A 56,475-nucleotide genomic window follows, 5' to 3' on the forward strand; every position below is an offset into this window, starting at 1 on the left:
TTGTCCACCGTCCGCAAGTTACATCCGGCGTGTGAAGGGTGCAGTTTCCTCGCGAGATCCGGGAGACGGCGTCACGATGCGACACCGTCGCTTTTCGACGGATCGGAGCGGACGCGGTCGATATCGTCGATCGTGCGGATGACGGTCACACGCGCGGTGATGGTGGTGAGCAGCGCGATGATGATCATCGTCGTGGCGATGCCGATATAACCACTGAGGCCAACGGAAAAGGAGCCGAAAAGCGCACTTGCCTGATCGCTTTGCGGCGTTGCAACCGTGCTCGATTGCCAGAAACCGGCGACAAGGAAAACTGCCGCGGCAAGGGCGCTGCCCGCTGCCGCACCTTTCAGGCTGATCTTCAGGAAGTGCTTCTGGAATTCCCGCGCGACGAAGCTGCTTTCGGCGCCGACGAAATGCAGCACCTCGACGATGTGCCGGTTGCCGGAAAGCGCGCCGCGCGTTGCAAACACCACCGTCAGCACCATGGCGGTGAAGACGAGGATCAGAACGCCGACGCCGATCATGACAGTGGTCCTGGCCATGGAGACGAGCCTGTCGACCCATGTACGGTGGTCATCCAGAAACGCCTGTGGAATTTCAGCCTTCAGCATATCGCGCATGGCCTGAAAATCGGGCGGGTGGTTTTCGTCGATGGTAATCACGACGAGGCGCGGCACCGGCAGTTCGGAAAGATCGAGGCCACTGCCGAGCCACGGCTCCAGAAGACGCGCGGTGGCGGCGTCATCGAGGATCGTGCCATCCCGCGTGCCGACGAAGGTGAGCGCCAGAGTACGTGCCTTGGTCAGCGCTGCATTCATGTCCAGCCCGTCCTCGGGTTTGATCTGAATGGTGATTTCGCGAGAAATCTGGCTCTGCCAGGTGGCGGCGGTGGCACGCACCATGGAAACGGCACCAAGCGTCAGGCAGGCGAGAAAGGCCATGATGGCGATCACCACCATCAGCGCATTGCCCTGAATGTTGGAAGGCGGCAGAATGGGTGCCATCGGGCGGATACGCATCGGCGGCCGCTTCGGTGCGGTCGCCTCTGGTCTTAACTGTTTGCGGTTGATCTCATTCATAGATGTCGAGCCGCCCTTCGGTGAGGATCATCCGGCGTGCGTCGATCTGGTCCATCAGGCCGAAATCATGGGTGGCGATGACCACAGCGGTACCCAGCCGGTTGAGCTCCAGAAAGAGGTTGAGAAGGCGCTTGGCCATCGGCGGGTCGACGTTGCCGGTCGGCTCGTCGGCCAGCAAAATTTCCGGCTGGTCCATCAATGCACGGGCAATGGCGGCGCGTTGCTTTTCCCCACCGGAGAGGATGGCCGGAAGCACATTGATGCGTTCGCCAAGCCCGACCCATTTCAGAAGCTCGATGACGTCGTTGCGGTAGGCGCTTTCTTCCTTGCCGCGCACACGCAGCGGCAGGGCGACATTCTCATAGGTCGTCAGATGATCGAGCAGCCGGAAATCCTGAAAGACGATGCCGACGCGGCGGCGCAGCATGGGTAACTCGCTGCGCGGAATGCGCGACACATCGCGGTTGAACATCCGGATATTGCCGCGTGTGGGCTGCAGCGACATCAGTAGCAGGCGCAGGAACGTGGTTTTGCCGGCACCGGAAGGGCCGGTCAGAAACTGGAACGAACCCTTGGGAATGTCGAAGGTCATGTCCCTCAGGATTTCGGGGCCCATGCCGTAACGCAACCCGACATTTTCGAAATGGATCAACGGACTTCCAGTCTCTTCGTTTCGTGGTGGTTCGCAAACCGCTGGCGCGTGAGGCCCGGATGCGCCGTTTAACCCGGTTCCGGTGGCCTATGCGAGCCGTTTTTGCGAAGCATTAACCAATTAAATTTAAAACTTGGCAGGATTCGTTGCAATGCCCAGTTTTGCGGGCCGGAAAACCTCACCCAAGGAATTCTATGGCTATGTTCCGTTCATCTCGCCGGCAAGCGGCATTCGATTTCGACCTCCTGATGCCGGAAGCGCCAGTGCGCCGTACGGCGCGGGCAACCCACACCGGCCCCGATGTGGTAGACGCGGAATTTGTCACCATCAAGGAAAACCGTGTCCGTCAGCCCGGAAACGATAATCGCGGCGCGATGCGCCGGCAGATGGAAAAACCGCCCGTCACCGCCAGTGCTCTTGGTTACGCGTTCATCGGCTGGGTGGACCGCAAATTGTCGCGCCTGTCTGTGGATGCCTATTCGGCGCTGGTTGCGGCGCTCGTCATTTTTGTTTTCATCTGCTCAGGCGGCCTGTCGGTGGTCGTGCCGGAAAAGCCGGTCGTTGCGGCCGCAAACCCGCTTGCCATTTCCCATGTCACCATCACGCCGCAGGAGGCTGGCGGCATGGATGTCCTGCTCATCAACGGTATTGTGGAGAACAACGGTGCCGCTCTGGAAGAGGTGCCGGCACTTCGCGCCGACCTCTTCGTTGCCAAGGGGCAACTGGTCGCCAGCATGGTCATCGAACCGCCGGTCAGGCAGATGCAGCCCGGTTTCAGCCACGGATTTTCGGCAAAGTTGCGCCATCCCGGTGGAAAAACGCCTGAGATCAAGCTTTCCTTCGTCGAAGCGGGTGCTTCCGAACGTTGACTGTGCTAACGCGTGGTCTTCGTATTTTTACTGAAAGGTAAAATCGGCAAGGCGCAGCACAGGAGAAAGAATGCCCGTCGTCCGTGGAAAAAACATTGAGCCGCTTTACACCGCCGAGCAGATTGCCGAGCGCAATCGCGACATGGCCAAGCATATAGCGAGCGGCCCGACCAAGGATTTGCTGGTCATCGCCGTGCTCAAGGGATCGTTCATTTTCGCGGCCGATCTCATCCGCGCGCTGCATGACAGCGGCCTTGCCCCCGAAGTCGAATTCATCACGCTTTCGAGCTACGGTGCCGGCACCGTTTCGCAAGGGGTGAAGATCGTCAAGGATATCGACAGCGACGTAAAGGACCGCGATGTTCTTCTGATCGACGATATTCTCGAATCCGGCCGCACGCTGCGTTTCGCCAAGGAACTGCTTTACGAACGCGGCGCCCGTCACGTCACCATCGCCGTGCTGCTCGACAAGAAGGTCAAGCGCAAGGAAGATCTGGAGGCCGACTATGTCGGTTTCGAATGTCCCGATTATTTCGTTGTCGGTTACGGCATGGATGTGGCTTACGCCTTCCGCGAACTGCCCTTCGTAGGCGTCGTCACGGGCGACGCCTGACGATTTCTGCCGTGCCGGGATGGGACATGCCGGAGACGCCTCATTAACCATTCACCCAGCGAAACTCTGGGTGTTTACCTCTTGAAAAGAGGAGCCTGCGATGTTGCTCACGGCTGGAAATGATGCCCAGGAGCAATGATTAATGGCGAAGATTCTGATTACCGAAGATGAGGATGCATTGCGGGCTTTCGTTGCCCGTGCGCTGCGTCTCGACGGTCACGAGACCCACGAGGCGGCAGACGGCGAGCAGGGGCTGGAGAAGCTTCAGGAAACCAATTTCGATCTCCTTCTTTCGGATATCCGCATGCCGGTCATGGATGGCATCGAGCTGGCGCACCGCGCCGCCGAACGCTTCCCGGCCATGCGCATCCTGTTGATGACGGGCTATGCCGAACAGCGCGAACGCGCTGATGATCTGGCAGAAAAGATCGTGGACGTGGTTTCAAAACCTTTTGCGCTTCCTGATATCCGCAAAGCTGTTGCGCGGGCGCTTGCGGCCTGAGCGATAAAGGCTACAGAGATTTGAGAAAGGGCGGCCTTTTGGGCCGCCTTTTTTGTTGTGGAGTTGTCAACTCTCTCCGCCGTCATGTTCGGGACAAGGCCGAGGATGACGTTGAGTGTTTGATAAGCTGGCCTTTCCTCAAAAATGCGCGAGGTTAAATAGGCCCGATCGCTAGGAATGGCGGCCTCCATCCTCACCGTATATCCAGCAACCGCTCCAGATAACGCCGCTCGATTTCACCCGGCGGGTTGTTGCCGAGCTTTTCGCGGATAGCCTCGAGAATTTCGCGGGCGCGCTGCACGTCGATCTCATCAGGCACCTTCACCTGGTCGCCGAAATCGGGGCCGGTTGTGCTGCGCGGACGGCCGAGTGGATCGCGGCCGTTCTGTCCGCCTTGGCCTGCCATGCCTTCCTGCCCCTGTCCGGGCTGCTGTCCCTGCTGGCGCATGGCCTGCATGATCTGGCCCATCATATCCTGCGCGCCCTGTCGCAGCGCGTTCAGCGCATTGCCCTGACCTTCGACCGCCTGTTCGCCCTGGCTTTTGCCGAGTGCTTCGCCGGCGCCTTCCATTTCCTGCTGCGCCTTGCCGAAGTTTTCGCCCGGCTCCATGCCGAGATCACGAAGGCCCTGCTGCAATTCGCCCAGCTGCTTGCCCAGCGCGTCCTGCTGCGCCCTCAGATTTTTCAGCGCCTCGCGCAATTGTTCGGCGGTCATCTGCTCGCTCGGCTGCCCGCCTTGCTGGCCGTTTTCGCCCTGCTGGCCCTGTTGCGGTGATTCACCGTTTTCACCCGTCTGCGGGTCCTGACCTTCGCCGCCATCCTGCGGGTCGCCGCGCTGCATGCGGTCACGCAGCGCCTGATCGAGCTTGAAGGTCTCGTCCATCAGCTTCTGCTGCTGTTGCAGAATTTCACCCAGCTTGTCGATCTGCTGGCGCATCTTGCTGCTTTGCTGCTGCCCCTGCTGGCCCTGACGTTGCGGCCGTCCCGCCTGCAGGTTGTTCATCATGCGTTGCAGCTGCGAGAGCATTTCCTGTGCTGCGTCACGGTTGCCGGAGCGCGCTAGGTTTTCGATCTGGTTCATCATGTTTTCCAGATCGCGCTGCCGCAAGACGTTTTGTGCCTGCTGGTTCATGTTGGCTTGCGGCGCATTCTGCATGCGCTGTGCAAGCTCGCTCATGAACTGCTGCATCGCCTCACGCAGTTCCTGCATCAGCTTGGCGACTTCCTCATCGGAGGCATTGCGCTGAAGCGCCTCGGAAAGCGCTGTCTGCGCATCACGCAGGCGTTTTTCCGCCTGCGAAAGATCACCATCCTCGATGCCGAGCGCAATCTCCCAGAGATAATCGGCGGTGTTCTTCAGCATCTCCTCATTATAGGCGAGCCGCATGCGGGTCTGCGCCGATTGCAGCAGGAGATAGTGCGTGGTGTTGGGAATGGTTTCTTCCGGACGCAGACCAACCGCCTCGTTATAGGCGATCGCCTTTGGCATCTGGCGCGTGTCGAGTGAGAATATCTGCCGCTGTTCGGCAACCGAAGCCGCCAGCGGTTCAGAGAAATTGCGGCCCGGCAGCACCATTTCATGCGCGGGGCTGCGGCCGGTCTGGCCGGCACCGTCTGTTGCCACCAGCGTGATGCGCACGCGCTTACCTGCCATGGGATGTTCGGTCAGGTTGCGGCTGGTCAGCCCCTTGATCTCGCGGTTGTTCTGCCGCGGCAGGTCGAGCTTGAATTCCGGCGGCGGGTAAAGTGCTGTTGCACCCTCCGCAACGCCAAGCGGCTCTATGATGGCGTGGGCTTCCTTGATGCCATAGTCGTCCTTGGCGGTGAAACCCACCTCCAGCGCACCATTGACGGCGCGGCGCGGCATGTTGTCGAAGCCGATACTCGGTGGCTGGTCAGGAATGACGTTGAACACCCATTGTTCGCCATTGGCGGTGATCATGCCGCTTTCGGTCACATCCATTGCAAAGGTGCGCGGCGTGACAGGTTGATCCGGCGCGCGTTTTTCTGTCTGTGCCGCCACATCGCCACTTGCGCTGTCGGCGCGCGCCGCTTCGGGGGCAAGCTTCTGCAGGGCGCCGGCGGTCTCAGGCTCGAAGGTCACTTCCTCGCCGCCATCGCCACCGGTCATGCGGATCGTCAGTTTGGAGGATTGCGGCACGGACACCGCGTCGTGGCCCGTCGCATCGCGCCCTGTCAGAAAAATCGGAGCGCGGCCGGTATAGGCGGGCGGCGTGACCCAGGCGTCGAGACGGATATCGGGATTGAGCGGACCGGCTGCCGGTCGGCTACGGAAGGCATCTGCAATCGTGCCTGCACCATTGGAATAGGAAAAACCGAAGGCGACAACCAGAAAAAGGGCGGGAATGGCGCGTAGTGCCGAGCGGTCGTAACGGGCGATATCGGGTTTCGGCAGGCCGGCATTCAGCGCGGCGATGCGTTCCGCCATACGGATCTGGTGTTCTTTCCACAAGGCGCGGGAAATGGGGGTGTCCAACGCCGGTTCGTCTTCCTGCACACCGACTGGCTGGTGAGCGAGACCATTGCGTTCTTCCAGAAGGCGGGACGCGTCGTTGTCTGTCGGCCATTTCAGCCGGACGATTGGCAGGATGGTGCTGATGAAACCAAAAACCAGCAGGAAAACGATGCCCAGCCGTACGAAGTCAGGCATTTGCCGGTAGAGGCCGAACCATGCGAGCGCCAGAAACGCGGCGGCGATGGAAAGCGGCCACAGCGTCTTCGGTGCTACTCTTTCCGAAAACAACACGATTTTTGCGAAGAAGCGTTTAGCCGCAACCCGGCGGGCAAGATCCGGCCGCTGCGCGAATGCGCCGGTTGGGCGCTTCCTGCCTGTCCTGTCCTCTCCGGCTGTGGTCATCAATCCGTTCTCCCGGTTCTGGCCACGTCAAACGCCATTCCCGGAACGGCGAGCTGCTTGTATTATGAGAAGCAAGGATAACATTCTTTGTGGCGAAGACGAGGGCAAGCGGATGCTCACCCCCATTTTTTAGGCAGCTTCGCTCAATTGTGATCGACCAAGCCGGATGTATGGCGGATCAATCGAGCCAGGCGGGTACTGAATCGAGAGCGATCAGCTCTTCATAGGTTCCGCGCGGGCGGATGACGTGGAACTTGTCACCCTTTACCAGCACTTCCGGCACCAGCAGGCGCGAATTATAGGTGCCTGCCTGCACGGCGCCGTAAGCACCGGCGGAGCTGACGGCAATCAGATCACCCGGCTGCGGTGCGGCCATCTCGCGGTCCAGCGCCAGATAGTCACCCGTTTCGCAGACGGGGCCAACGATATCGGCCTTGATGCGAGGGGCGTCCACCGCGGGCTGCACGACCGGGCGGATGCCGTGATAGGCCTCGTAAAGCGTCGGGCGGATGAGGTCGTTCATCGCGCCATCGACAATCACGAAGTTCTTTTCGCCGCCATCCTTCACATAGATCACTTCCGTCACCAGAATGCCGGCATTGCCGACGATCAGGCGTCCCGGTTCGGTGATGATCTTGCAGTTGAGGCTCTTCAGCTCGTTCTTGACGATTTGCGCATAGGCATCCGGCAGCGGCGGCGGATTATTGTCCTCGCGGTAGGGAATGCCGAGACCGCCGCCGATATCGACGTGACTGATCGTGTGCCCGTCCGCGCGCAGGGATTCCACCAGTTCGCGCAGCAAGCGGAACGCATCCTCGAAGGGCTGCAATTCTGTGATCTGGCTGCCGATATGCATGTCGATGCCGGTAACTTCGATGCCGGGCAGGGTGGCGGCGTGGGCATAGACCGCACGCGCCCGCTCATAGGAAATGCCGAACTTGTTTTCTTTTTTGCCGGTGGAAATCTTGGCATGAGTGCGCGCATCCACATCCGGATTGATGCGGAAGGACACATGCGCCCTTTTTCCGGCCTTGACGGCGCGCAGGTTGAGGACCTCAAGCTCCGGCTCGGATTCGATGTTGAAGCAGTAGATGCCGACTTCCAGCGCGTAATCCATTTCCGCCACCGTCTTGCCGACGCCGGAGAACATGATGCGGTTTGCCGGTACACCGGCGCCAAGCGCGCGGCGCAATTCGCCGCCGGATACCACGTCGATACCCGCGCCGAGCTTTGCCAGCGTCTTCAGAACGGCCTGGTTGGAATTGGCCTTCATGGCGTAACAGACCATGGCGTCCACATCGGCGAAAGCGCCTGAGAACACCTTGTAGTGGCGCTCCAGCGTCGCGGTCGAATAGACATAGAACGGCGTGCCGACCGCCTTGGCGATCTCAGGCACGGGCACGTTTTCGGCGTGAAGCACGCCGTCGATATAGCCAAAATGGTTCACAGGCTTTTTCCCGTCAGAGAAGCTTGTCGAGGATGAACGGCCGCTCCGCCGTTGCCGGCTTCGTCTCGGTTCCGTCGGCATTGCGCTTGTTGCGCATTTCGACCGGCGTGCTCGGCGGATCGATATCGCCTTTTCGCCCGCAGGCACTGAGAGCAAGACTGACGGCGAGCGTCATGCTGATGGGAACGATGAGATTGCGCGCGGTTTTTGAAAGCATGAGCCTGTCCAAAGGAAATATGTGCTTCTCTGATAACGAAAAACAGGGCGCTTGTGCACCCTGTTTCTTGTGATCGCAGCGTAACGCAGATTTATGAGGGCGGCGGAGAAAAATGGAATCGTTTCCGCCGCCCATTTTAATTTGTCTGCGCATCGGATTTTCCGAAAACCGCTTCACACTTATCGGTCCGATGCGTTAGTTGCGTCCACGCCACCAGGCGATCTGCTTCTTGACCTCGGAAGGAGCCGTTCCGCCGAAGCTGGTGCGGCTGGCAACCGATGCCTCGACTGAAAGAACGTCGAAAACGCCGCTTGTAATGGCCGGATGGATCGCCTGCAGGTCTTCCAGCGAAAGATCGGCCAGATCGCAGCCTTTCTTTTCCGCCAGTGCCACCGCATTTCCGGTCACATGGTGGGCGTCGCGGAAGGGCAGGCCTGCCTCGCGCACCAGCCAGTCAGCAAGATCGGTGGCGGTGGAATAGCCCGAACCGGCGGCCGCACGCATGCGGTCCTTGCGCACCTCAAGGTCGCGGATCATGCCGGTCATGGCGGCGATGGCCAGTTCCAGGCTTTCGGCGGCATCGAAAACCTGTTCCTTGTCTTCCTGCATGTCCTTGGAATAGGCGAGTGGCAGGCCCTTCATCACAGTCAAAAGCGCCACCAGCGAGCCGTTGATGCGGCCGGTCTTGGCTCGCACCAGTTCGGCGGCGTCGGGGTTCTTCTTCTGCGGCATGATCGACGAGCCGGTGGAAAAGGCATCGGACAGGCGGATAAAGCCGAATTGCGGCGTCGACCAGATGACGATTTCTTCGGCGAGGCGCGACAGATGCGTGGCGCAGATCGAGGCGATCGACAGGAACTCCAGCGCGAAATCGCGGTCGGAAACGGTGTCGATGGAGTTGCGGGTCGGCTCGCGGAAGCCGAGCGCCTTTGCCGTCATGTGGCGGTCGATAGGATAACCGGTGCCGGCCAGCGCTGCTGCACCGATCGGGCTTTCATCCAGATGTTCGATTGCGTGACGCACGCGGGCGCGGTCACGGCCGAACATTTCCACATAGGCCATGCAATGATGGCCGAAGGTGACGGGCTGGGCCGTCTGCAGATGGGTGAAGCCGGGCATGACCGTATCGGCATTTTCCTCGGCGCGGTCGAGGAAGGCGGCGATGAGCGCGGTCAGCATGCCTTCCGTCTTCTGCAGCTCTTCCTTGACCCAGAGGCGGAAATCGAGCGCCACCTGGTCGTTGCGCGAGCGGGCGGTGTGTAGACGCCCTGCCGCCGTGCCGATGAGGGTGGCAAGTCGCGCCTCGATGTTCATGTGAATGTCTTCGAGCTTGCGCGAGAATTCGAAGCTGCCAGCCTCGATTTCTGACAGGATCGTGTTCAGGCCGTGAACGATCTTGTCTTTATCTTCCTGCGAAATAATGCCTTTTTCCGCCAGCATGGTGGCATGCGCTATAGAGCCGCGGATGTCCTGGGCATAAAGCTTCTTGTCGAAGCCGATGGAGGCATTTATCTCTTCCATGATGGCTGATGGCCCGGAAGCGAAACGTCCGCCCCACATCTGGTTGGAGGATTTCTGATCTGTGCCGTCAGCCATGTTCTGCGTGCCCTGGAGTATTCGATGACAGAAAAAAGGCCGTTCAGGCTTCCTTCCGCCAGATTGGTTGCAATTGCTGCCGTTGCCGGTGTCGTGTTCGGCGCGGGTGCGGTCTGGTTCAGGCATATTGGGTCTGAGAGCCCGGTTCAAGGGGCAGCGGTTGCCGAGGCCGGTTTATGTGAAGGTGCGGCAAACCGCATCGCCTCGCTGAAACCCCTCCTGAAGGGCCAGGTGGCGGCCATGTCGGCCACGGATACGCCGCGCGTCATCCCGCTGTCCTTCAAGGGTCCGCAAGGGTCGGACATGTCGCTTGCCGATCTCAAGGGCAAGGCGGTTCTCCTCAATCTGTGGGCCACCTGGTGCGTGCCATGCCGGGAGGAAATGCCTGCGCTGAACGCACTCGAGAAGGAAAAGGGCAGCGATGGCTTTGAGGTTGTTGCGGTCAATATCGACACCGGCGCGGACGAAAAACCGAAAGCCTTCATTGACGAATACAAGATCGACGCGCTGAAACTTTATCGCGACAGCTCCATGGGCGTCTTCAATGTTCTGAAAAAGGAAGGGCTGGCTTTCGGCCTTCCCGCAACTCTTCTGCTGGACGAAAAAGGCTGCCTGATTGCCGCCATGAACGGTCCGGCAGCCTGGGACAGCGAAGATGCCAAGGCGTTGGTATCGGCAGTGAAGGCTAAATAATTGTCCAGTGCGGGAGGGACTTACCTCCCGTCATCTCGAATGATTTCAGAGGAATATCTCTTGCGCCTTAGCGCGTCGGAACAGGTGTCTCGCCACGGTAATCGTAAAAACCGCGACCAGATTTGCGGCCGAGCCAGCCGGCCTCGACATATTTCACCAGCAGCGGGCAGGGGCGGTATTTGCTGTCGGCCAGCCCGTCATGCAGCACCTGCATGATCGACAAACAGGTGTCGAGACCGATGAAGTCGGCAAGCTGCAACGGTCCCATCGGATGGTTGGCGCCGAGCCGCATGGCGGTGTCGATTGCTTCCACCGAACCGACGCCCTCATAGAGCGTGTAGATCGCCTCGTTGATCATCGGCAGCAGGATGCGGTTGACGATGAAGGCCGGGAAATCCTCGGCGACGGTGATCGCCTTTTCCAGCGTCCGCACATAGTCCTTCGCCGCATCGAAGGTCTTTTCGTTGGTGGCGATACCGCGCACCAGCTCCACCAGCTTCATCACAGGCACCGGGTTCATGAAGTGGATGCCCATGAACTGTTCGGGACGATCGGTCGCGGACGCAAGGCGGGTGATGGAGAGGGAAGACGTGTTGGTGGCCAAAAGCGCTTCGGGCTTCAGTACCGGGCAGATCTGCGCATAGATCTTGCGTTTGATTTCCTCGTTTTCGGTAGCAGCCTCAATGACCAGATCCATGGGCGCCAGATCGTTGACGTCAGTCGAACCGCTGATGAGCGCGAGTGCATCTTGGCGGGCGTCGTCGGAGAGCTTGCCGTTGGTGACCTGACGGGCAAGATTGCCGTTGATCGTGGCAAGGCCGGCTTCGATTCCGTCCTTGGAAAGATCGTAAATGTGCACCTTGTAACCGGCCAAGGCGGAAACATGCGCGATGCCGCAACCCATTTGACCGGCTCCGATGATACCGATGTTTTTAAAGGGGGCGGTCATATGCTGGTCTCCTCATGGGATTTCATCTGCGTCATTTGCGGCGATGTTACGCATATCGCCGAAAAAGAGAAGGCGGCGCGTTCAAAAAACGCGCCGCCTTTGGCTAAAGGCTTAAAATCACAGAGCCTTCTGGAGTTCCGGCAGAGCCTCGAACAGGTCTGCGACGAGGCCGTAATCGGCAACCTGGAAGATCGGCGCTTCCTCGTCCTTGTTGATGGCTACGATGACCTTCGAGTCCTTCATGCCGGCCAGATGCTGGATGGCGCCCGAAATGCCGGCAGCGATGTAAAGCTGCGGTGCCACGACCTTGCCGGTCTGACCGACCTGCCAGTCGTTCGGTGCATAACCCGCATCGACGGCTGCGCGCGATGCGCCGACGGCTGCACCGAGCTTGTCGGCAACCGGCAGGATCACTTCGCGGAACTTTTCCGAGGAGCCGAGTGCGCGACCGCCCGAGATGATGATCTTCGCAGAGGTCAGTTCCGGACGATCGGAAGAGGCGAGCGCGTCGGACACAAAGACAGAAACGCCGGGGTTCTCGGCAGCGCCGATGGTTTCCACCGGTGCCGAACCGCCTTCAGCGGCTGCCGCAAACGCGGTGGGGCGCACGGTGATGACCTTCTTGGCGTCGCTTGCCTGCACCGTCTGGATGGCGTTGCCGGCATAGATTGGACGTTTGAAAGTATCCGGGCTGACGACCTCAATGATTTCCGAGACCTGGGCCACATCGAGAAGGGCTGCGACGCGTGGGGCGACATTCTTGGCCGAAGCGGTCGCCGGTGCGATGATGACATCATAGGAAGGGCTCAGCGAGACGATCAGCGCCGCCAGCGGCTCGGCAAGCGCGTTGGCATAGGATGCGTCGTCGGCAAGCAGTACCTTGGCAACGCCGGACAGTTTCGCCGCCGCGTCGGCGGCACCCTTCGCACCGGAGCCGGCAACGAGCACGTGGACGTCGCCGCCAATCTGCGTTGCCGCCGTCAGCGTCTTCGCCGTCAGGTCGGAAAGGGTTGCGTTGTCGTGTTCTGCCAGAAGAAGAATGGCCATGTTGTAATCTCCCTTTTCCGAAACCTTAGAGGACGCCGTCGGCTTTGAGCTTTTCGACCAGCTCAGCCACCGAGCCGACCCTGATGCCGGCCTTGCGGCCTGCGGGCTCCTCGGTCTTCAACACCTTCAGACGCGGCGTGACATCGACGCCGAAATCGGCCGGGGTCTTCTTGTCGAGTGGCTTCTTCTTTGCCTTCATGATGTTCGGCAGCGAGGCGTAACGCGGCTCGTTCAGACGAAGATCGGTGGTCACGACAGCGGGAAGTTTCAGTTCGACCGTCTGCAGGCCGCCATCGACTTCACGCGTCACAGCGACCTTGCCATCAGACGGTACGACCTTGGAGGCGAAGGTGCCCTGGCCCCAGCCGAGAAGGGCGGCCAGCATCTGACCGGTCTGGTTACTGTCGTCGTCAATCGCCTGCTTGCCGACGATGACGAGGCCGGGCTGCTCGGCTTCCGCCACGCCCTTCAAAAGCTTGGCGACGGCTAGCGGTTCGACCGTCTCGTCGGTCTCGATAAGGATGGCGCGGTCGGCACCCATGGCGAGCGCCGTGCGCAGCGTCTCTTCCGCCTTGGCAGGGCCGATCGACACGACCACGACTTCTTCGGCCTTGCCGGCTTCTTTCAGCCGCAGAGCCTCTTCCACCGAGATTTCGTCGAACGGGTTCATCGACATCTTCACATTCGCGAGTTCAACGCCCGAACCATCCGACTTCACGCGGATCTTGACGTTGTAATCAACAACTCGTTTGACAGGGACAAGGATCTTCATCGGCGGTTTTCCTCAAACTCCTGTCCGCGAGGCGACAAGACCGCGCGGACCTCCAAAAACAGGTTGGCGACATGGATAAGCATTTTTCCCGCAAATACAACGGAGCAATGTTCATTATCACATGCACGCAAGGCATACCTTACGTTGACGTTAACGTAAATAATTTATCTCTTCGTCAACGGCTCATCTGCTCCCGTCATAGCCCCGTTCGATTTGCGACAACCCCGCCGTTTGCGACGGATTCTTGAACTGCGCCGCCCTTGGCGGAACAATCGTGCGGTCGAACAGGGGAACGTCCGGCCGGCGCATGAAAATTACCATCACAGCCCCGGCCAATATGCCGCCCACATGTGCCCCCCAGGAAACATTTTCCTCAAGGCCAAGTGCCAGCATCAGAAATTGCTGTCCGATCCATAGCGCCAGCGGAATGAAGGCAGGCAAGGGCAACGGAATGCGCATGAACACCAGAACCCAGACGCGCACCTTGGGATGCAGGAGAAAATAGGCCGCGACGACGCCGGAAACAGCGCCTGATGCACCGATAAGCGGCCCTTCCGACATGGGTGCGACAAAGCCGTGCAACAGCGCGCCGGCTATGGCGCAGGCGATGTAAAAGATAAGGAAACGGAAGTGGCCGAGTGCGTCCTCGACGTTGTCGCCGAAGACCCACAGAAACAGCATATTGCCTGCCATGTGCCAGAAATCCAGATGCAGGAACGCATAGGTGACGACGGTCAGGTCATCCGGCACCACCTGCAAGGCGGGCTCCAGGTAGGCGTAGTCGAACACCACAGCCGGGATGAAACCGAGGCCGAGCGCTGCGGCATTGGCCTGGACGTCACTGGCAAGCACGCCGGTAAATAGCCATACCAGCACGTTGACCACGATCAGGCCGATCGTGACATATTGCAGCCGGATATGTTTGAGGGAATTCGCATCGTGCAGCGGTATGAACATCGAATGCACTTCGTTTGTGCGAGAGATAGGCTTTAGCGGTTCTTGCCGGGAACCCACAATATGTCAGCCTTGCCCATGTCATTGGCAAACCGGGCGGCAACGAACAGGAAGTCGGACAGGCGGTTGACATATTTCAGCGCTTCCGGGCTGACGATCTCGTTTTCAGCAACCGAGAGTTCCACCATGAGCCGTTCCGCGCGTCGGCAGATCGTGCGCGCCAGATGCAGATTGGCCGCCGCCGCATTGCCGCCCGGCAGCACGAAGGAGGTCAGCGGCTCAATTGCGGAGTTGAGGTCGTCGATTTCGTTTTCCAGCCGCGTGACCTGGCTCTCGATAATGCGCAGCGGTTCGTAGGCTGGCGGCTCGTCGGTTTCCGGGGTCGCGAGATCCGCGCCGAGGTCGAACATGTCGTTCTGGATGCGGAACAGCATGGAATCCAGCTTTTCCATGCTGGCAATATCAGTGTTGGCGGTATGCAGCCGCGCCACGCCGATCGCCGAATTCGTTTCGTCCACCGTGCCATAGGCCTCGACGCGAAGATCGTGCTTCAGGCGGCGGGGACCGGACACCAGCGCCGTCGTGCCCTTGTCGCCGGTGCGGGTGTAGATCTTGTTCAGCTTCACCATGTCAGCGTCCACCGCCGGTGAGCCAAAGGGTCAGCATGATGAGCACGATGGCGATGGCCTGCAACAGAAGGCGAAGCTGCATCAACTTGTTGGAGCGGTTGGCGTCTTGGCCCTTCAGCATGTTGAAAAGGCCTCGTATCAGCACGATGACAACGAGGCCCATAACGATAAGGGCCAGAACAGTGGTGAAGCCGGACATTTAGGGGGTACTCCTCCTCAATCGAATCTGCGCAGCAGACGATAGAACAGTCCGGCAGGCAAGAGCCGTTTCAGCAACAGCCCCTGTTTGGCGGGAACGGTGACGGGATAATGCGGTTTTGGCTTTGCGGCGGTCAGGGCGTGTTTCAGCACGGCATAAACGGCATCGGGGCCAAGCTTGTGGCGGTTGACCGGGCCGGACCCATCCATCCGCGCCAGCTGACGCTTGTATTCCACAGCATGGGCCGAGTTTTCCAGATCGATCTTGTCCCTGACGTGGGCAAGCGCCGTCGTGGTGAATTTCGACGTGATCGGCCCCGGTTCGATCAGGCTCACATGGATGCCGCTGCCCTGAAGTTCCATGCGCAGCGTGACGCCAAGGCCCTCGATCGCGAATTTCGATGCGGTATAGGCACCACGATAACGATAGGGAACGAGGCCGAGAATGGAGGAGCAATGCACGATGCGCCCTGAACCGCGCTGGCGCATGAAGGGAATGACCCGCCGCGTCAGGTCGTGCCAGCCGAAGACGTTGGTTTCGAATTGCTGCCGCAGTGCTTCCACCGGCAGATCCTCCACAGCACCCGGCTGGCCATAGGCGCCATTGTTGAACAGCGCATCGATGCGGCCTCCGGTTCTGGCCGCAACCGTATCCACGAGAGCCGCGATGGTTTCGGGCTTGGTATAGTCCATGATCAGGGTTTCTATGCCCTGATTTTCGAGCGCGGCCATATCGACGATGCGACGCACGGTGGCAAACACCCTCCAGCCGTCGCGGTGAAGCGCGCCGGCACAATGGGCTCCGATGCCCGAGGAACATCCGGTAATTATGATGACGGGTTTTTCAGGCATCTATGCCGCTCCGGAAAGCCGAATGTTGCGCTGGCCCGATGGTCCGGCCTGTGAAAATTGTATTGCGCAAAATCTGTATGCCTGCGGGAACCGAAAGGCGGGCTTGTGCGCTGTACAAAGTAGAGCTGACTTCCCATATTCGGGGCGAAGTTACAAATGAAATGCCGATGAATGGAGGCGACATGGTTGCCGCAGTGCGCCTGGCAGGCAAGGTTGCCTTCGATGCCTATTCTCATTTTGCCGAGGATGACGGCTGGGCGATGGCGAGCCACATGGCGCTTTCCATCCTGCTGGCGCTGTTCCCGTTCCTGATTTTCGGCACGGCTTTGGCCGGTTTTCTGGGGGCTGACCAGTTTTCCGAGACGGCGGTGCATCTGATTTTTGACACCTGGCCGGAAGCGATCGCAGGTCCGCTTGCTGCGCAGGTGCAGCAGGTCCTGACCATTCCGCGCGGCGGACTGCTGACGATTTCGGTGCTGGCGGCCGCATATTTTGCCTCCAACGGCGTCGAGGCGCTCCGAATCTCGCTCAACCGCGCCTATCGCGTCACGGAAACGCGCTGGTGGTACATCACCCGTCTTCTCAGTCTGCTGTATGTGTTGATCGCAGTGGTGGTCTTTACCGGCATCAGCATCGTGCTTGTTGCCGTGCCGGTCGCAACGTCCTTTGCCGAGCAGCGGTTTCCCTGGCTGACGGATGCGCTGAACACGGTTTCCAGCCTCGGACTTTACGGCACCATCGTCGTGCTGACGGTCGGGCTGGTGGCGGCGCATCTGTGGCTTCCGGCCGGCAAACGCCGCATCTGGGATGTCTGGCCCGGCATTCTGCTGACAATGATCTTCTGGGTCATCGGCGCGGCGATCTTTGCCTATTACCTCTCCACCTTCGCCAATTATGCCGCCACCTATGCCGGTCTGGCCTCGGTGATGGTGGTTCTGGTGTTTCTTTACATGGTGGGTGTCATCTTCATGCTGGGCGCGGAAGTGAATGCCGCTCTGATGAAATACAAGGTCCGGCAGATCATCCGCCGCAATATCTCCGGCAACAGTGCGCGCCGCGAGCAGGTGCTAGAGGAGCCCGACAAGCCGGCGGATATCTGACGGCGTTTTTCCTTCCGCCCGAAGCGCTGAAAGGCCGGTGCTGCCTTCGCTTTTCGAGAGCTTGCGCCCATCAGCACCCAAAATCAGTCGGTGGTGGTGATAGGCGGGTGGGGGCAGGTCCAGCAATTGTTGCAGCAGCCGGTGAATGGCGGTTGCGTTAAACAGATCCATGCCGCGCACCACATGGGTGATGCCTTGCAGCGCGTCATCCACCACAACGGAAAGATGATAGCTGGAGGGGGCGTCGGAGCGCGACAGCACCACATCGCCCCACAGCGCCGGCAAAGCTTCGATTTCCCCGGTCTGCCCGTCGCCGCTCTCGCGCCAGAACAGCTTGCTGTGCAAGGTGCGGACCGCCTTTTCCATGTCGAGCCGCCAGGCGTGTTGCATGCCTGATGCCAGAAGTTTGGCCCGTTCCGCCTGCGGCCTTTGCCGATCTATTGCGGGGTAAAGCGGCGCGCCGTCGGGATCGCGCGGCCAGAGCCTTCCCTCTGCCTCAAAGGCCCTGACGACGGCTTTCGTCTCGCCGCGGCTCAAGAAGGCCGGATAGGCGAGGCCCGCTTCGACCAGCCTGTCCAGTGCTGCGCGATATTCATCGAAATGTTCCGATTGCCGCCGCACCGGCTTTTCCCAGTCCAGCCCCAGCCAGCCAAGATCATCAAAGATCGCCTGCTCCAGCTCCGGAGTGCAGCGCATCTGGTCGATATCTTCGATGCGCAGCAGAAAATGGCCCCCGTTTTCCCGCGCCATGTCGTGGTTCAGAAAAGCGGAAAGCGCATGGCCCAGATGCAGGGCGCCATTGGGGCTTGGCGCAAAACGATAAACCGGTTTTTGACGGACGGGCGAAGGCATGGTTTCTTCTGACATGTTTTGAAGCGCCTCGCCACCCGGTGCCGGGCCAACGTGAATATGGGCTGTGCAGACATGAAAATCATCAGGGACCTCGACGATATCAGCGAAGGTCTGGCGCATCTTGCCCGCCTCGATCCGGCTCTTAGCCTTATTATCGAAAAAGCCGGTCCGCTGGAGTTGCGTATTCACGAGCCCGGCTTTGCGGGCCTTGCCCATATCGTCGTGTCGCAGATGGTGTCGCGCGCCAGCGCGAACGCCATATGGGTGCGTATCCTTGCCGGCACGGGCGGGGCCGTGACGGCGGAAAACTATCTGGCGGTGCCGGAAGAATTGCACGCCACTTTCGGCCTTTCCCGGGCCAAGGCAACAACGCTGGAAGGGTTGGCGCACGCGGTTGCGGATGGCCGCATCGATCTTGATGCCGTCAGTCGCAAGGAAGCAGATGTGGCCCTTTCGGAGCTGGTGGCGCTTCGTGGCATTGGTCCGTGGACGGCGGAAGTCTATCTGATGTTCTGCGGCGGCCACCCCGATATTTTTCCGGTTGGTGATGTGGCGCTGCGGGCTGCGGTGGGCCACGCGCTTTCGCTCGAGGCACGGCCGGATGCGAAATGGCTGGCGGCGCGGGCGGAACTCTGGACGCCCTGGCGCTCCGTCGCCGCCCGGCTGTTCTGGGGCTACTATGCAAATATCATGCGGCGCGCGATGGTGCCGCTACCCTGATATGGCCGCGCGGCGCTAGAAGTCCGCGATCCGGTAGGGCAGGGCTCCGCGTGAGAGATGATCGACATGTAGTTTGCGTTTTAGCGGCGGTACGGCGCGCTGCACGCAATCGACCCTTTCGCATACCCGGCAGGAAACGCCGATGGGCTTGAAGGAGGCGGTATTGGCGAGATCGAGTGTATCGGCATAGACGAAATTCTGCGCATGGGAAATTTCGCAGCCGAGCGCGATGGCATAGCGTGGCCTGTCCGTGTTGAAACCGGCGCCGGCTTTTTCGATCTGTGTGGCGATGGAAAGATAGCGCACGCCGTCAGGTGTTTCCGCCAGCTGGCGTACTATCCTGTCGGAGCTTTCGAAGGCCTGATGAATGTTCCAGAGCGGACAGGCCGCGCCGAAACGGGCAAATTGCAGCCTTGTGGCGCTGTGGCGTTTGGTGATGTTGCCAGCCCGGTCGATCTTGGCGAAAAAGATCGGCACGCCTTTCTGACCAGGGCGTTGCAAAGTGCTGAGCCTGTGGGCCACCTGTTCAAGGCTCGCGCCGAAGCGCACGGCCAGAAGTTCCAGATCGTGGCGCAATTCCTGCGCAGCCCGGTGAAATCGTCCATATGGCAGGATCAGCGCGGCGGCGAAATAGTTGTGAAGGCCGATGCGACAGATTTCCGCGGCTTCGGCGCTACGGAAACCGGCGCCGGCCAGCACTCTGTCCACGGTTGCTCCCGCATGAAGCTGGGCGATCTGAAGCGCAAGCTGAAAACAGCGGGTCGGTGCTGCCATGTAGGAACTGAGCGCCAGCGTTTTGCCGGCCGGATCGAAATGCCGGATCAATCCGCCCGCCGCCTCCGTTCTGGTGATATGGACACCGAAGCGGCTGCGTAGATGGGCCGCGAGAATGCCGTAGGTCTCGCCGCCCTCTATCTCCAGTTCGTATGCAAGTTCTTCCGCCAGAAGATCGATCTCGGCAACGTAATTGTCGACGAAGTGGAAGAAATCGCGGACCTCTTCGTAAGGTGTTCTTTCCACCTGCGCGGTTCCCCGCCCCAGCCTGTCATCCAGCTGCACCAGCTGCTCGCTATTTTGCCGGTAGGCCTGGTGGGCGCGCAAAAGCGCATGGGCAAAACCCGGTGCGTTCTGCGCAATCAGCTTCAGCTCCTGCAGCCCGGGCTCGTAATTCAGGAACAGCGGGTCTTTCAGGGCCTCGCGCACAGCGGAAACCAGCCGGTCGTTTTCGCCGGTTGCCAGCTCCGTTACGTCGAGCTGGAATTTTTCCACCAGCGTCACCAGAACGCTGGCGGAAACGGGTCGCTGATTGTTTTCGATCTGGTTCAGATAACTCGCCGAAATGCCGAGCCGTTCGGCAAACTGCGCCTGCGTGGCGCGGGCGTTTTCGCGAAGGCCGCGGACCTTGCGGCCGATGAAGAGCTTTTCCATAGCCATGTTGCAACTTTGCAAAATTAAATATTGCAAATATTTATGCCACGCATACGCGCACGATCAAGGCTTCTAGGCGAATGTTTTCTAAGCTATTGATTTTGAGGAAACGCATGGAGGAAACATGCCCAGCATTCTGGAGCAATTGAAGACGCGCCGCGACGAAGCGCGGCTCGGCGGCGGCGTCAAGCGCATTGAGGCGCAGCATGCCAAGGGCAAGCTGACGGCGCGAGAGCGCATCGATGTGTTGCTGGATGAAGGTTCCTTCGAAGAGTACGACATGTACGTTACCCACCGGGCGGTGGATTTCGGCATGGCCGAACAGAAGGTGGCGGGCGATGGCGTTGTTACCGGCTGGGGCACCATCAACGGCCGGCAGGTCTATGTTTTCAGCCAGGATTTTACCGTGCTCGGCGGTTCGCTGTCGGAAACCCATGCCCAGAAAATCTGCAAGATCATGGATATGGCCGTGCGCAACGGCGCGCCCGTGATTGGCCTCAACGACAGTGGCGGCGCGCGCATTCAGGAAGGTGTTGCTTCGCTCGGCGGTTATGCCGACGTTTTCAAGCGCAACGTCATCGCCTCCGGTGTTGTGCCTCAAATCTCTGTCATCATGGGGCCGTGTGCCGGTGGTGCCGTTTATTCGCCTGCCATGACCGACTTCATCTTCATGGTGCGCGATACCTCCTACATGTTCGTAACCGGGCCGGATGTGGTGAAGACCGTGACCAACGAGATCGTCACGGCGGAAGAGCTGGGCGGCGCCTCCACACACACCAAAAAATCCTCCGTTGCCGATGGCGCCTATGAAAACGACATCGAGACACTTGAGCATGTGCGCCTGCTTTTCGATTTCCTGCCGCTGAATAATCGGGAAAAACCGCCAGTCCGGCCTTTTCATGACGATCCCGCACGGTTGGAAGCGCGCCTCGATACGCTGATCCCCGACAGTTCCAACAAGCCATACGATATGAAGGAACTGATCCATGCGCTCGCCGACGAGGGCGATTTCTTCGAGTTGCAGGAGGCGTTTGCCAGAAACATCATCACCGGTTTCATGCGTCTGGAAGGCCAGACGGTAGGCGTCGTCGCAAACCAGCCGATGGTGCTGGCCGGGTGTCTGGATATTGACAGCTCACGCAAGGCCGCCCGCTTCGTGCGCTTCTGCGATGCCTTCAACATTCCCCTGCTGACGCTGGTGGATGTGCCCGGTTTCCTGCCCGGAACGGCGCAGGAATATGGCGGCGTCATCAAGCACGGCGCGAAACTGCTGTTTGCCTATTCCGAGGCGACGGTTCCGATGGTGACGCTGATTACCCGCAAGGCCTATGGCGGCGCTTATGACGTGATGGCTTCCAAACATATCGGCGCTGATGTGAACTATGCCTGGCCGACTGCGGAAATCGCTGTCATGGGCGCAAAAGGGGCAGCGGAAATCCTCTATCGCTCGGAGCTTTCCGATCCGGACAAGATCGCCGCGCGCACAAGGGAATATGAGGAGCGTTTCGCCAATCCCTTCGTGGCGGCAGAGCGTGGTTTCATCGATGAGGTCATCATGCCGCATTCCTCGCGCCGCCGCATCGCCCGTGCCTTTGCCTCGCTGCGGGGCAAGAACGTCGAAACCCGCTGGAAAAAGCACGATACCATTCCGCTCTGACCTGCTCTGGGGCTGGAAAAATACTTTGGCCACCTTACTATAATGATGTTCAGGCGCCCGACCTTCGGTGCCCTCCCGAAACGCACAAGGACTGATTTTTATGGCCGAGAACTCCTCCGCAGATAATTTTCCCGCCGGATATGAAGTGCCCAAGGTCTGGACCTGGGACAAGGGTAATGGCGGCCAGTTCGCCAATATCAATCGCCCGATCGCCGGTCCCACCCACGACAAGGAATTGCCGGTCGGCAAACATCCGTTGCAGCTTTATTCGCTGGCAACGCCGAATGGCCAGAAGGTCTCGATCATGCTGGAAGAATTGCTGGCCGCTGGCCACAAGGGCGCCGAATATGATGCCTGGCTGATCAAGATCGGCGAAGGCGACCAGTTCGGCTCCGGTTTTGTCGGCGTCAATCCGAACTCCAAGATCCCGGCGCTGATGGATCATTCGACGCCCGAGCCGACCCGGGTTTTCGAGAGCGGCTCGATCCTCGTCTATCTCGCGGAAAAATTCGGCGCTTTCCTGCCGAAAGAGGGCAATGCCCGCACGCAGGCGCTGAACTGGCTGTTCTGGCAGATGGGTTCCGCCCCCTTCCTCGGCGGCGGTTTCGGCCATTTCTACGCCTACGCCCCGATCAAGATCAAATATGCTATCGACCGTTACGCCATGGAAGTTAAACGCCAGCTTGACGTGCTTGACCGTCATCTGGCCGACAACCGTTATCTGGCGGGCTCGGAATATACGATTGCCGACATGGCCGTCTGGCCCTGGTATGGCAAGATCGCGCTCGGCCAGGCTTATGGCGATGCCGGTGCTTTCCTTGAAGCGGCCGGTTATAAGAACCTTATGCGCTGGACGCTTGAAATCGGCGAACGACCTGCGGTCAAGCGCGGCGTGATCGTCAACAAAACTTCGGGCGATCCGTCCGAACAATTGCATGAACGCCACGATGCCTCCGACTTCGAGCAGAAGACGCAGGACAAAATCGGCAAGGCATAACGAAAAGACTGGAGCGCTTCTGGTTTTAATAGGACCATGAAAGCGCTCTAATTATTTGAATTTACGCATATCCGGACGTAAAAGCGGACCCGCTTTTAATGGAAATGCTTCTGGAAGGACAAAAGATGGCGAACCTGCCCGAAATGACCAAACACAAGGGATTTCCCTCCGGCATGCCGAGCACGGGCATCCAGTTCACCATCCGCCGCGCCAATCCAAAAGGGGTAACGCCCATCAAGATGATACCCCGAAGGGCGCGGGACGATTCCAAGGAACACCGCATCGATGCGGCCTTCCTGCACTCGCTCTGGCACCATTTTGGTCCCGAGCCGTTCGAGCGCGGTAATCTCGACGCGGCCCGCCTCAGCCTGCTGTTCGGCCGCGAGGTCTTGCCGGCGGAAAAGAATTTCGATCCGCTTTCCTACCAGGCGATGCTTGTCATCGACGAGCGCGTCGCCCGGCAGAATTTCCCGGAATCCTTCGAGAACTTTTTCGAGATTTGAGGACGGCATACGGCATTTGTCGTGAGGGGAAGAGGGGAGAATAATCGCGTGATCAAGAAAATCCTCATCGCCAATCGCGGCGAGATCGCCTGCCGGGTCATCAAGACGGCGAAGAAGATGGGCATTGCGACGGTTGCCGTCTATTCGGATGCTGATGCCAATGCTTTGCATGTGAAGATGGCGGATGAGGCCGTTCATATCGGTCCGGCGCCCTCGTCGCAGTCCTATATCGTCATCGATAAAATCCTTGCTGCGATCGAGAACACCGGGGCTGATGCGGTGCATCCCGGCTATGGCTTCCTGTCGGAGAACGCTGCCTTTGCCGAGGCGCTGGAGAAGGCGGGTGTCATCTTCATCGGCCCGCCGGTCGGCGCTATCCAAGCCATGGGCGACAAGATCACCTCCAAGAAGCTCGCGGCGGAAGCCGGTGTTTCCACCGTGCCCGGCCATATGGGGCTGATTGGGGATGCAGATGAGGCGGTGAGGATCGCCTCCGAGATCGGTTATCCCGTGATGATCAAGGCTTCGGCCGGCGGCGGCGGAAAGGGCATGCGCATCGCCTTCAACGATGCGGAGGCGCGCGAGGGTTTCCAGTCTTCAAAAAACGAGGCGAAATCTTCCTTTGGGGACGACCGCATCTTCATCGAGAAATTCGTCACCCAGCCGCGCCATATCGAAATTCAGGTGCTGGGCGATCAACACGGCAATATTCTTTACCTTGGCGAGCGAGAGTGCTCGATCCAGCGCCGCAACCAGAAGGTCATCGAGGAAGCGCCATCGCCCTTTCTTGATGAGGCAACGCGCAAGGCCATGGGCGAGCAGGCCGTGGCTCTGTCGAGAGCAGTCGGTTACCATTCGGCCGGAACGGTGGAATTCATCGTCGATGGTGAGCGCAATTTCTACTTTCTGGAAATGAATACGCGCCTGCAGGTGGAACATCCGGTAACGGAACTCGTCACAGGCATTGATCTTGTCGAGCAGATGATCCGCGTGGCATCAGGCGAAAAGCTGTCCTTCGGGCAGACCGATATAAGGTTGAACGGCTGGGCAATCGAAAGCCGGCTTTATGCCGAAGACCCCTATCGTAATTTCTTGCCCTCCATCGGCCGGTTGACGCGGTATCGCCCGCCGCAAGAGGGCGAGCAGGAAAACGGCACCGTGATCCGCAACGATACCGGCGTCTTCGAAGGCGGTGAAATCTCGATGTATTACGATCCGATGATCGCCAAGCTTTGTAGCTGGGCAAAGGATCGTGAAACCGCCATCGATGCCATGGGGCAGGCGCTGGATCGTTTCGAAGTAGAGGGCATCGGCCACAATCTACCGTTCCTCTCGGCTGTCATGCAGCACGAGCGTTTTCGGGCCGGCCGTCTGACGACGGGTTTTATCGCCGAGGAATTTCCGGACGGCTTTTCCGGGGTGGAGCCCGATGAGGCTTCCGCGCGCAAGCTCGCAGCCATCGCCACCGTTATCCACCAGCGGCTTCAAAACCGTGCGGTCGAAATTTCCGGTACCATTGGCAATCATCGTCGCATTGTCGGTCAGGACTGGGTGGTTTCGCTTGGTCAATCCCGTCGAAGCGTGAGCGTGGAAACCGGTGCTGAAGGCATGGCAATCCGTTTTGAGGATGGTGCTGCGCTGACGGTCGCTACCGGCTGGCTTCCCGGCCGCAGCCTTGGCCTGTTCACGGTGGCGGGCGAGGTGATCGCCGCCAAGGTCGATCTTGCCGGTGCGGCGGTGCGTCTGCGCTGGCGAGGCATGGATGTTCTCGCCCATGTGCGCAGCCCGCGCGTGGCGGAACTGGCGCTGCTGATGCCGGAAAAGCTGCCGCCCGATACGTCGAAACTGTTGCTCTGCCCGATGCCGGGCGTCATCACCGGGATCTCGGTTGGCGAGGGGGACGAGGTGGAAGCCGGTCAGGCGCTGGCGACGGTGGAGGCAATGAAGATGGAAAACATCCTGCGTGCGGAAAAACGCGGCCGGGTTGCCAAAGTGTCGGCAAAGCCGGGCGATAGCCTCGCCGTGGATGAGGTCATCCTCGAATTTGAATAGGGCTTGATACCGTTTTTGAGGAACGGATGAGGGGCGGAGCGGGTTACGGGGTAGGCTGGATTTCGGTCACGATCACCAGTCACAGTACTGAAAATGAAATGCAGAAGGGGAGATATGCATGTCGGGTGAAAAAACGGTGCGGGATTGGCTGCAGCTTGCCGAAAAGGAGCTGAAGCGTTCACCGGATGCACTCGTCTGGCATACGCCCGAAGGCATTGACGTCAAACCGCTTTACACGGCCGATGACCTGAAAAAGGCTTCACATCTCGATGGTCTGCCGGGCTTTGCGCCCTTCACGCGCGGCCCGCGCGCCACCATGTATGCCGGGCGGCCATGGACGATCCGCCAATATGCCGGGTTTTCGACTGCCGAAGCTTCCAACGCCTTTTATCGAAAGGCGCTTGCCGCCGGCCAACAGGGTGTTTCGGTCGCCTTCGATCTTGCCACTCATCGCGGATATGACAGCGACCACCCGCGCGTTGAAGGCGATGTCGGTAAGGCGGGCGTAGCGATCGACAGCGTCGAGGACATGAAAATCCTGTTCGATGGTATACCGCTCGAAAAGGTCTCCGTCTCCATGACCATGAACGGGGCCGTCATTCCGGTGCTCGCCAATTTCATCGTTGCGGGGGAAGAGCAGGGTGTCTCGCGTGCCGCACTTTCCGGCACCATCCAGAACGACATTCTCAAGGAGTTCATGGTCCGCAACACCTATATCTACCCGCCCGAGCCTTCGATGCGTATCATTGCTGATATCATTGAATATACGGCGAAGGAGATGCCGAAATTCAACTCCATTTCGATATCCGGCTATCACATGCAGGAGGCAGGTGCCACGCTGGTGCAGGAGCTTGCCTTCACGCTGGCGGATGGGCGGGAATATGTGCGGGCCGCCCTTGCCAAGGGACTGAATGTCGATGATTTCGCCGGCCGCCTGTCGTTCTTTTTTGCCATAGGTATGAATTTCTTCATGGAGGCCGCAAAGCTGCGTGCCGCCCGCTTCCTCTGGTCGCGCATCATGGAAGAGTTCAAGCCGCAAAAGGCGTCGTCGCTCATGCTGCGCACCCATTGCCAGACATCCGGTGTGTCTCTTCAGGAACAGGACCCTTACAATAACATTGTCCGCACCGCTTTCGAGGCCATGTCCGCCGTGCTGGGCGGCACACAATCGCTGCACACCAATTCCTTTGATGAAGCCATTGCCCTGCCGACAGAATTTTCCGCCCGTATCGCCCGCAACACCCAGCTTATTCTCCAGCATGAAACCGGCGTCACCAAGGTCGTCGATCCGCTGGCCGGTTCCTACTACGTCGAAAGCCTGACGGATGAACTGGCGCAAAAAGCCTGGGCGCTGATTGAGGAGGTGGAGGCGCTTGGTGGCATGACCAAAGCGGTGGCCGAAGGCCTGCCCAAGCGATTGATCGAGGAGGCGGCCACGCGTCGGCAGGCGGCCGTGGACAAGGGCGAGGAAGTCATCGTCGGCGTCAACCGCTACCGTCTGGAAACCGAAGAGGATATCGACGTTCTCGATATCGACAACGCCGCCGTACGCGCTGCGCAAATCCGCCGCCTTGAGGACACCAAACGTCGCCGCGACGGCGGGGACGTCTCGAAGGCGCTGGCGGCATTGTCTGAAATTGCCCGTAGCGGCAAGGGTAATATTCTCGAGGCGGCAGTCGTCGCCGCCCGCGCCCGCGCCACCGTCGGCGAGATTTCCGATGCGCTGCGTGCTGTCTTCGGCGATTACGTTGCCGTGCCGGAAGTGGTGGAGGATATTTACGGCGAGGCCTACAAGGACGAGCCGGAGCTTGCCACGCTCGCTACGCGGCTTTCCGGCGTGGCAGAACGGCTCGGCGTCAAACCGCGCATCATGGTCGCAAAGCTCGGGCAGGACGGGCATGATCGCGGCGCGAAGGTGATCGCATCGGCCTTTGGCGATATCGGTTTCGATGTGCTGGCCGGGCCGCTGTTCCAGACGCCTGCCGAGGCAGCCGATCTTGCGGTTCAGAACAAGGTGCATGTGGTCGGCATGTCGTCGCTTGCCGCAGGCCACAAGACGCTCGCACCGCAGCTTGTGGAGGCGCTCAAACAGAAGGGTGCCCAGGACATCATCGTCGTCGTCGGCGGCGTCATCCCACGCCAGGATTACCAGTTCCTGCTGGACCACGGCGTTTCGGCGATTTTCGGACCCGGCACCAATGTCATGGATGCGGCCAACAAGGTTCTCGATCTGCTGGAAGGCATCCGGCGCAACGCGTGAGAGGAATACGGCCATGTTCGGAAGATTGAACCACGTCGCCCTTGCCGTGCCCGATCTTAATGCCGCGGTTTCGCGATACAGGGCGCTTGGCGCTCAAGTTTCCGAGCCGCAATCCCTGCCCGAACACGGCGTGACAGTGGTTTTCGTTCAGGCTGACAATACCAAGATCGAACTTCTTCATCCGCTTGGAGAGAACTCCCCGATTACCGCCTTCCTCGAAAGAAATCCGGGTGGCGGCACGCATCATCTGTGCTTTGAGGTGCCGGATATTCTGGCCGTGCGAGACGATCTCGTCCAAAAAGGCATCCGCATTTTAGGTGATGGCGAGCCGAAGATCGGCGCGCATGGCAATCCCGTTCTCTTCCTGCATCCAAAGGATATGGGCGGCGTGCTTTACGAGCTTGAGCAGGTCACTCCGACACACGTCTGAAACACAGACCCCGTACCGACATCCCAAAACACGCTGGCGAAGTGATTCACCGGCGGCAGTTGCCGTTCGCTTGTGCTGAAAACATGGGTTTCGTTTGTTTTCTTTTGACATTCGTTTTGTTTTCGTTTTTATGACGATAATCTTTCAACGTAGGGGGAAATGGTCCCCGGCGCTGTCTTGGGAGGCCCTATGTCCGGCGAAAACATATTCGATCTTTTTGTCATCGGCGGTGGCGTGAATGGTTGCGGCATTGCCCGCGATGCCGTGGGTAGGGGCTATTCCGTGGCGCTTGCGGAAAAGGGCGATTTTGCCTCCGGTACGTCTTCGGCAGCCACCAAGCTCATCCATGGCGGCCTGCGTTATCTCGAACATTATGAGTTTCGTCTGGTGCGCGAAGCCTTGATGGAGCGTGAAATTCTGTGGGCCATGGCCCCGCACGTCATCTGGCCCATGCGCTTCGTCCTGCCGCTCCAGAAAGGCGGCGTGCGTCCGGCATGGATGCTCCGGCTTGGCCTCTTTCTTTATGACAACCTCGGCGGCCGCAAGCTTTTGCCGCCGACGCGCACGGTCGATCTACGGCAAGACCCGGCAGGCAAACCTCTGAAGCCGGTCTTTGCCAAGGCTTTCGAATATTCCGACGGCTGGGTTGACGATGCCCGTTTCGTGGTTCTGAATGCGCGTGACGCGGCGGATCGCGGTGCGACGGTCATGAACCGCACGCGGGTCGTATCCGCACGGCGCGAAGGCGGCTTGTGGCTTATCGTGACGCTGGACGAAAAGACCGGTCGTTCAGCCACGCACAGAGCGCGCATGCTGGTGAATGCCGCTGGCCCATGGGTGGATAACGTGCTGTCCGGCGTGTTCGGCCGCAACGATGTGCACAATGTTCGTCTCGTGCAGGGCAGCCACATCATCGTGCGCAGGAAGTTTTCCGATTCGCGCGCCTATTTCTTCCAGAACCCGGACAACCGCATCATCTTCGCCATTCCCTATGAGCAAGATTTTACGCTGATCGGCACCACGGACCGCGACTACAAGGGCGATCCGGCCAAGGTGCGCATCTCTGAGGAAGAGATTTCCTATCTCTGTAATGCCGCCAGCGAATATTTCAGCGAACCGGTGAAGCCAGATGATATCGTCTGGACCTATTCCGGCGTGCGCCCGCTTTTCGATGATGGCGCTTCAAAGGCGCAGGAAGCCACACGCGACTATGTGCTGAAGGTTGAAGAGGCAGAGGGCGAAGCGCCGCTGCTCAATATCTTCGGCGGCAAGCTGACCACCTACCGGCGGCTGGCGGAACATGCTCTGGAAAAGATCGGCGCAGCCATCGGCGAAAAGGGCAAGCCCTGGACGGCGGGCTCGTATCTGCCGGGCGGTGACTTCGGTGTCGAGAAATATGATGCCCAGGTACTGTCGCTTCAGCGCAGCCATCCATTCCTCGACCGTCACCATGCCGAGCGGCTCATCAGAAACTACGGCACGAAGGCTGCGGAACTGCTCGGTGTCGCCACCGATGTTTCCGGCCTCGGCCGGCATTTCGGCGGCACACTTTACGAATGCGAAGTGCGCTGGCTGGTGGAACACGAATGGGCCTTTGCAGCCGAGGATATTCTCTGGCGGCGCACTAAACAGGGCCTGCGGTTGAGCAGGGACGAGGCTGCCGCTCTGGATGAATTCGTTTTCACGCTGACTGGTGTCAAGGAAAAGGGCGAAGCGGTGACGGAGCAGGCCTGAGCATCTACGAGTTGTCCCGTCAGTTCCCCGAGTTCCTTGCAGCTCTTTCAGGGCCATCAGCACTCAATATATAGTCGTCGGCGGCGGACAGAGCGTGTTCCATATGCCCTTCGAACACCAGTTCCGGTTCGTTGGGCGCGATGCCGATTTTTGGCATTCCGCCGAAGCGTACCGACTGCGATTGCGCAAGGCCATCGTGAAGGCCGATTTCCAGAAGATCGAAATAGCGTGTGCCGGGGCCAGTGATGAAGACCGGCATATGGCCGTGCAGGCTGAACAGACGTGAAAGGCCGTTGCCGAGTGCAAGCCCGGCTGTGCGGAAGGCAAGCCGCGCCATGCGCCCGCCGGCGCGGGCGGAAGCGGCGATCTTGTCCACTTCGGCAATCGGCACGAATTTTGCCGGTTCCGCCTGCGGCGGGGCCTCGAATGCCGAACGCAGGATTGCATAAAACCCTGAATAGGCCTCGATACAGCCTCTGGTGCCGCAGCGGCAAAGGGCGCCATCGGCCAGATGCAGCATATGTCCGAAATTGGGGGCGCTAACCTCTATCCCGCCACCCGCGGCGCGGGCAATGCCGAGGCCAATGCTGTGGCCGAGCGACAGGGTGACAAGTGCCTCCGGTTTCGGGCCGTCCTTTGCTTGCTCCTGCATCCAGATGGCTTTTGCGGCCAGCAGCGTTTCGTTGTTCAGCGTCACGCGGATGCGGCCGTCCTGAGAAATGAGCTGCTGGAAATCTATCTTTTCGGTGCCGAGCACCGGCGACCAGACGAGCACCGCCGATGCCGCGTCCACAAGCCCCTTGCTGCTGATCGACACCTGAAGAATGTCGTGCCGGTCGATGCGCGAACGGTCCGCAAGCCGTGCAAGGCCGGAGAGGATCGAGCCGCCGAATGACCCTTTTTCAGCCGTGATCCTCTGCTCGGTGAAGCGGTCCACCAGCTTGCCGGCATAGTCGACCAACGAATATTGCACGCTGTCGGACGAAATGATGACGATGGCGACGTGGCAGAAAGCACCATCAGGCCCAAAGAGGATGCGCGGCCGCCCGCGCCCGGCGGCGGCTAGCTGCTCTTTGCGCAGGATGAGGCCGGCCCGCTCGAGTTCCATGGTGATTGCGGAAACGGTGGCGGAGGCAAGCCCGGTGAAGGAGGACATGTCCGTATGGGAGAGGCTGCCATGAAGGCGCAGCGCTGCCATCACCGACAGGCTGTTTTTCTGGCGCACCAGTTCCGTGCTTGCAATGGCGGACATGGGCTGGGGTATGCTCCCTGAACGGCTTTTTTCCTGTCGTGCTTATCCCCTCTGATGGCGCACGCCACGAGCAAGATCAAGGCACCCGGATGCTGCCCGCAGCCGTTGTTGACAGCATGGGGAATCTCTGACATTAATTTTCTCGACTGTCGAGAAAATTGTGAAATCACAGAGCCCGACAGCTTTTTCCGGGCGTTTTCCCTGCATGGAGGTGCAGGCTTCGCCCTTACCGGGAGGACATCATGAATTCGTTTGCCAAGCTTTTGGCGGGTACAGCTGTACTCGTTTCCCTGCACACCGCAGCCATTGCTGCTGATCTCGTCGTTGGCGTTTCCTGGTCCAATTTCCAGGAAGAGCGCTGGAAGACGGATGAGGCGGCAATCAAGGCAGCTCTCGACAAGGCCGGTGCGAAGTATATTTCCGCCGATGCGCAGTCGTCCGCCGCAAAACAGCTGACTGACGTGGAATCGCTGATTTCCCAGGGCGCCAATGCGTTGATCATTCTTGCGCAGGACAGCGACGCAATTGGCCCGGCCGTTGAAAAGGCCGTCGCTGAAGGTATTCCGGTGGTGGGTTACGACCGCCTGATCGAAAACAAGAACGCCTTCTACATCACTTTCGACAACAAGGAAGTCGGTCGCCTTCAGGCCGCCGAAGTCTTCAAGGTCAAGCCGGAAGGCAACTACGTCTTCATCAAGGGTTCGTCTTCCGATCCGAATGCGGACTTTCTTTTTGCCGGACAGCAGGAAGTTCTGAAGGCCGCTGTCGACGCGGGCAAGATCAAGAATGTCGGCGAAGCCTATACCGATGGCTGGAAGCCGGAAAATGCCCAGAAGAACATGGAGCAGTTCCTGACCAAGAATAACAACAAGGTCGATGCGGTCGTCGCCTCGAACGACGGAACGGCCGGTGGCGCAATTGCCGCTCTTGCCGCGCAGGGCCTCGCAGGTTCTGTTCCTGTATCCGGTCAGGATGCGGACTTCGCCGCGCTCAACCGCGTAGCGCTCGGCACGCAGACGGTATCTGTCTGGAAGGATAGCCGCGAACTCGGCAAGGAAGCTGCCGGCATCGCGCTGGAACTTGCGGGCGGCAAGAAGATGACGGAAATCAAGGGCGTTGCCGCTTTTGATGGCGGTCCGAAAAAAGTGACGATGCAGTCAGTCTTCCTCAAGCCCATCGCCATTACCAAGGACAATCTGAACGTCGTCATCGACGCCGGCTGGATCAAGAAGGAAACGGCCTGCCAGGGTGTAAAGGCCGGATCCGTCAAGGCCTGCAACTGAGACCGCTAGGTTGATGTTTGGGCGCCGCGCCACTGATACGTGGCGCGGCGCCTTTCAGATGTAAGGAGGACCGGCAGTCCATGGCCGACATGACACAATCCAATTCCACAGCGTCCCCCAAGACGGAAAAGACGGGCTCGATTTCGCGTTTCATCAGTGCCACGGAGCTTGATACCCGGCTGCTCGGCATGGTCGGCGCGCTTCTTCTGATCTGGATCGGTTTCCATATTCTTTCGGGCGGGCTGTTCCTGACGCCGAGAAACCTCTGGAACCTCTCCGTCCAGACCGCTTCTGTCGCGGTGATGGCGACAGGCATGGTGCTTGTCATCGTTACCCGCAACATCGATCTGTCGGTCGGGTCGATCCTCGGTTTTTCCGGCATGATCATGGGTGTCATGCAGGCGGAAATCCTGCCGCAGCTCCTCGGCTTTGAACATTGGGCGACATGGATCGTCACGCTTCTGGTCGGCATTTTCGTCGGCGGAGCGATCGGCATGCTGCAGGGCTCGATCATCGCCTTCCTGAACGTGCCGTCCTTCATCGTCACGCTTGGCGGTCTGCTGGTCTGGCGCGGTGGCACATGGTTCGTCACCAGCGGCCGCACCGTGGCGCCGATGGATTCCACCTTCCGCCTGATGGGTGGCGGCACCAGCGGCTCGATCGGCGCGACATGGAGCTGGATCGCAGCCATTGCCGCCTGCGTCGCCATTGTCGCGGCAATCCTGAATTCCCGCCACCAGCGTCGCCGTTTCGGTTTTCCGCTGCGGCCCGTCTGGGCGGAATATTTCCTGGTGGCACTTGGCTGCGTCGTCGTCGTCGGTTTCGTAGCTGTCGTCAACAGCTATCCCTGGCCGGTCAACATTGCCCGCAACTATGCCGATGCCAATGGCATTACCTGGCCGGATGGTGGTCTGTTCATTCCGCACGGCATTGCCATTCCGGTGCTGATGGCGCTTGCCGTCGGTGCTGTCATGACCTTCATCGCGACGCGGCTGCGCTTCGGACGCTATGTGTTCGCAATCGGCGGCAACCCGGAGGCGGCGGAACTCGCCGGCATCAAGACCCGCTGGGTCACGGTCAAGATATTCACGCTGATGGGCGTTCTATGCGCCATCGCTGCGGCAATCTCGACTGCCCGCCTCAACGCGGCCACCAATGCCCAGGGTGAACTGGATGAACTTTATACGATCGCGGCGGCGGTCATCGGCGGCACGTCGCTCGCCGGCGGCGTCGGCACCATAGCGGGCGCGATGCTCGGCGCGCTCGTCATGCAATCGCTGCAATCCGGCATGGTGCTTGTGGGCATCGATACGCCCTTTCAGCGCATCGTCGTCGGTGTGGTTCTGGTCGTCGCCGTCTGGCTCGACACCATCTACCGCGCCCGCGCCAAGTAAGAACCGAGGAGAACCCCAATGACGGAACAAGTCACGCCCCTCGTGGAAATGCGCAATATTTCCATTTCCTTCGGTGGTATCCATGCGGTGGAAAACGCCTCTGTCGATCTTTTCCCAGGTGAGGTTGTGGCCCTTCTTGGCCACAACGGCGCCGGCAAATCGACGCTCATCAAGATATTGTCCGGTGCATACCGGCGGGATGGGGGCGACATCCTCATCAACGGCGAGGATGCGGATATCCGCAATCCCCGCGACGCCAAGAAATACGGCATCGAAACCATCTACCAGACGCTGGCGGTGGCGGATAATGTCGATGCGGCGGCCAATCTTTATCTCGGCCGCGAGCTGAAGACGAAATGGGGAACATTGGATGATGTCGCCATGGAAGCTTCGGCCCGCGAGGTCATGGGGCGTCTCAACCCCAATTTCCGGCGGTTCAAGGAGCCGGTGAAGGCGCTTTCCGGTGGCCAGCGGCAGTCCGTGGCAATCGCCCGCGCCATTCTGTTCGATGCCCGCATCCTCATCATGGACGAACCGACGGCAGCACTCGGGCCGCAGGAAACGGCACAGGTCGGCGATCTCGTCAAGGAACTGAAACGGCAGGGGATCGGCATCTTCCTCATCAGCCACGATATCCATGACGTCTTCGATCTCGCCGACCGGGTGTTCGTCATGAAAAACGGCAAGGTGGTCGGCCATGCCCGCACGGAAGATGTGACGAAGGACGAGGTCCTCGGCATGATTATTCTGGGCAAGGTGCCGCCGGGTGCTGTGGCGGGTCCGGGCGCGGTCGTTGCCTGACGACAGAATTCTGTCGTCTTTACTTCCACTACAAATCGAGGCCCGGTAAAAACCGGGCCTCGACAAATGCTGGGAACAAAAGTTCTTGGAGTTGACTAAAAAATATATGCGTCCGGTGTGTTTCAGCCCAGCCGGAACCGCAGACGAAAAATGTCTGCGGCTCTGCGCAATTGCAGACGCGGTCGTTAAAAAGCGGTGTTTTAATGGAGTTCGGCGTGTGCGAAACCGCTGCCGTTCATTTCTGCGCCAGCCGGTAGCGAGCCATGCTGATTGATGTCCTGGGCCAGCGACAGCAATGCCATTTCCAGGAAATAGGTCGACATCCCCAGTTCCAGAGATTTGGAGCGCTGGCAAAGATAGGAAACCATCCGCCCGAGCGCCAGAATCTCGTCTGCATTGTCCTGTTCAAGTATTGCTGCGGTAGACGCCACCATGATTCCCTCTCGACAGTCGACAGTATGAAAACGCGTTGATCCCGCGTTGTTCATTTTCGACCACATCGAGCGTCACGCGAGCGTCACACCTGCGTCAATCGTCGCTCTTGTTTTCCGGCGCGCCGTTATTTTCCGCCGCTTCGGTAGCCGCAAGCGATGTCACGAGGGCAACGATGCTCTTGCGCACGGTTGCGCTCTTGATTCGGGCAAAGGCCTGATTGAGCGAAAATCCTTCATTCGACGCAACGAAAGACTGCATGGCATTGATCGTGCCAAGGGCGGGATTGGCGTTTCCGACATCCGGCGTCGCATTGGCGAACAAAGAGCTGACATCGACGCCGAGAACCGATGCAATGGCTTGCAAACGGGACGCGCCGACGCGATTGGCACCCTTTTCGTATTTCTGGACCTGCTGGAAGGTAATGCCCAACCGGCCCGCCAGCGCGCTTTGACTCATGCCGAGCGACTTGCGGCGCATTCGGATTTGTGTACCCACATGCACATCGATCGGGCTGGGTAGTTTGGCCTGCATCATGAACTCCTCCAGTTGTGAGGTTCTTAAATTGGATATTTATCAATTAATATTGTTGAAGGTAGACATTCAACACAATTTCCACGGGTATTGTGAGGTGTTACTGATAAAGTAAGGCTGTTTTCCGTCGGTATGCTGTGCTGGTTGACGGTTTATCACCTTTGTTGCACATCGCAATGCCCCGTTTCTGCTGGCAAAATGGCTCCAGCCGGCCACGCCGATGGCGTGAAAGCCCAGTCTTTCCCAAATTTTCCTGTTCTCTCGGTCGAAACCGTCGAGCGTTTCCGCATCACCGAAATGGGGAACCCAGACGAATGGCTTCTCTTGGTCGGAGCGCACGATATTTTCAACAAGCACGTTGTTATAAAGCCGAGGCAGGCATTTGTTGGTGTCGATGGTGGGTAAAACCGGAATGGGATTTCGCAGGATTGCGAAGCCCTGCTGTGCCAGCAATAGAACGGAGGCATCCAGTTTACGTTTCAAATCCATCGCATTACGGGCGTTGCATTCATGGGCCACCGGATCGGCAACCAGCAATAGCGGGTGGCCATCGCGTCTTAGACCTGTGACCGAAACGAACTGGTCGACGTGGAAACCGCATTGGTGGATTTTTCCGAAGGTGATCGCCGGAGGCGACGTGTTTGCCGAGGTAAGAGCGATTGAGGCCGAGGCATTGCCGAGGTCTTCCGGCCGATATCCGAAACTGCCCAGGGTTCTGTAGTCGAGTGCCTGAACCCGCTGCCATTGTTGCGGCCGTTCGGTTGCCGCATTGTTTGCCATACCCCTGTCGTCCTGCAGGCTGGAATGGCCCACCAATCGAAAGTCCGGCCCGACCAGCTGGTTACCGCCCGGCAAAGTGACATGCGAAGCGTTGGCGGCAAGCCCGAGACGATTGGCGAGCTCGCCAGTGACGGCGCTTTCCGATGCACAAAGCAGTTCGGTTGCGATCCCATCAGCAGTCCGAACGTGGAACACGTCCTGTATCCACGGGTGCGAAACGCTGCTGGTTGCATCGAGCGGTAACAGTTCTGCGGTGCAGGTGGCTGCCAGCCTGCTGAGCCAGCTTTCAGCGGAGGCGAGACAGGGGCCATCGATAAGAACAAGGGCCGTGACGTCGGAAGGCAGAGCCGAAAGCAGGTTTCCGATCGGGATGAGCGGAGAGACGCCCCCTTCAGCCCTGTCACCCGCAAAAAACGCGGCGGGCAAGGCAAGCGCGATTGTCCGGATCAGTCCTCCGCAGTCGGGCAGCAGAGACGGGTGCGGGGCAGCGGTCAAGACGCTTTTTCTCCCGCCGTCTGCCGCGTGGCCAATTGCTGGAAAAATACCGTGTTCTGTAATTTCCACGATTGCGGCGGCGGGGATGGCAATTCTCCGCTGCCAAGCAGGCCTAAAAGCAGGGCCGCATCGTTGCGTTTGGCGGAAACCGCGTTTCCGGCCAGAAAATTTGCGGTCTCGAGGTTGAGGTTTGCCTCAGTTGCCATTGCACGCCATGTCCTGCGGTTAAAATGCAGCTTGCGGGCGGCGTTCAGCAAGGCGTCGTGTTCCTCTGGGGCGATAGCGGCGCGACACGCTTCGAGCGTCGCTTCGGCATCGACAAGCGCGATTGTAAGCGGGCGGTAGTCGAGTTCGCCGGGCGCGTGGCTGACTGCCACATCGGCGTCGGAAAAACGCAGCCCGTCCCGATAGGCTTCAAAGATTTCGCCGATGCCGATCATGCCGAAGGCCGCGCATTCCGCCGCTCTTAGCGCGCCCATGCTGGCGGCACCGAGAACAGCGACGCCGCCTGACAGCGCGAACAGGATTTCCTTGTGCCACACGGCGGCGCAGTCACCGTAGAGGCCGTCGATCAGCCCGATTGTCCGGGCACCCTGCTTTACCGCGTCGAAAATGTCGCCGCAGGCAGCCGGGCCACGAAGATCGAGGCCGGAAATCTGCGCGGGTGCGATGCCGTGGATGGACGGGCCTGCAAAAACCACCGGCTTCATCAAAGGCCTCCGAGGTTCAGGAACCGGTCGAGCGTGCGCTGGGATATACGTTGAAGGCCACCACCGGCAGGGGTGAGGCCGCTTGCCAGAACCCGGACGACATGCAGACCGGATACGCCCGTTTCCAGCGCAAAGACATAGATGTCGTCGATCCCGGCGGCGAAAAGATGCTCTGCAAGCTGACGCCACGGCGGTAGAGCCGGATCGCTATTCGCAAAATCGAGACTGGCCGGGATCCGGTCCATTGGCCACACCTCGGATGCCGCCGGTCCCGCCGCAAACATATCCCGCTGGTAGCGCAAAGGAGAGAGATCGTCCCTCGCGCCGCTGATGTCAGTCAGTCGCGACTGGATCGCCTCCAGCAGCGCGGCAATTGCCGCGTCATAGGTGCCAAACCGGCACGCTGCGCCGGCAGCGCTGCGGGTGGCAAGTCCGTCCTGCGCGTGGATTGACCGTGGCAGGCTCGCCATGACTACAGGCACGCCGAGCGTATTGGTGAGATCAAAGAAGCGGGGCGGCAGTCCGATATGTGAAAGGTGTTGAACAAGAGCATCGAAGGATGTGTCGACACCCATCGGCAACACGACCGGTTCCGGCGCGATATTGCGGGTTTCGAAGGTATCGACGAGAAAGCAGGCGTCGTTTTCGATGAGTTCGAGCAAGGCGTGCAGAACCGCGTGGTCATGGTCGAAACCCGCCGCAAGACCTTGCGAACTCATGAGAAAGGCCTGCCGGTCCCAGGGGAAATCCGCGCGAAAATCCATGCCCACCAGCTCATAGGGGGCAAAAACCTCCAGCTGCTGGCGTATGGATGTTCCCTTCACCCAGGCGCGTTCGTTTCGCAGATCAAGAGTGTCCGGGTCGACCCGGCCGATCGTTTCGAAAGGAACGAGAGGGGCGCCCTTGTCCCGCATCTCACGAATGGAGCCGAAAGTGGTGATATGTTTGCGGGTGTCTTCGGCGACGGCACCTTCGATCGCTTCCATGATCGCGGAAAGCCGTGCCTGCTCCGCGACAAGCCCCTTGCCCTGGGAGACCGACAGTCCGCGTGAATTGGGCCGCGTCGCGAACCAGACGGGTATGCCGATAATATCGAGACCGGTCACGTCTCCGACGCGGGTAATCCCGAACCGCCGAAGCAGTTCGGGATCGAAGAACGAAGCGTCCGGATGCCCTAAAGCCGCTGTCGCTGGAATATGTGCGCCGTCAGCGGTCAAGGCTGCGGGGGCGCAATCAAGGCGCCGCGTTGGTGTCGTCGGCAAGGATGGCGTCGAACAGTTCGCCGGTGACGGAACCCGCCGGACCAACAGCCTTCAGGGCCGATTCGATCGGCGCCTGCACCATGCGGTTGAAATCCCAGCCGGCGTCGATCACTTCGCCGACAAAGGCGAAATCGGCCTCGGAAACGACAGCGCCGCCGGCGACGAGGGCTTCGATGCCCTGGATCTGGACCTGATCCAGCTCGTTTTCGGGCTGGCCGTCCTGACGAACGAGCATGGATTTTGCTGCCGCAGCAACGCGCGCGTAACCGTCCACACCGGGATGGCTGGCTTCATAGGCGGCAATCGTCTCATGCGAGACGGACGCAACCCTGAGCGGCGCCGTGCGAATGAAGAGAACGCCGAAACCCTTTTTTCCGACAATAAAGAAGTGCGAGGACATAATAACTCCTATTTGATCCCAGCTAATCGAAGTGCGTTATAGAATTTTTCATTCGCTACCGGGTCTCGGTCTGGGGACAGGCTGCTGATTTCCCTCGCCGTCATACCCGGATAGTTTTCCTGAAGCCTGCTGCCGGTTTCCCGGGCAGCGTCCAAATCACCGTGGAGCGCGTGGCTCGCGGTCAAGACGCGCAATGCCGGCTCGTCATTTTCCATGCGCGCGCACAGTTCTACTGCCGCGCCGTAATCCTCACGCTTGAACGCGATGCTGGCGCCCGCCCACCAGTAGATGTCGGGTGCGAGCGGATTGAGGTCGATGGCTTGCTGAAACTTTTCCCATGCGGTTTCGGCATCGCCGAAATGGGCGAGCGCATCGGCATGCTGGAGCAAAAGGTCGGCGGAGTTGGGCGCAAGCGCCTCCGCTTCGAAGAACCTTTCGGCGGATATGTCGAAATCCCGCTGGTAGAGCGCCACGACGGCGCACATCCAGTGGCCGACGCCAAGAGCGGGATCGATTTCGACGGAGGCGTCTGCCTCCGCCTTGGCGCGGTGCAGCAGGTGGGGGTCGTTGCCGCCCAGCATCAGCCATTCCAGCTGCAGGCTCTGCGCCACGCGGGCGCGGGCAACCGCCATGCTGTTATCCAGATCGACCGCCTTACGGAACATCGAGCGGGCTCTTCGAAGAAGCGGCAGGTCGCACTTGCCGCGCAGAAGCTGCTGGCCCTCCAGCAATTGCCGGTAGGCCTCGCCGCTGTGGTTGCGGTCTGGTTCCACCTGAAGCCGCTCGATCTCGCGGGCAAGCCCCGCGGCCACCTGTTTGGACAGCAGTCGAAAAGCGGCGTGAATATGCCGCGCGGTCAGCACGACCTCCAGCGACCAGACGATTTCTCCGGTCGCTTCCTCGATCAGCGCTACCGACATGCGGGCATCGTCGAAAACCGTGGAGACGATGCGGTAATCCGCCCGCAACATTGCATAACTGTCGTCGGTCCGGTCGTGTGTCGCTACAAAGGTGCTGTGCGTCGAAAGAACGGTGAAGGTCCGGTATCGAACGAGACTATTGGCAACATCCTCGACAAAGGCACTCATCACCGGCGATACCGCAAGCCCGTCCACCCGCACCGGACGGCTGAAGGCGACGCGTGGTTTTGCCATCGATTTTCGGCGGCTACCCTCATCCGGTTCGGCGGGGGCTACTATCGTCGAGGCCAGACTTTGTATCCGCCGTCGAAGCGCCACTGTCTCGGCCTCCGGAGGTCGGTCCTCCTGGCGGAGCTGTTCCATCAGAAGCTGGAAAATTCCCTCGCAGGCGCTGGTGTTTCCCACCCGCGCATAGGCCGCCATGGCGGCGCGGTAGGTTTCCTCGCGCTCCGGCTCGATCTTCAGCGCGCATTCGGCAAGCGATGCGATGTTGTTCGAACTGGCGCGGCCGAACCGCGTCAACTCCTCCAGAAGCGGTGTATAGCTTGAAAAGAACAGGTCCTTGAGACGGCGTCGCTCAGACAGCAGCCAGAGATAAAGGTGGTCCTGCCCAGCCTCCAGCCCCTCCAGCAGATCGCCGCCGAATTCGAGCAGGGCTTGCAGCCGCTGCATCGGGTCTTCTGCTCTCGCGCCGGCAAGAAAGATCGCAAGGTCGGTTCGCTGCGCCAGCTTTCCGGCCTTCAGGTCGTTCCCTTCTGTCAGAAGGATGGCATCGTCATCGCTCGACAGCTTCTGGAGGCGCAGGATCAGCTGCCGCAAATTGCCGAGTGCCCTTTTTTGCTCGACGTTTTCCCATAACAGCGATGCGGCCTGCTGGCGGGAAAGGGACTGATTGGGAGCAAGGATCAGGGCGGCAGTGAGGGCAAAGCCCTTGGACGGGAAAAACGCTTGCCGCACCGCATCGCAGCGCGGGGTGCCAAAAAGCCGGATCGGTATCAGTTCAGCGTTCCCAGCCAATTTCGTTCCCTCATGAATCACCATCTAACAATGTGTCCGGGAAATTGAAAGTCATCATTGGCGTTCCATTTGACGCTGGTGTGACGCCGCTTGCCTATTGTCGTGAATAGAGGCGCGGGCGACGGGCGGAAAACAGCAATCATGCATCAGGCAGGCATCGGGAATTTTCGAAATTGATAGCGTTTAACGGAAGCTACATGGCGTTCGAGCCGCGTACTGAACCTTACCAGCGTGCCGACGACGTCGGTTATGCGGTGTGTGAGTTCATGTGGTTCAAAGGGCGCCCGTTCTATCCGGTCTCGGCGCTGGCCCATGCGAAGGTTGCCCATGCCAGACTGTCGGCATGCGACGACGAAGATGAGGACAATCTCGATATTATTTTCCGCATGCCATTTGCAGCCGGCGGGCATTTTTTCGAGATCGTGCTGCGCTCCAACGAAGGCACTTCTTACGGTGGCTGGCTGTGGGGAGAAGAGCTGGAAATACTGAACGAGGTCGTCAACGGCTATCGCGTTCTGGCGGGGAAGTTCGAAGACAGGCGGATCCGGTTTGAATATTCCAAGCGGTCTCATCGCTACCGGACAGCCGAACCGCTGCCGGTCGAGAAATCCGTCTTCCTGATCCAGCGAGAGGTAAGGCCTTACGCGGGAAGGCACGATTTGCCGGGAAGCCCGGCACGTTAATGGCGGGGCTGATGCCGATGCGTTTCCGGGGGAGCGCAAGAGCGTGGGGCGAGAAGGGGTTCAACTGGCGCGGCGCGTATTGCGCGCATCGCAAATATGCCCGGTAAAGCCAAGGCTTTGTCGGGAGCAGCAGGTGAATTTTTTTATTTTTATTGTGTGGAAGATTTGTGATGCCCAATGGAGGTAACATGCGTAACAGGCGGGTGTCATCACAGCTATTAGCGGTGAGTTGCGCCTCGGGTGACGACGTGCTTTCCCTTGACGGGAGCGCCAACGACGACCCGCGTCCATCAGTTGCGAACGACAGGCTTTATGTCGTGGGCGAGCCGGTTTCCAGGAAGGTGCTGAGATCTCGCCCGCCGGAGAACCGGGTTGAGGAAGAGGCTTTTCGCGTGGCGGAAATCAGCAATACCGTCATCGATGTCGATATCAGGCTTGCAAAATGGGCCTGGGCCGTGCTGGTGATCGGGCATTGCTGGCTGATCTATTTCATGGTGACCAATCTCGGCTGAGGCCTCCCCCGGGACATGCGCTCCGGCCTTTAACGCACTTCTCCGACGCCGTGCAGGATCATCGCCGCCGCACCGAAGGCCACGGGGTCTGTCGCAACCACATCCGGCAGCTGGATTTTCGGCTGTATCACCTTTGCGCCGTCGAACGGGTCCGAGCGTTCGTAATCCAGCCATTCCGCCAGCCGCTGTCGTACGATCCTTGGTAAGGTGCCGCCGACAAAGATTGCCGTGGGCGCCAGAACGGCGCTGACAGCGAAGGCGAGGCGCGCAACCTCCGGTCCCGCCCGTTCCAGCCACGCCTCAAACACGGCGGAGTTGCGCAAGAGGTAATCCGTCCAGACCTCGGGTGCGCGCCCCGAGGGTTTTTCTCCCACATGCTCCACGCACCATGCCGCCAGGTCTTCGAAGGAGGGCCGCGAAGTGCTGCGGCCGCGCAAGGCGCCGATCTCGCCGGCATTGCCGAGATAACCGCGATAAAGCTCATTTTTGATAATGATGCCGCCGCCGATCCCCTCGGACAGATAGAGATAAGCGAAATTTTCGTGTCCGTCCGCATTGCCAAGCGTCAGTTCACCCATGGCTGCGGCATTGGCATCATTTTCTATGATCACCGGACAACGCAGCGCCTCGCGCAGCATGGCGGAAAGGTCAGACCCGGCCCAGGAAATAACCTCTTCGGCAAGATCGAGCGACATGGCTTCCTTGCGAAAGCGGGTCGGCATTGCAATGGCCGCGCCGATCAGTTGGCTCCTGTTGATCGCATTTTTCGTCAGTAGTTCTTCGGATCCGTCCTGAAGCGCCCGTTGGACATCGGAAAACGCGTCATAGGAGCCGCGCATCTGCAATTCTCCAACGAACTCTCCGCCAAAATTCAACAGCGTCAACATCACCGAATAACGGTTGGCGTGCGCACCAAGGGCGTAACCGACAGTTTTTTTGAGCGTGAGGTCGATATGGGGTGCGCCACGGCCTTCCTGCCGGCGTGCACCTTCCTCGATGATACCGCGTTCAAGCAGATTGCGCGTCATCATGCTCACGGCAGCCGGCGTTATGCTGCAATAGTCGGCAAGCTCGACCCGCGAGGCCGAACCCTTGCGCCTGATATATCCCAGAAGCGCACCCTGTGTTGCGCCAATGCCTGCCAACCCGCCCTGCCGTCTCTCAGTCAAAGTTTCACTCTCCCGCGCTTTACCTGGGGAAATGTCATGAAGCTGTTAATTAAGCAACTTAATTAAATAATCAGTTTCAACGGGAATGGATCACATGTTCAAGTCTCTCACCCTGATGGCCACGGTTGCCCTCGGCGCGCTTTTGCCGGCTGTCGCCTTTGCCGAAGACATCAACATCAAGCTCTGGACGCTCGCCGACAAGAATGCGCCCGGTCGCGTCACCAACATCGAAGCTGCCGCCGGCATCATGAACGCGCAGTTCAAGGCAGCAGGCGTCGACAAACGCGTCGTCATCGACATCAACAACAGCGCCGTGCAGGGCTGGGACTCCTTCGCGCTCGATACGCTGAAGGCGTTTTCGGTGGGGCAGGGGCCGGATATCTACATCCTGCCGCATGAATGGATCGGCCAGTTCGCGCAGGACGGCTATGCCATGCCGATGGAAGACAAGATCGCCGCTGCTCCCTGGGTCTATGGCGATATCCTGCCGGTTCTGTGGAATTCGGCCAAGGCGACGGACGGAAAGATTTACGGCATTCCGCAGGACGCGGAAATCCGCATGTTCTTCTACAACAAGGACATGCTGCGCAAGATCGGCAAGGACGAAGCCTTCATCGAAGGCCTTCCGGCCAAGGTCGACGCCGGCGAATTCACGCTCGACGATCTGACGACCCTGTCGAAGGAAGTGGTAGACGGCAAGGCCGCACAATACGGCATGCTGCACCGCCCGAATGTCGGTATCGACTATCTGATGGTGTTCCAGTCCTATGGCGTGAAGTTCATGGACGAAAAGACCGGCAAGCTGATGTTCCCCAAGGCCGAAATGGCCAAGGCGCTCGGCTGGTATGAGCGCAATGCCAAGGAAGGCGTGACGCCCGTCGACAATACCGCCATGAGCTGGGAGGCGATCCAGACGGCCTTCAAGCAGGAAAAGGCCTTCATCTTCCATCAGGGTGTCTGGGCGGTTGCCTGGCAGGTGGGTGACAAGAACGGCGCGACCTGGCCGACAGACGGCAAGGGATACTTCAACAAGATCGGCTGGATTTCCGCTCCGGCAGCCGAAAAAGGCGGCAAGCCGGCCAACCTGTCGCACCCGCTGCTCTACACCCTCAATCCGAAGAGTGCCAATGCCGATATCGCCGCCGATCTCGTGGCGCTTGCGACATTGCCCTATTTCAACAACGAACACGCGGTGACATCCTATCATACGGCCATCAGCAACGCCCAGACGGCCATGCCGAAATACCGCGATAACTGGGTACTCTCCGCTGCTTCGCCGATGATGAAATACGCGCAGTTTGTGCCCAACCACACCAAGTTCGGCAGCTACAACAAGGTGCTGTTCAGCGGTCTGCAAGCGGTTGAGACCGGCAAGATGACGGCCGCGCAGGCGGTCGATTTTATCGCCGACGAGCTTGAGCTGCAATTTGGCGCAGAGATCGAAATCCGCGACGCCGCAAGCAACTGAGTTTGCCCGAAACCATGCCGCCCGGTTCTGCCGGGCGGCTTTTCCGCGTTCCCACCGGTATATCGTAATGTCTCAATTTCAGCTTCGGGCGCGTCGCCCGGCCCGGCCGATCTTTTATCTGGCTCCGGCTCTCGCCTTGCTTGGCCTGTTCTTTCTTGCCCCGATCGTCGTCAATCTGGTGATCGCCTTTACCGATATGGGCGCAAACCTGAGGGTCGGCAAATTCACGGTCGAGAATTTCCAGCGCATGTTTCAGCGCGACGTGCGCCTGCCGATGGTGTTGCTGACGACGCTGATCTATGTCGGCGCAACGCTGTTCATCTTCAATATCGGGCTTGGCGCGCTTCTGGCCGTTACGACCACGGCGATACCAGACCGGCTAGGCAACTTTTTTCGCGGCCTCTGGCTGCTGCCGCGCATGAGCCCCGCCGTGCTTTACGGCGTGCTGTGGATATGGATCGCCGATCCGACGTCTTCCGGCCTGCTCAATCAGTTTCTTGGCGCGCTCGGCGCACCCGCTCTCAACCTGCGCAACGACTTTCCGCTGTTTCTGGTGGTGGTGGCGAACGGTGTCGTCGGCGCGTCTTTCGCCATGGTCATCCTCACATCGGCCATCCGCTCCATACCGTCGCATCTGGCCAATGCGGCGCGCGTCGATGGCGCCAGCGAATGGGGTGTGCTTCGCCATGTCGTCGCACCCGCGCTCTCGGCACCGATCCGTTTCATCACGCTCTATCAGGCGCTCTCACTGATGACGACCTACGAATATATCCTGCTCATCACCGGCGGTGGGCCTGTCTACGATTCCACGACCTATCCGCTTTATATCTACCGGCGCGCCTTTGAAAACGGTGCCTATGCCTATGGTGCTGCACTTGCGCTTGGCCTGATGGCGATAGGCGTTGCCATCACCCTCATTCAATGGCGCATCAGCAATATGCGCTCGACTTTTGCTCCCGCCAAAATCGAGGTGCTGTGATGACGCTCGCCCACACCCACGCGCCTGCCCACAGCAGGCGTGCCCTTGATCTGAAGCCGGACTGGACGCGTCTTGAAAGGCGCAGCCTTGCCCATCGCGCCGGTTTCGTTCCCGTCATTCTTGTGTTCCTGACGGTGGTTTCGGTTCCGGTTCTCCTGCCCTACCTGTGGCTGCTGGTGAAGTCGCTCACGACTTCCGACGACAATCTCAGCCGACTTGTACTGTGGCGCAGCGGCGCAATCGCCGCTTTTGCCTATGGCGGGGCGATAGCAGTTGCGCTTCTTTCCGCGCGCCTGCGCAATCCCACGCTGCTGTGGCTGGCATTTGGTGCCGTGGTTGCGGCGCTCGTCTTCGTGCTGGTGCTGCCGCATCTGACCATCGACAACTACAGTTTCCTCTGGAGCCGCGATATCGAGAAAACCGGCACTACGCGGATGGCGCTGATGCCGTCCGTCTGGACCGCCATGCGCAGTTCACTGCTGTTTGCCGCTTCCCAGACGCTGATCGTCGCGCTGGTCGCCACGCCGGCCGCCTATGCGCTGTCGCGCTTCACCTTCGCCGGGCGTGAAAATGTGCTGCGCGGGCTTTTGCTGCTGCATGCCTTTCCGGCGCTCGCGCTCACCGTCGCGATCTTCGTGCAACTGCATTACATGGGCCTGCTCAACAATCTCTTCGGCGTCGTGCTGGTCATGAGTGCGCTTGAGCTGCCGTTTGCAATTTTTGTTCTCAAGGGCTTTTTCGACAACGTTCCCTGGGACATCGAAATGAGTGCCGTCACCGATGGCGCGACCCGCTTCCAAGCCTTTCGCATGGTGGTTCTGCCGCAGGTAAGAAGCGGGCTGATCGCGGTTGCCACCTTCACCTTTCTGCGTGGCTGGGAAGAATATGTTTTCGTCCAGACCCTGCTCATCGAAAAAAGCCAGATGACGATGAGCCTCTATCTCTTCTTCGTGGCACAGGACAGCGCCGGCGTGAACTACGGCATGATCGCTGCCGTAGGCATCATCTATCTGTTGCCTGTGCTGATCATTTACATCTTCACGCAGAAATACATCACCCAGATGAGTTTCGGCGGGATCAAAGGATAATCGCCATGGCCAGGATCACCCTCGACAATGTCACCAAAAGCTGGGGCGACACCCGCGTTCTGCAACCGATGACCCTCTCCATCGAAGACGGCGAATTCGTCGCCGTTCTCGGCCCGTCCGGATGCGGAAAGTCGACCACGCTTTTCCTGCTCGCCGGGCTCTACGCGCCGACCGCGGGTCAGATTTCTTTCGACGGCCACAACGTCAATCGCATCGATGCGCGCGACCGCAATGTCGGTATCGTCTTCCAGTCTTATGCACTTTATCCCAACCTGACGGTGCGGCAGAACATCGCGTTTCCGCTGCGCTTCAAGAATGTTCCGCGTGAAGAAGCAGCGCGGCGGGTGGAGGAGGCGGCAAGCCTCGTGCAGATCAGCGCGTTGCTCGACCGACGGCCCTCGCAGCTTTCCGGCGGCCAGCAGCAGCGTGTGGCGCTTGCCCGCGCGCTGGTCAAGGAACCGAACATCCTGCTACTGGACGAGCCGCTTTCCAATCTCGATGCGACCCTGCGCATCACCATGCGCGCCGAGCTGAAAAGCCTGCAGAAGCGCCTGAAGATCACCACGCTGATCGTCACCCATGACCAGATCGAGGCGATCACCATGGCGGACAGGATCATTTGCATGAACAACGGCGCCATTGCCCAGATCGGCACGCCCGATGATCTTTATCGCAGGCCCGACAATCTGTTCGTGGCCGGTTTCATCGGCACGCCGCCAATGAACCTCTTGAAAGGATGGGCGCAGGGCGGGCAGTTGCAGATTGGCGATGCCCTGCTCGACCTCAATGCCCGCTGTGACGGCGAAGTCACCTTTGGCCTGCGCCCGGAAGATATCGCCCTCGTCACATCGTCCGAGGCGCGGCTTGAGGGGCAGGTTACCACGGTCGAGCCCATGGGGCGCGAGGTGTTCTACACGATCGATACGCCTGCAGGGATGATCCACGCGCTCGAATATGGCGAGACGATACGCCACGCGCCGGGAGATCGTGTCGGGATCAGCTGCAAATCGGCGCTGACGCTCGTGTTCGATGCCGCCGGTAACCGCATCGCCGGGCTGCATGCCGATCTTTCCCACCATTCGACTATTCCGGCGCGTGAACCGCAAGCCGTAAACTGACAGGAATTTCCATGCCTAAAATCGTCTCCCATCGCGGTGCCAACCACTTTGCGCCCGAAAACACCTTCGCCGCCGCCGACCTCGCCTTACAGCAGGGAGCGGATTACATCGAGCTCGACGTGCGCGAGAGCGCGGACGGTGTGCTTTATGTCTTTCACGACGAAACGCTGGATCGTACCACCGATGGCACGGGTCCCATCGGCCACATACTGTCGAGCGAGATCGATGCATTGGACGCCGGCAGCTGGTTCGGCGAAAACTTCAAGGGTGCGGCTGTACCGCGGCTCGATGCCTATCTCAGCCATTTGCGCGGCCGCTGCGGCGTCTATGTCGAGCTGAAATATTGCGATCCCGTCAAGGTGGCGGCACTGGTACGAAGCCTCGGCATGGTGCGCGATACCTTCTTTTTCTCTTTCTCCGAAGAAATGCGCCGGGGCCTGGCCGCCGCCGCGCCGGAATTCCGCAAGATGATGACGCTCGATATCGCCAAGTCGCCTTCGCTGGCTGCGGCTGTTCACCATGCCTCGATCATCGAGATCACACCTGCGCAGATGCGCAAGCCCGGCCTTGTCGCGGCATGCCGCAAGGCGGGTCTGGAAATCATGGTTTATTATGGCGGCGATGATGCCAACCTTCATAATGAGATCGCATTGGCCGGGGTAGACTACGTCAATATCGACCGCCCGGACCTGTTCGATACGGCGCGCCGCGCCGTACGGCAGCCTGAACTCGCATGACCTTTCTTACCCCCTGGAGATGATGACATGAGCAATCTTATTGGAACCGGCTTCAACGCCAGCTCGGACGACGGTGAACTGGCCACACTCGAAAGCGATCTGCGTGCGCTTGCCGAAATTGGCTGCGACACCGTTGAAATCGCCGCAACGAGCCTTGATCTGATCGCAGGCGGTCGCATCATCGAGGAGCGCGCTCAACGGTTCGTGGCGCTCGCCAAAGAATTCGACTTCCGCTACACGGTGCACGGTCTTGTTTCGTCCAATTTCATGGACCCGGTAACGTGCCGCTACCAGATAGATGCAGCCAAGGCGCTGGCCGTCCTGTGCGATCGCATCGGCGCGGGCATCCTCGTTCAGCATGGTGGTGCCCTGCGTGCCGACCAGATCGCCGAGCGGGCCGATGCCGATGCCCGTGAGCGGGAGGCGCTTTTCGAGCTGGCGGAATTCTGCAAGCCCTATGGCGTGCGGGTCGCGCTTGAGAATATCTTCTCCACCGAACCCGGCCAATATCGCCAGACGCCTGCCGAGGTGGCCCAGACCGTTAAGGCCATCGGCCATGATAACGTCGTGGCGCTGATCGACTTCAGCCACGCCTATCTCGAATCCACCTATCGCGGGCTCGATTTTCGCGAACAGCTTCGTGCCATGGCGCCGGTTGCCGGCCATTTGCATGTCCACGATTCCTTCGGCCGGCCGCAGGGCTTTTATCAACCGTATTTCGACCAGGAAAATACCGCTCTCGGCATCGGCGATCTGCATATGCCGCTCGGCTGGGGAGATATCGACTGGCAGGGCATCTTCTCGGAGCTGACCTTCCTGCCGGATACCGTGCTGATGATGGAAATCGGCCGCCGCTACCGTGCCGAACAGCCCGCGAGCCTTGAAACGGCGCGTCATCTCATGTCGCTCTACACTGAGCGGATGCAGATCGCGGCTGAATGACTGAACTGAACAAGGCCCAGCCGACAGGCTGAGGTCTGAAGCGCCGGCAGTTCTGAACGCAACTGCCGGCGTTTTTCGTTACGCGGCCCAGTCGGAAAGCGAATAGGCTTTGATGTAATCGATCATCATCTGCGAACCGTCGCTGAAATCAACTGCCGACGGCGTTCCTGCCATGCCGCCGACAGCAAGATTGACGACCATATACATGGGGTCGTGCATGTCATCAGGCGTATCCGTCTGCGCCACGGCGACGTCGTCGAAATACCAGGTAATATGTTCCGCATCCCACAACACGCCGTAGGTGTGAAACCCCTCCGTGCTCGGCACGCTGACATTGTTGATGACCGAACTCTGTTCACCCGTCGCGTTGGAGTGGGTGGACATGATCAGCGTATTGGGGTTTTGCCCACGCATCTCCACGACATCGAGTTCCGGCGGCCAGGATCCATCTTGCGGCAAAAGCCAGAAGGCCGGCCAAGCGCCCCGGTCGGTCGGCATGTCGGCGCGCATTTCGAAATAACCATAGGTCTGGCTGAACGACGAATAGGTGTTCAGCATACCCGAGGTATAATCATAGCCCTCAACCTCGTTGGCGATCGATTGCGGGGTTTCCGCGGCGGTGATAGTCAGGACACCGTTGTTTATGCTGAAGGGATTTACCTCTGATGTGCCGGCATAAGCGGGGTTGATGTACCATTGCGCCTCGCCATTCGTCGTCAGCGAGCTTCCCTTTTCCGGTGCCCACCAATATTTGGCATCCCAAGTCCCCTGATCGCCGCTGCGAAGTGAAAGTGCATCGAATTCGTCGGCAAAGGTCTGGGTGAGGGATGATCGGTCGAGGCTGAGCTCGAACTGGTCGGTCTGAAGATCGTCGATGGTCGTTCCGGCAAGAACGACGGCCTCGCCGTTGGCGAAGTTCAGCCAGAGATTATCGCCCTGTTGGGTGGCATTGCTGACGAGCTGCTCGAAGGACGTGATGCCGTAACCGTTAAGCCGGATCGTGTCGTTGGCGCTGAAATCCATGATGAGATCGGTGCCGTTGCCGCTCGTAAAAACGAATGTATCCGCACCGCCACCGCCGATCAGCACGTCGTTACCGCCCCCGCCATCAATGGTCTGGCTGCCCGATCCGCCGGTTATGATGTTGTCCAGCTCATTTCCGAAGGCATAACGACCATCTCCGGTTACCCGCAGGTTTTCGAAATTGTCGGGCAAGGTATAACTCATCCAGGTGTCGATGGTGTCGATACCCTCCCCGGCATTTTCGACGGCGCGGTTAATGCTGGAATAGAGGTAATAAATATCGTCGCCCGTGCCGCCCGCCATTGTCACATTGACGGAACTGTCGCCCCACATGGAATCATTGCCGGCAGTGCCTGTCAGCAGCGGTCCGGAACCCGTGGCGGAAAAAAATCCGGTGGAATTGTCGCTGTAGTAGAGTGTGTCTCCAAGCGCATTCAATACTGTCCGGGCCATTGACCGTCTCCTGTCCGTTAGCGTTGGCTTTCTCACTCCTCTTGGGCAATACCCTAACAGGGCGAAAAGCCTCCTGTTAGAGCCAGAAATGAGGGGTACATGGGCGGTTTCTGTGGTGCACGCTATTGCAGCATTGCAATGGGCGGTGGCAGGATTGGACGGAAAGGGAGATGCTCAAAGCGGCATCTCATGGGAATGGAGTGCCAGAATTGAGTGTAGCCTTTACCAAGGAAGATAGTGCCGAAACCGCAGCCGAAACGGTTCTGCCGGACCGGGTGATTTCGCCTCATCCCAATCTGGTGACGGAGGCTGGGCTGAAAGCGCTGGAGCAGCAGCTGCAATTGGCGCGCGAAGCCTGCGAAACGGCCAATGCCGTCGAAGACGTCAATGAAAGACGTCGGCTTTCAGCCAATCCTCTGCGGGACATTCGGTATTTCGCGGAGCGCGTTCGCACCGCCCAGCTGATGCCGAGCCCTCCTGCTGATGGCACCGTTGCCTTCGGCAGCGTGGTAACATTCAGCCGTGATGACGGGAGGACGCAACGGTTTCGGATCGTAGGCGAGGATGAAGCCGATCCGGCCAATGGATCGATGTCTTATGTCTCCCCGGTCGCAGGATTGCTGATGGGAAAATCTGCCGGTGATGTTGTCAGCCTGGGTGGCAAAGAGATTGAAATCATCGAAGTGACCTAAAGCGTCCACTTGAAAACGGAACAAATTTTGGCAGCAAGGATGTACGGTTTGGAGCGAGAGAACCTCGCCGTAATTTACGCCGGCTGTGCCGTCGCCAAAGCGTCCTCTTCTGCCATTCCTGCCATCCTCATCATCGTATTTTTCAGAAAGAACCTGAAATCCAGATCAATGAAAGTATAGGCGAGTACGAGCCCCATATAGGCCATGAAAACGGGATTCACGCGGCCTGTATCCTCCACTAGCAGGCCTTGGTGCGGCCCTGTGGGGAGAGGACGTCATCACCATGAGGCGACAGGGTGATGACGATGAATAGTGGTCTTGATGACGTTGCCGCGCAAGACAATTTTCTATGGTTTTCAGTCGCTCAGATTGCCTTTTGGCAGAGCGCCCTCAACGGCGATCACCCGCTGTATGTAAAGCGGTTCGTTGGAAACCGGCGCGCTCATGCCGAATGCCGGCATGATCCTCACATAGAAACCATATCCGCTGGGGCTGATATCAGGATCGATCGCGATGTCGTTGGCTGTCGCCCACATCCAGCCGCTATTGTCGAGGGCGTTCGCACCACCAAATTGAAGCGCGGAGCAACTGATCGTCCGGACTGCGCCGCCGCTTTTTGAAACCAGTGTGACATAGGGCGCACGCTGTCCCTCGGTATTTTTATAAAGCACTGCAAATGAAACGGTTTTGCCGATCATCGCGGCGGCCTCCGCATTGCGAAAATAACGAACCAGTGCGGCCGACTGGTTGCCATTCGCACGCAAACCGAGGCTGTGAGCGAAAGCCGGAGAAAAGGTGACTTCTGCGGCTTTTATGGCGGAACCCGACGCCGCCAGGCTCCAGCCCGCTGGAGCGGACCCGGTCCAATCGGTGAAATCGCCGTTGACGATAAGATTGGCGGCGGGAAGTTTCGGCCAGCAAGGTGTCTGAAAGACGTTATCGGGCGCCGATGCCAGATAACAACTGAACAAGGTTCGGGCGATGAGCTGAGATCCGGCATCGTCCGGATGGACGTTGTCGCGATAAAGCGCATGGTCCTTGCCTCTCGCTACAAATGACGCGTGTGTATCCACCAGTGTGAGGCCCGGGTGCGCTCGGGCAAGGTCAAGGATCGCATTATAGACCTTGTCGTAACCGGTGCTATCGCGCCAGGGGTTCTGGGTGGTGATGAGTTGGGGGGCACCCGGCCATTGCCATTCGATCATGCCAAGCGGTCCGAGCAGGGCGGCTCGTCCGGAGCTTAGGATACCACCCGGTGTCTCGAAACTCTGCATATTATGCCCATGATGCGTGATGCACAGGTCGGGACGGGGAATCTTCAACGCCGCCGCGCGCTGGTCCGCGAGCATGTAACCGGCCATGCCGCCGGGCAGTGCCGCAAGATAGACCGTGAGCGTTGGCCCCATGCCTGCGCGCAGCGTAACCGGATCCGCATAGGCCTTTGGCCCGGTGGGGGCGTTTGTCTGCCATTCTGCCCAGCGGTGCAGCACAACCCTTGTGTCGTGCAGATCGCCAAGCATCATGGCGAACTGCTGGAATGGTCCGGCATCGGCATAGGCGGTGCTGTCACCATTCACGAAGATCGTGGCATTCTGACCCGCAGTCAAACGCGCGCGCAAGGGTGAGAGCGCGTTCAGGGAAGGGACCATGGTGGGGATGTTTCGGGAGGTGATGCCGAGCGATACGCCGATCATGCCGGCACCTCTTCCGTTCCGGTCATATATATGCATATGTTGCGTTTGAGCGGTGTCATCGTTCGTTCTCCTCGTCTGGCCCTAGGATAACTCCGCCGAAAGGCCGGGGGACAAAACGCAGGAAACGGGACGGCGAAAAGCAGTAAAATTATACGTCACGAATTTTTCTTCGATCTCTTTTAAAATATATAGATAGAATATTTTTCTTTTAATTTACGTATATCGGATTCTTATCCGCATAAAGGTTTGAATGTTATTTTTTCTAACCACAATCAAGCATTGTTGTTCTTATACTGAAATTGCCGGTGAAAATATCCCTGCCGTTGGCAAGTGCACTCGTCATTTTCACGGGCTGTCCATTCATGCCCGCAATTTAGGGCAATGGCAACTTGGGTGCTCTGATACTTCACAGGTGATGTCATGACATCCGCTCTATTTGTCAGTCACACAGGAGAGAAGGGTGGCGCCGAGCTTTTTCTGACGGACCTCGTCAAGGCTGGACCGCATTCCTGGCGAGCTTGTTTTCTCAGTGGCGGTGGTGCTGCTGATGATCTGGCAGCGGCCGGGAGGCCTCCGGTCATGTTATCCGCTGGCGAAAAAATGCTGTCGATCCGCCGTGACTCACCGTTTGGCGCAATGCTGCGTGGCGCGGCCGATGTTGTCGCCGTCGCTTGGCAATTGAGCCAGCAGGCGAGACATTACGACGTAATCTGCGCCAATTCGCAGAAGGCGCTGTTCGTTTGCGCGCTTGCCGCGAAACTCAGCCGCCGCCCACTTGTCTGGGTTTTGCACGATATAGTCACCGATCCCGCATTCAGCTCCGCCAATCGCCATGCCTCGCTGGCATTCGCGCGCCTTTTCGCAAGGCTGGTGGCCGTCAATTCGCAGGAAACCGGCCGGGCTTTCGTTGAAGCCGGCGGGCAGGCAGAAAAGGTCCGCATCGTTTATAACGGCTTCGACCCCGCAAAGGCTGTGGCCCACGATCCCGGCAGAGCTACGCGGTTGCGTGCGGAATTGGGCCTTGGTCCTGAACCGCTTGTCGGATTGTTCGGCCGGCTGAGCGAATGGAAGGGGCAACACGTCTTTCTGGACGCGATCGCGGCGATGGATGGCGTTCAGGCCGTCATCGTTGGCGGAGCGCTATTCGGGCAGGACGCCTATGAGACGCGCATCCGCGAGCAGGCATCCCGTCTCGGTCTGGATGGTCGTGTCCGCTTCCTCGGTTTCCGGTCGGATGTACCAGAGCTGATGGCATCGATGGATGCCGTTGCCCACACCTCTGTTGTCGCCGAACCGTTCGGGCGGGTGGTGGTGGAGGCCATGATGTGCGGGCGGCCAGTTGTCGCTACACGCGGTGGTGGGGTTACCGAAATCATTAGGGACGGCGAAACGGGTCTTCTGGTGCCGCCGGGCGACGCATCGGCGCTTGCGGCAGCACTAGGCTGCATCCTGTCGCAGCCGGCTCTGGCGGAAAGGCTGGCGCAGCAGGGCCGCGAGGATGTGAGCCGGCGTTTTTCGCTGGAGGAGACCTGCCGGTCCGTTTCCGCTTTGCTGTCGGAAGCAGTGTGAGGGGCCTCTTGGCGATCAATTCGGGCAGAAAGTGCAGGCAAGCGGAAGGGTCAGGATGCGTATTCTCGTAAACATGCCGAGCCAGTATGGCGGCAAACCTTCCGGCGTCGCCCGCGTGACCTTCAGCCTGCTGGAGCGGCTGCTGGATCAGACGCGGGACGACTACATCCTGCGCTCTCCCTGGACGCGGGCACAGCTGCCCGAAAACCTGCGCGAAAGCCGCCTTCAGCTGATTGAGACGCCGCGGCCGCGTATCATGGTGTTTGATGTGCTTCGTCAGGCCATGACGTTACCGACACTTTGCCGCAAGCTCGGCATCGATGTGCTGTTCAACGCCGATCCCTTCGGAAGTCCCCGCGGCGGCAAACGGCGCGTCACACTGGTTCACGATCTTTATTTCAAGACCATCCCCGAACAGATCGGCTGGCGGGCAACGTTGACGACGGATTTGATCTTTCGACTGATGATGGCTGGTTCGAACCGGATCACCTGCGTATCGGAAGCGACGCGTAAGGATCTGGCGCAGTTTTATCCATCGGCTGCCGGGAAAAGTCTGACTATCCATTCTGACAGCACCTTGAATGTCGATCCAGCGAGTTTAAACGGCCCGCCGCCGGTTGCCGCGCCCTACATACTGGCGGTCGGAAACGCGACGTCGAATAAAAACTTTTCGCTTCTGGGCAAGGCTTTTGCCGTGATTGGTAAGGTTAGGCCTGATTTGCACGTCGTGCATGTTGGCCGCGACGATGCCGAGGAAATCGGCAGCGTGCTCGATGATCCGGAGCTGAAGGCGCGACTCATCCGGCTTTCCGGCATAGACGACCATCAACTGGCAGACCTTTACCGCCACGCCGCCTGCCTTTGCGTGCCTTCCACATATGAAGGGTTCTGCCTGCCGGTGCTCGAGGCGCAGCAACTGGGGTGTCCGGTCGTCTGCTCCAACCGTTCCGCAACGCCGGAGATCGCCGGAAAGGGCGCACTCACCTTCGATCCCGCGGACTCTGACAGCCTTGTCGCAGCACTCGAGCGGCTTTTTCGGGAGCCGGATTTGGCAAGCGATCTTCGCCAGGCGGGTTATGAAAACCGCAAGCTGTATTCATGGCAGAAGGCGGCGGAAAGCTATGCGCAGGTTTTCCATGAACAGACCTGACGTCTAGAAGTCATGTCCCCGGGGTGAAATCTTGCGGCTCATGCCCTGATGCCGCTGCGCAGCTCCGAATAGAGAGCTTCGTATGCCCCGATTACCCGTTCGGGCGCGACGCCCTGCGAAATGCGCGCTTTGGTTTCCGGTGTTTCCGCGAGAATGGCGGGGTTGCGCATCGCGTTAGTCATGCGGGCGGCAAGCTCGGTGGCGTTGCCCGGCGCGAAAAGGCGTTCCGGCCGGTCCC

At 59.4% G+C, this 56,475-nt stretch carries 54 protein-coding genes and 1 pseudogene (1 of these 55 running past the window's edge); 27 read left to right on the plus strand and 28 right to left on the minus strand.

Features of this window, described 5'->3' with window-relative positions; genetic code table 11:
- Window positions 1-71 precede the first annotated feature (71 nt).
- Window positions 72-1,079 (minus strand): cell division protein FtsX, encoded by a 1,008-nt coding sequence (locus ACQZ63_RS08000; RefSeq protein WP_113555439.1) that lies wholly within the window; start codon window positions 1,077-1,079, stop codon window positions 72-74.
- Complete coding sequence (gene ftsE, locus ACQZ63_RS08005) at window positions 1,072-1,731, minus strand: cell division ATP-binding protein FtsE (protein WP_003511334.1); 660 nt, start codon at window positions 1,729-1,731, stop codon at window positions 1,072-1,074. The genes ACQZ63_RS08000 and ftsE overlap by 8 nt, the downstream gene beginning before the upstream one ends.
- Before the next feature lie 200 nt (window positions 1,732-1,931).
- On the opposite strand from ftsE, the gene ACQZ63_RS08010 reads away from it, so the two are divergent.
- From ACQZ63_RS08010 to ACQZ63_RS08020, 3 genes are all read left to right on the plus strand, one after another.
- The gene (locus ACQZ63_RS08010) at window positions 1,932-2,600 is read left to right on the plus strand and encodes a hypothetical protein (RefSeq protein ID WP_111842186.1); all 669 of its coding nucleotides are present in this window, start codon (window positions 1,932-1,934) and stop codon (window positions 2,598-2,600) included.
- A gap of 70 nt (window positions 2,601-2,670) precedes the next feature.
- Window positions 2,671-3,213 carry a hypoxanthine phosphoribosyltransferase gene (gene hpt / locus ACQZ63_RS08015; RefSeq protein ID WP_003511330.1) on the plus strand — a complete coding sequence of 181 codons (543 nt, stop codon included), beginning with the start codon at window positions 2,671-2,673 and terminating at the stop codon, window positions 3,211-3,213.
- A 142-nt stretch (window positions 3,214-3,355) separates the two neighbouring features.
- Window positions 3,356-3,715, plus strand: coding sequence for a response regulator (locus ACQZ63_RS08020; protein WP_003511329.1), 360 nt, complete (start codon window positions 3,356-3,358; stop codon window positions 3,713-3,715).
- 193 nt (window positions 3,716-3,908) lie between these two features.
- On the opposite strand, the gene ACQZ63_RS08025 is transcribed toward ACQZ63_RS08020, so the two are convergent.
- From ACQZ63_RS08025 to argH, 4 genes are all read right to left on the minus strand, one after another.
- On the minus strand, window positions 3,909-6,593 hold the full coding sequence (locus tag ACQZ63_RS08025) for a TIGR02302 family protein (RefSeq protein ID WP_113555438.1): 2,685 nt from the start codon (window positions 6,591-6,593) through the stop codon (window positions 3,909-3,911).
- Window positions 6,594-6,771: 178 nt separating this feature from the next.
- Window positions 6,772-8,040: a diaminopimelate decarboxylase gene (lysA, locus tag ACQZ63_RS08030; RefSeq protein ID WP_113555437.1), complete on the minus strand. Its 1,269-nt coding sequence runs from the start codon at window positions 8,038-8,040 to the stop codon at window positions 6,772-6,774.
- A 13-nt stretch (window positions 8,041-8,053) separates the two neighbouring features.
- Window positions 8,054-8,257: an LPS translocon maturation chaperone LptM gene (gene lptM / locus ACQZ63_RS08035; RefSeq protein WP_019564864.1), complete on the minus strand. Its 204-nt coding sequence runs from the start codon at window positions 8,255-8,257 to the stop codon at window positions 8,054-8,056.
- A gap of 195 nt (window positions 8,258-8,452) precedes the next feature.
- Window positions 8,453-9,853, minus strand: a complete 1,401-nt coding sequence (gene argH / locus ACQZ63_RS08040) for an argininosuccinate lyase (RefSeq protein WP_025595424.1) — start codon at window positions 9,851-9,853, stop codon at window positions 8,453-8,455.
- A 24-nt stretch (window positions 9,854-9,877) separates the two neighbouring features.
- Between argH and tlpA the strand changes: the two genes are divergently transcribed.
- Window positions 9,878-10,546, plus strand: coding sequence for a thiol:disulfide interchange protein TlpA (tlpA, locus tag ACQZ63_RS08045; RefSeq protein ID WP_003511324.1), 669 nt, complete (start codon window positions 9,878-9,880; stop codon window positions 10,544-10,546).
- 67 nt (window positions 10,547-10,613) lie between these two features.
- On the opposite strand, the gene ACQZ63_RS08050 is transcribed toward tlpA, so the two are convergent.
- The 7 genes from ACQZ63_RS08050 to ACQZ63_RS08080 all read right to left on the minus strand — a co-directional run bounded on the left by ACQZ63_RS08050 (window position 10,614) and on the right by ACQZ63_RS08080 (window position 15,947).
- Entirely contained in the window at window positions 10,614-11,495 is an 882-nt protein-coding gene (locus ACQZ63_RS08050; protein WP_113555436.1) for a 3-hydroxybutyryl-CoA dehydrogenase, read from the minus strand.
- A gap of 117 nt (window positions 11,496-11,612) precedes the next feature.
- On the minus strand, window positions 11,613-12,542 hold the full coding sequence (locus ACQZ63_RS08055) for an electron transfer flavoprotein subunit alpha/FixB family protein (protein ID WP_003511321.1): 930 nt from the start codon (window positions 12,540-12,542) through the stop codon (window positions 11,613-11,615).
- A 25-nt stretch (window positions 12,543-12,567) separates the two neighbouring features.
- Complete coding sequence (locus tag ACQZ63_RS08060; RefSeq protein WP_013761780.1) at window positions 12,568-13,314, minus strand: electron transfer flavoprotein subunit beta/FixA family protein; 747 nt, start codon at window positions 13,312-13,314, stop codon at window positions 12,568-12,570.
- Window positions 13,315-13,497: 183 nt separating this feature from the next.
- Window positions 13,498-14,271, minus strand: a complete 774-nt coding sequence (locus ACQZ63_RS08065) for a rhomboid family intramembrane serine protease (protein WP_003511318.1) — start codon at window positions 14,269-14,271, stop codon at window positions 13,498-13,500.
- Window positions 14,272-14,303: 32 nt separating this feature from the next.
- Window positions 14,304-14,897, minus strand: coding sequence for a cob(I)yrinic acid a,c-diamide adenosyltransferase (locus tag ACQZ63_RS08070; protein WP_065704414.1), 594 nt, complete (start codon window positions 14,895-14,897; stop codon window positions 14,304-14,306).
- 1 nt (window position 14,898) lies between these two features.
- Window positions 14,899-15,096: a twin transmembrane helix small protein gene (locus ACQZ63_RS08075; RefSeq protein WP_003497428.1), complete on the minus strand. Its 198-nt coding sequence runs from the start codon at window positions 15,094-15,096 to the stop codon at window positions 14,899-14,901.
- A 17-nt stretch (window positions 15,097-15,113) separates the two neighbouring features.
- On the minus strand, window positions 15,114-15,947 hold the full coding sequence (locus ACQZ63_RS08080; protein ID WP_025595431.1) for an SDR family oxidoreductase: 834 nt from the start codon (window positions 15,945-15,947) through the stop codon (window positions 15,114-15,116).
- A gap of 182 nt (window positions 15,948-16,129) precedes the next feature.
- Here ACQZ63_RS08080 and ACQZ63_RS08085 point away from each other — a divergent pair, with 182 nt between their 5' ends.
- Window positions 16,130-17,047, plus strand: a complete 918-nt coding sequence (locus ACQZ63_RS08085; protein ID WP_013761775.1) for a YihY/virulence factor BrkB family protein — start codon at window positions 16,130-16,132, stop codon at window positions 17,045-17,047.
- On the opposite strand, the gene gluQRS is transcribed toward ACQZ63_RS08085, so the two are convergent.
- Window positions 17,015-17,899 carry a tRNA glutamyl-Q(34) synthetase GluQRS gene (gene gluQRS / locus ACQZ63_RS08090; RefSeq protein ID WP_162763577.1) on the minus strand — a complete coding sequence of 295 codons (885 nt, stop codon included), beginning with the start codon at window positions 17,897-17,899 and terminating at the stop codon, window positions 17,015-17,017. The two genes, ACQZ63_RS08085 and gluQRS, sit on opposite strands and share 33 nt — an antisense overlap.
- A 72-nt stretch (window positions 17,900-17,971) precedes the next feature.
- On the opposite strand from gluQRS, the gene ACQZ63_RS08095 reads away from it, so the two are divergent.
- Entirely contained in the window at window positions 17,972-18,619 is a 648-nt protein-coding gene (locus ACQZ63_RS08095; protein ID WP_113555435.1) for a DNA-3-methyladenine glycosylase family protein, read from the plus strand.
- Between the two features lie 15 nt (window positions 18,620-18,634).
- On the opposite strand, the gene ACQZ63_RS08100 is transcribed toward ACQZ63_RS08095, so the two are convergent.
- The gene (locus ACQZ63_RS08100; RefSeq protein WP_113555434.1) at window positions 18,635-20,053 is read right to left on the minus strand and encodes a helix-turn-helix domain-containing protein; all 1,419 of its coding nucleotides are present in this window, start codon (window positions 20,051-20,053) and stop codon (window positions 18,635-18,637) included.
- A gap of 118 nt (window positions 20,054-20,171) precedes the next feature.
- On the opposite strand from ACQZ63_RS08100, the gene ACQZ63_RS08105 reads away from it, so the two are divergent.
- From ACQZ63_RS08105 to ACQZ63_RS08135, 7 genes are all read left to right on the plus strand, one after another.
- Window positions 20,172-21,704, plus strand: coding sequence for an acyl-CoA carboxylase subunit beta (locus tag ACQZ63_RS08105; RefSeq protein ID WP_076845487.1), 1,533 nt, complete (start codon window positions 20,172-20,174; stop codon window positions 21,702-21,704).
- A gap of 100 nt (window positions 21,705-21,804) precedes the next feature.
- Complete coding sequence (gene yghU / locus ACQZ63_RS08110; protein WP_003511310.1) at window positions 21,805-22,701, plus strand: glutathione-dependent disulfide-bond oxidoreductase; 897 nt, start codon at window positions 21,805-21,807, stop codon at window positions 22,699-22,701.
- A 125-nt stretch (window positions 22,702-22,826) separates the two neighbouring features.
- Window positions 22,827-23,204, plus strand: a complete 378-nt coding sequence (locus tag ACQZ63_RS08115; RefSeq protein ID WP_013761770.1) for a hypothetical protein — start codon at window positions 22,827-22,829, stop codon at window positions 23,202-23,204.
- Between the two features lie 48 nt (window positions 23,205-23,252).
- Window positions 23,253-25,256: an acetyl-CoA carboxylase biotin carboxylase subunit gene (locus ACQZ63_RS08120; protein ID WP_113555433.1), complete on the plus strand. Its 2,004-nt coding sequence runs from the start codon at window positions 23,253-23,255 to the stop codon at window positions 25,254-25,256.
- A gap of 118 nt (window positions 25,257-25,374) precedes the next feature.
- Window positions 25,375-27,516: a methylmalonyl-CoA mutase gene (gene scpA / locus ACQZ63_RS08125; protein ID WP_111803412.1), complete on the plus strand. Its 2,142-nt coding sequence runs from the start codon at window positions 25,375-25,377 to the stop codon at window positions 27,514-27,516.
- Window positions 27,517-27,529: 13 nt separating this feature from the next.
- The gene (gene mce / locus ACQZ63_RS08130; protein WP_003511303.1) at window positions 27,530-27,946 is read left to right on the plus strand and encodes a methylmalonyl-CoA epimerase; all 417 of its coding nucleotides are present in this window, start codon (window positions 27,530-27,532) and stop codon (window positions 27,944-27,946) included.
- Between the two features lie 189 nt (window positions 27,947-28,135).
- The gene (locus ACQZ63_RS08135) at window positions 28,136-29,680 is read left to right on the plus strand and encodes a glycerol-3-phosphate dehydrogenase (RefSeq protein WP_113555432.1); all 1,545 of its coding nucleotides are present in this window, start codon (window positions 28,136-28,138) and stop codon (window positions 29,678-29,680) included.
- 19 nt (window positions 29,681-29,699) lie between these two features.
- Here ACQZ63_RS08135 and ACQZ63_RS08140 read toward each other — a convergent pair whose 3' ends face one another.
- On the minus strand, window positions 29,700-30,932 hold the full coding sequence (locus ACQZ63_RS08140; RefSeq protein WP_162763573.1) for an ROK family transcriptional regulator: 1,233 nt from the start codon (window positions 30,930-30,932) through the stop codon (window positions 29,700-29,702).
- A gap of 242 nt (window positions 30,933-31,174) precedes the next feature.
- Between ACQZ63_RS08140 and xylF the strand changes: the two genes are divergently transcribed.
- From xylF to ACQZ63_RS08155, 3 genes are all read left to right on the plus strand, one after another.
- Window positions 31,175-32,215: a D-xylose ABC transporter substrate-binding protein gene (gene xylF, locus ACQZ63_RS08145; RefSeq protein ID WP_003511300.1), complete on the plus strand. Its 1,041-nt coding sequence runs from the start codon at window positions 31,175-31,177 to the stop codon at window positions 32,213-32,215.
- An 80-nt stretch (window positions 32,216-32,295) separates the two neighbouring features.
- Window positions 32,296-33,609, plus strand: coding sequence for a sugar ABC transporter permease (locus ACQZ63_RS08150; RefSeq protein ID WP_065662488.1), 1,314 nt, complete (start codon window positions 32,296-32,298; stop codon window positions 33,607-33,609).
- 18 nt (window positions 33,610-33,627) lie between these two features.
- Entirely contained in the window at window positions 33,628-34,410 is a 783-nt protein-coding gene (locus ACQZ63_RS08155; RefSeq protein WP_003511297.1) for an ATP-binding cassette domain-containing protein, read from the plus strand.
- A 200-nt stretch (window positions 34,411-34,610) separates the two neighbouring features.
- Here ACQZ63_RS08155 and ACQZ63_RS08160 read toward each other — a convergent pair whose 3' ends face one another.
- The 7 genes from ACQZ63_RS08160 to ACQZ63_RS08190 all read right to left on the minus strand — a co-directional run bounded on the left by ACQZ63_RS08160 (window position 34,611) and on the right by ACQZ63_RS08190 (window position 40,984).
- Window positions 34,611-34,844: a hypothetical protein gene (locus ACQZ63_RS08160; protein ID WP_013761765.1), complete on the minus strand. Its 234-nt coding sequence runs from the start codon at window positions 34,842-34,844 to the stop codon at window positions 34,611-34,613.
- A 94-nt stretch (window positions 34,845-34,938) separates the two neighbouring features.
- Window positions 34,939-35,376, minus strand: coding sequence for a helix-turn-helix domain-containing protein (locus tag ACQZ63_RS08165; protein ID WP_025595440.1), 438 nt, complete (start codon window positions 35,374-35,376; stop codon window positions 34,939-34,941).
- 69 nt (window positions 35,377-35,445) lie between these two features.
- Window positions 35,446-36,651 (minus strand): hypothetical protein, encoded by a 1,206-nt coding sequence (locus tag ACQZ63_RS08170; protein WP_065704403.1) that lies wholly within the window; start codon window positions 36,649-36,651, stop codon window positions 35,446-35,448.
- Complete coding sequence (locus ACQZ63_RS08175) at window positions 36,648-37,361, minus strand: TfuA-like protein (RefSeq protein ID WP_448799118.1); 714 nt, start codon at window positions 37,359-37,361, stop codon at window positions 36,648-36,650. The genes ACQZ63_RS08170 and ACQZ63_RS08175 overlap by 4 nt, the downstream gene beginning before the upstream one ends.
- Entirely contained in the window at window positions 37,361-38,557 is a 1,197-nt protein-coding gene (locus tag ACQZ63_RS08180) for a YcaO-like family protein (RefSeq protein WP_035202507.1), read from the minus strand. Before ACQZ63_RS08180 ends, ACQZ63_RS08175 begins: the two co-directional genes overlap by 1 nt.
- Before the next feature lie 37 nt (window positions 38,558-38,594).
- Window positions 38,595-39,023: a hypothetical protein gene (locus tag ACQZ63_RS08185; RefSeq protein WP_003511290.1), complete on the minus strand. Its 429-nt coding sequence runs from the start codon at window positions 39,021-39,023 to the stop codon at window positions 38,595-38,597.
- Window positions 39,024-39,031: 8 nt separating this feature from the next.
- Entirely contained in the window at window positions 39,032-40,984 is a 1,953-nt protein-coding gene (locus tag ACQZ63_RS08190) for a BTAD domain-containing putative transcriptional regulator (protein ID WP_162763572.1), read from the minus strand.
- Window positions 40,985-41,157: 173 nt separating this feature from the next.
- Here ACQZ63_RS08190 and ACQZ63_RS08195 point away from each other — a divergent pair, with 173 nt between their 5' ends.
- Complete coding sequence (locus tag ACQZ63_RS08195; protein WP_065704399.1) at window positions 41,158-41,643, plus strand: hypothetical protein; 486 nt, start codon at window positions 41,158-41,160, stop codon at window positions 41,641-41,643.
- A 188-nt stretch (window positions 41,644-41,831) separates the two neighbouring features.
- Window positions 41,832-42,155 carry a hypothetical protein gene (locus tag ACQZ63_RS08200; RefSeq protein WP_162632817.1) on the plus strand — a complete coding sequence of 108 codons (324 nt, stop codon included), beginning with the start codon at window positions 41,832-41,834 and terminating at the stop codon, window positions 42,153-42,155.
- 29 nt (window positions 42,156-42,184) lie between these two features.
- Here ACQZ63_RS08200 and ACQZ63_RS08205 read toward each other — a convergent pair whose 3' ends face one another.
- Window positions 42,185-43,324 carry an ROK family transcriptional regulator gene (locus tag ACQZ63_RS08205; protein WP_111789686.1) on the minus strand — a complete coding sequence of 380 codons (1,140 nt, stop codon included), beginning with the start codon at window positions 43,322-43,324 and terminating at the stop codon, window positions 42,185-42,187.
- A 94-nt stretch (window positions 43,325-43,418) separates the two neighbouring features.
- Here ACQZ63_RS08205 and ACQZ63_RS08210 point away from each other — a divergent pair, with 94 nt between their 5' ends.
- From ACQZ63_RS08210 to ACQZ63_RS08235, 6 genes are all read left to right on the plus strand, one after another.
- Window positions 43,419-44,792 (plus strand): ABC transporter substrate-binding protein, encoded by a 1,374-nt coding sequence (locus ACQZ63_RS08210; RefSeq protein WP_111789687.1) that lies wholly within the window; start codon window positions 43,419-43,421, stop codon window positions 44,790-44,792.
- Window positions 44,793-44,859: 67 nt separating this feature from the next.
- Window positions 44,860-45,771: a carbohydrate ABC transporter permease gene (locus tag ACQZ63_RS08215; protein ID WP_019564841.1), complete on the plus strand. Its 912-nt coding sequence runs from the start codon at window positions 44,860-44,862 to the stop codon at window positions 45,769-45,771.
- On the plus strand, window positions 45,771-46,859 hold the full coding sequence (locus ACQZ63_RS08220) for a carbohydrate ABC transporter permease (RefSeq protein ID WP_113555429.1): 1,089 nt from the start codon (window positions 45,771-45,773) through the stop codon (window positions 46,857-46,859). Before ACQZ63_RS08215 ends, ACQZ63_RS08220 begins: the two co-directional genes overlap by 1 nt.
- A 5-nt stretch (window positions 46,860-46,864) precedes the next feature.
- Entirely contained in the window at window positions 46,865-47,977 is a 1,113-nt protein-coding gene (locus tag ACQZ63_RS08225) for an ABC transporter ATP-binding protein (protein ID WP_003511281.1), read from the plus strand.
- A gap of 11 nt (window positions 47,978-47,988) precedes the next feature.
- Window positions 47,989-48,714: a glycerophosphodiester phosphodiesterase family protein gene (locus ACQZ63_RS08230; protein ID WP_113555428.1), complete on the plus strand. Its 726-nt coding sequence runs from the start codon at window positions 47,989-47,991 to the stop codon at window positions 48,712-48,714.
- A 27-nt stretch (window positions 48,715-48,741) separates the two neighbouring features.
- The gene (locus ACQZ63_RS08235; protein WP_003511278.1) at window positions 48,742-49,656 is read left to right on the plus strand and encodes a TIM barrel protein; all 915 of its coding nucleotides are present in this window, start codon (window positions 48,742-48,744) and stop codon (window positions 49,654-49,656) included.
- Window positions 49,657-49,734: 78 nt separating this feature from the next.
- Here ACQZ63_RS08235 and eglC read toward each other — a convergent pair whose 3' ends face one another.
- On the minus strand, window positions 49,735-51,132 hold the full coding sequence (eglC, locus tag ACQZ63_RS08240; protein WP_113555427.1) for an endo-1,3-1,4-beta-glycanase EglC: 1,398 nt from the start codon (window positions 51,130-51,132) through the stop codon (window positions 49,735-49,737).
- Window positions 51,133-51,341: 209 nt separating this feature from the next.
- Here eglC and greA point away from each other — a divergent pair, with 209 nt between their 5' ends.
- Window positions 51,342-51,824: a transcription elongation factor GreA gene (gene greA, locus ACQZ63_RS08245; protein WP_025595449.1), complete on the plus strand. Its 483-nt coding sequence runs from the start codon at window positions 51,342-51,344 to the stop codon at window positions 51,822-51,824.
- A gap of 74 nt (window positions 51,825-51,898) precedes the next feature.
- On the opposite strand, the pseudogene ACQZ63_RS08250 reads toward greA, so the two are convergent.
- A pseudogene (locus ACQZ63_RS08250) lies at window positions 51,899-52,042 on the minus strand (O-antigen ligase domain-containing protein); the annotation flags it as partial.
- A 138-nt stretch (window positions 52,043-52,180) separates the two neighbouring features.
- A complete protein-coding gene (locus ACQZ63_RS08255; RefSeq protein ID WP_113555473.1) occupies window positions 52,181-53,518 on the minus strand; it encodes an SGNH/GDSL hydrolase family protein in 1,338 nt (445 codons plus the stop codon).
- Between the two features lie 420 nt (window positions 53,519-53,938).
- On the opposite strand from ACQZ63_RS08255, the gene ACQZ63_RS08260 reads away from it, so the two are divergent.
- On the plus strand, window positions 53,939-55,087 hold the full coding sequence (locus tag ACQZ63_RS08260) for a glycosyltransferase family 4 protein (protein ID WP_113555426.1): 1,149 nt from the start codon (window positions 53,939-53,941) through the stop codon (window positions 55,085-55,087).
- 55 nt (window positions 55,088-55,142) lie between these two features.
- The gene (locus ACQZ63_RS08265; RefSeq protein WP_113555425.1) at window positions 55,143-56,237 is read left to right on the plus strand and encodes a glycosyltransferase family 4 protein; all 1,095 of its coding nucleotides are present in this window, start codon (window positions 55,143-55,145) and stop codon (window positions 56,235-56,237) included.
- 38 nt (window positions 56,238-56,275) lie between these two features.
- Here the strand turns inward: ACQZ63_RS08265 and ACQZ63_RS08270 are convergent, their stop codons facing one another.
- Window positions 56,276-56,475, minus strand: partial view of a glycosyltransferase family 4 protein gene (locus ACQZ63_RS08270; protein WP_113555424.1) — the end only. It continues 1,006 nt past the right edge of the window; the window shows 200 of its 1,206 coding nt (coding positions 1,007-1,206); its start codon lies beyond the right edge, outside the window — the gene reads right to left on this strand; it ends in the stop codon at window positions 56,276-56,278.

The organism is Agrobacterium sp. CG160-95, assembly GCF_053521725.1.

Bases quoted from the DNA above. Each gene is read 5' to 3' on its own strand.
- scpA (WP_111803412.1), top strand. From the start codon at position 25,375: ATGTCGGGTGAAAAAACGGTGCGGGATTGGCTGCAGCTTGCCGAAAAG.
- ACQZ63_RS08010 (WP_111842186.1), top strand. From the start codon at position 1,932: ATGTTCCGTTCATCTCGCCGGCAAGCGGCATTCGATTTCGACCTCCTG.
- lptM (WP_019564864.1), bottom strand. From the start codon at position 8,257: ATGCTTTCAAAAACCGCGCGCAATCTCATCGTTCCCATCAGCATGACG.
- ACQZ63_RS08260 (WP_113555426.1), top strand. From the start codon at position 53,939: ATGACATCCGCTCTATTTGTCAGTCACACAGGAGAGAAGGGTGGCGCC.
- ACQZ63_RS08000 (WP_113555439.1), bottom strand. From the start codon at position 1,079: ATGAATGAGATCAACCGCAAACAGTTAAGACCAGAGGCGACCGCACCG.
- ACQZ63_RS08065 (WP_003511318.1), bottom strand. From the start codon at position 14,271: ATGTTCATACCGCTGCACGATGCGAATTCCCTCAAACATATCCGGCTG.
- ACQZ63_RS08210 (WP_111789687.1), top strand. From the start codon at position 43,419: ATGTTCAAGTCTCTCACCCTGATGGCCACGGTTGCCCTCGGCGCGCTT.
- argH (WP_025595424.1), bottom strand. From the start codon at position 9,853: ATGGCTGACGGCACAGATCAGAAATCCTCCAACCAGATGTGGGGCGGA.
- hpt (WP_003511330.1), top strand. From the start codon at position 2,671: ATGCCCGTCGTCCGTGGAAAAAACATTGAGCCGCTTTACACCGCCGAG.
- ACQZ63_RS08150 (WP_065662488.1), top strand. From the start codon at position 32,296: ATGGCCGACATGACACAATCCAATTCCACAGCGTCCCCCAAGACGGAA.
- ACQZ63_RS08075 (WP_003497428.1), bottom strand. From the start codon at position 15,096: ATGTCCGGCTTCACCACTGTTCTGGCCCTTATCGTTATGGGCCTCGTT.
- ACQZ63_RS08200 (WP_162632817.1), top strand. From the start codon at position 41,832: ATGCGTAACAGGCGGGTGTCATCACAGCTATTAGCGGTGAGTTGCGCC.
- gluQRS (WP_162763577.1), bottom strand. From the start codon at position 17,899: ATGCCTTCGCCCGTCCGTCAAAAACCGGTTTATCGTTTTGCGCCAAGC.
- ACQZ63_RS08215 (WP_019564841.1), top strand. From the start codon at position 44,860: ATGTCTCAATTTCAGCTTCGGGCGCGTCGCCCGGCCCGGCCGATCTTT.
- ACQZ63_RS08225 (WP_003511281.1), top strand. From the start codon at position 46,865: ATGGCCAGGATCACCCTCGACAATGTCACCAAAAGCTGGGGCGACACC.
- eglC (WP_113555427.1), bottom strand. From the start codon at position 51,132: ATGGCCCGGACAGTATTGAATGCGCTTGGAGACACACTCTACTACAGC.
- ACQZ63_RS08160 (WP_013761765.1), bottom strand. From the start codon at position 34,844: ATGGTGGCGTCTACCGCAGCAATACTTGAACAGGACAATGCAGACGAG.
- ACQZ63_RS08105 (WP_076845487.1), top strand. From the start codon at position 20,172: ATGCCCAGCATTCTGGAGCAATTGAAGACGCGCCGCGACGAAGCGCGG.
- ACQZ63_RS08165 (WP_025595440.1), bottom strand. From the start codon at position 35,376: ATGCAGGCCAAACTACCCAGCCCGATCGATGTGCATGTGGGTACACAA.
- ACQZ63_RS08195 (WP_065704399.1), top strand. From the start codon at position 41,158: ATGGCGTTCGAGCCGCGTACTGAACCTTACCAGCGTGCCGACGACGTC.
- ACQZ63_RS08020 (WP_003511329.1), top strand. From the start codon at position 3,356: ATGGCGAAGATTCTGATTACCGAAGATGAGGATGCATTGCGGGCTTTC.
- ACQZ63_RS08235 (WP_003511278.1), top strand. From the start codon at position 48,742: ATGAGCAATCTTATTGGAACCGGCTTCAACGCCAGCTCGGACGACGGT.
- ACQZ63_RS08155 (WP_003511297.1), top strand. From the start codon at position 33,628: ATGACGGAACAAGTCACGCCCCTCGTGGAAATGCGCAATATTTCCATT.
- ACQZ63_RS08070 (WP_065704414.1), bottom strand. From the start codon at position 14,897: ATGGTGAAGCTGAACAAGATCTACACCCGCACCGGCGACAAGGGCACG.
- ACQZ63_RS08255 (WP_113555473.1), bottom strand. From the start codon at position 53,518: ATGATCGGCGTATCGCTCGGCATCACCTCCCGAAACATCCCCACCATG.
- ACQZ63_RS08175 (WP_448799118.1), bottom strand. From the start codon at position 37,361: ATGAAGCCGGTGGTTTTTGCAGGCCCGTCCATCCACGGCATCGCACCC.
- ACQZ63_RS08050 (WP_113555436.1), bottom strand. From the start codon at position 11,495: ATGACCGCCCCCTTTAAAAACATCGGTATCATCGGAGCCGGTCAAATG.
- xylF (WP_003511300.1), top strand. From the start codon at position 31,175: ATGAATTCGTTTGCCAAGCTTTTGGCGGGTACAGCTGTACTCGTTTCC.
- ACQZ63_RS08140 (WP_162763573.1), bottom strand. From the start codon at position 30,932: ATGTCCGCCATTGCAAGCACGGAACTGGTGCGCCAGAAAAACAGCCTG.
- yghU (WP_003511310.1), top strand. From the start codon at position 21,805: ATGGCCGAGAACTCCTCCGCAGATAATTTTCCCGCCGGATATGAAGTG.
- ACQZ63_RS08185 (WP_003511290.1), bottom strand. From the start codon at position 39,023: ATGTCCTCGCACTTCTTTATTGTCGGAAAAAAGGGTTTCGGCGTTCTC.
- mce (WP_003511303.1), top strand. From the start codon at position 27,530: ATGTTCGGAAGATTGAACCACGTCGCCCTTGCCGTGCCCGATCTTAAT.
- ACQZ63_RS08080 (WP_025595431.1), bottom strand. From the start codon at position 15,947: ATGCCTGAAAAACCCGTCATCATAATTACCGGATGTTCCTCGGGCATC.
- ACQZ63_RS08085 (WP_013761775.1), top strand. From the start codon at position 16,130: ATGGTTGCCGCAGTGCGCCTGGCAGGCAAGGTTGCCTTCGATGCCTAT.
- ACQZ63_RS08100 (WP_113555434.1), bottom strand. From the start codon at position 20,053: ATGGCTATGGAAAAGCTCTTCATCGGCCGCAAGGTCCGCGGCCTTCGC.
- ACQZ63_RS08265 (WP_113555425.1), top strand. From the start codon at position 55,143: ATGCGTATTCTCGTAAACATGCCGAGCCAGTATGGCGGCAAACCTTCC.
- ACQZ63_RS08025 (WP_113555438.1), bottom strand. From the start codon at position 6,593: ATGACCACAGCCGGAGAGGACAGGACAGGCAGGAAGCGCCCAACCGGC.
- ACQZ63_RS08095 (WP_113555435.1), top strand. From the start codon at position 17,972: ATGAAAATCATCAGGGACCTCGACGATATCAGCGAAGGTCTGGCGCAT.
- ACQZ63_RS08135 (WP_113555432.1), top strand. From the start codon at position 28,136: ATGTCCGGCGAAAACATATTCGATCTTTTTGTCATCGGCGGTGGCGTG.
- tlpA (WP_003511324.1), top strand. From the start codon at position 9,878: ATGACAGAAAAAAGGCCGTTCAGGCTTCCTTCCGCCAGATTGGTTGCA.
- ACQZ63_RS08060 (WP_013761780.1), bottom strand. From the start codon at position 13,314: ATGAAGATCCTTGTCCCTGTCAAACGAGTTGTTGATTACAACGTCAAG.
- ACQZ63_RS08055 (WP_003511321.1), bottom strand. From the start codon at position 12,542: ATGGCCATTCTTCTTCTGGCAGAACACGACAACGCAACCCTTTCCGAC.
- ACQZ63_RS08230 (WP_113555428.1), top strand. From the start codon at position 47,989: ATGCCTAAAATCGTCTCCCATCGCGGTGCCAACCACTTTGCGCCCGAA.
- ACQZ63_RS08190 (WP_162763572.1), bottom strand. From the start codon at position 40,984: ATGGTGATTCATGAGGGAACGAAATTGGCTGGGAACGCTGAACTGATA.
- ACQZ63_RS08220 (WP_113555429.1), top strand. From the start codon at position 45,771: ATGACGCTCGCCCACACCCACGCGCCTGCCCACAGCAGGCGTGCCCTT.
- ACQZ63_RS08115 (WP_013761770.1), top strand. From the start codon at position 22,827: ATGGCGAACCTGCCCGAAATGACCAAACACAAGGGATTTCCCTCCGGC.